Genomic DNA, 55,180 nt, shown 5'->3' on the forward strand with positions numbered 1-55,180 from the left:
CGCCGCTTGAGCCGCGCGCCCCAGACGATCGCCGCGATGACGGCGAGCGCGAAGATCGCCACGATGGCGAGATGCGCGATCGTGAAGGCGTCGGTGGTGCTGGGGATCAGGCTGGCACCGGAGGCGCCACCGGCGGTCGCTGTGTCGTTCATGCGCGCGATCCTAGCGACGACGCCGGGGCACGGCGAGCGGAAACGTCGGCGGGTCGCCGATCAGCGCAGCGCGCGCGCCGCCAGCCCGCCGCAATCGGCGTCGCCGGCGCGCGGCCCCTGGCGGCCGGTGATCGCGCGACCGATCGCCTTGAAGATATTGCCCGCCGACTTCACCTCCGGCGGCACCGTCAGCACGGGATCGCTGAGCGTGCCGGCCATGAACGCCGAACCGGGCAGGCGCAGGATGCTGTGGCCCTTGGGCGCGCCGGTCAGGCGCAGGTCGATCCGCTCCGCCGGGAAGGCGATCGTGCCCGATCCGCGCAGTTGGCTGGCGCTGGTGTCGACCACCAGCGGTGCCGCGATCCCGCGGCCGTCCTTCACCGCGAGCGCCAGCACGACGCAGCGCAGCCGGGCGACGTCGTCGCTGCCGGCGAGCAGCGCGCGGCCCGCATCGAACCCGAGTGCCGCGGCGTAGCGGGCGGGCAGCGCGCCGTCGCGGACGGTAAAGCCGATGCGGCCGTCGGCGCGCCCGATCGCCGCCCGGATCGTCTCGCCACGGCCGGTCAGCCGCGCCCGCGCCGCGATCCGGCCGGTGAACGCACCGTCGGTGCCGGGCAGAGCCTCCACCCGCGTTCCCGTCAGCCGCAGGTCGACGGTCAGCGTCGGCCGGCGCGCGCCGCCGCGCTGGTCCACCGTCACCGCCCCGCGCGCGACGCCGCCGGCCAGCCGGATCGTCAGCGGCACGACGCGCAGCCGCTGGCGGTCGAGGTCGAGCACGCCGTCGATCCCGGTCACCGAGGTGGCGCCGCCGTGACTGAACACGCGCGCCACCCGCACGGCGATGCGGCCATCGGTCGTATCGATCTTCGACAGGTCGATGCGGGTGTTTGGCACCAGCCGGGGTCCGATCGCACGTTCCAGCGCCGCGCCGCGCGCCAGCCCTTCGTCGGTGGACAGATCGTCGAAATCGAACCGGTTCGACGTCACCGCACCATCCAGACGGGTTCGTCCGTCGCGCTTGTCGACGGTGACGTGGCCGGCAAGGTCCGACCGGCCGATCGTGCCCTTCAGGTCGTTCACGATCCATTTCGGGGCGTCGTGGCGGACGTGCGCGGTGATCGCCACCGGCTGCGTGCCGAACAGCCCCGCCTCGATCACCGCGTCGATCAGCCGCAGGTCGGCGGCGCGCGCGGCGACGTCGAGCGTCATTGCGTCCGTGTCGAGCGGCCGGTCCATCGTGCCCTTCGCGCGCATGTGCAGTGCCGTGCCCTCGATCGTCGCGGTGAACGGCCATGGCCCCGGTATGGGTTGCGCGACCGATGCGCCCGTCAGCGCGATCCGCACGGGCACGCCGCGGATCGTGCCGTCGCCCGTGGCGCGCAGGCCCTGCGCGTCGGAGGCGAACGCCATCGTCGCGGTGCGCCGGCGTTTGTCGTCGCGATAGCGCACGACGCTGTCGCGCACGGTCAACCCCTTCAGGTCGTTCGACGACCCGCCGCTTTCGGCCTGTCCGGGCCGTGCCCAGTTGGTGCGGCCGTCGGCGTCGCGGACCAGCGCCAGCTGCAGCCCGTCCACCACCACGTCGCGCGGCCTGAACGTGCCGGTCAGCAGCGGCCACACCGGAAAGGTCACCCGCGCCTCGCGCAGCCGCAGGAAATCGCCGCGGCCCGCCCATCCCGCCTGCGGAATCGTCACGCCGCGGATCGCGATCGTCGGGGAAAAGCCGAAGCCGTCGACGCGCTCCATCGCGGCGATCGTCACCGGGCGGCCGAACCGGCGGCTCAGACGGTCGGCCATCACGCCCTTCAGCACGCCGAACGGAAAGGCGGCGATCACCAGCAACGCGACGACCGGCAGCGCGATGGCGACGGTCAGCAGGACGGAGCGTCTGCCGACGCGCGAAGGGAACAGCATGCCGTGCTGGACGCGCCGCCCTCCTTTCGGTTCCGAAACGGTCAGAAATCGATCGCGATGCCCTTCAGCTCCCAGTCGCCGTAGCGGGTGGGATCGAGGCCGAGCGGATCGGCCTGCTCGGACCGTTTGGCCTGCGGCGTCGGCACCGGCGGGCTCTTGGTCAGATAGGCGGGAGGCTTCACATGTGCGGGACGTTGGCCCATCGCGTCTCTCCGGTCTAAGGGGGACGCCGTATATCGTCCTCGCACGCAGGTTAGACAAGTTTGCCCCGATCCGATCCCGATTCGCCCGATGCCCTGGGCACCCCGTCGCGCCGCGCCGCGCTGCGCCTGCTCGATGCGGTGCTGCGTCGGGGCGAACCGCTGGAACAGGCGCTCGTCGCCGCCACCCGCCACGTCTACGGGCCCGACCGCGGGCTGGCGCATGCGATCGCGGCGGAGGTGCTGCGGCGGCTGCCCGATCTCGACGCGCTGATCGATTCGGTCACCGAACGGCCGCTGCCGGACGATGCCAAGGCGCGGATGGCGCTGCGCATCGCGCTGGTACAGGCGCTGGTGCTCGGCACGCCGCACCATGCCGCCATCGCCACCGTGCTGCCGCTAATCGACGGGGGGCCGCGCAAGCTGGTCCATGGCGTGTTCGGGGCGATCACCCGGTCGGGCGTGCTGCTGCCCGAACGCCCGGCGCTGCCGCCGCTGGTCGAGGCCCGCTGGGACGCCGCCTGGGGGGCGGAGATGGTCGAGGGCGCGCAGGCGGCGATCGCCGCGCCGCCGCCGCTCGACGTGACGCTCGCCGATCCCGCGGAGACCGACCAGTGGGTCACGGCGCTGGGCGGCGTCAGCCTGATGCCGGGCCACGTGCGCATCCACGACGCCGATCCGGTCACCGACCTGCCGGGCTTCGCCGAGGGGCGCTGGTGGGTGCAGGACATCGCCGCGTCCATCCCCGCCCGGTTGCTCGCAGGGGCGGGCGCGGGGGGCGGCACCGCGCTCGACCTGTGCGCCGCGCCGGGGGGCAAGACGTTGCAGCTCGCCGCGGCGGGGTTCGCCGTCGCCGCGGTCGACGTCTCCAACGCGCGCATCAAGCGGTTGCGCGAGAACCTGTTCCGCACCCGGCTGAAGGCGGAGGTGATCGCCGCCGACGTGCTCAAATGGGCGCCGGAGGCGCCGGTCGACGCGTTGTTGATCGACGCACCGTGCAGTGCCACCGGCATCTTCCGCCGCCATCCCGACGTGCTCCACCGCGTCCATCCCCCGATCGTCGAGGAGATGGCGGGGTTGCAGCGGCGCCTGTTCGCGCGCGCCGCCGACTGGGTGAAGCCGGGCGGCACTCTGGTCTTCGCGACGTGCAGTCTGGAAGCCGCGGAGGGCGAGGCGCAGCTCGCCGATTTCCTGTCGGCGCGCGGCGATTATGCGGTCGACGCCCCCGACGCCACGCTGCTGCCGCCGGGAATTCCCGTGTCGCCCGCGGGTTACGTCCGCACGTTGCCCGGCATGCTCGCCGACCGCGGCGGCTGCGACGGTTTCTTCATCGTCCGGCTGCGCCGCACCGCCTGACGCGACGCTGCGGCGCGGCGTTGCGGGGGCAGGCGTCGCGCCCCCGCAACGCCCGGTCGCAACCCCGCCAACCGCATTGTATTAGGGTCGCCAAAGGCTACAGAAGGCCGGTCATGCAGCCTGTCCGTATCGCACCGTCCATCCTGTCCGCCGATTTCGCCTGTCTGGGCGAAGAGGTGCGCGCCATCGACGCCGCCGGGGCCGACTGGATCCACATCGACGTCATGGACGGCCATTTCGTCCCCAACATCACGATCGGCCCGGCGGTGGTGAAGGCGCTGCGCCCGCACACCGCCAAGCCGTTCGACGTGCACCTGATGATCTCGCCGGTCGACCTGTACCTCGACGCCTTCGCCGAAGCGGGCGCGGATTGCATCACCGTGCATCCGGAGGCGGGGCCGCACATCCACCGCACCGTCCAGCACATCAAGGGGCTGGGCAAGCGCGCGGGCGTCGTCCTCAACCCCGGCACGCCGGCCAAGATGCTCGATTACCTGATCGACATGGTCGACCTGGTGCTGGTGATGAGCGTCAATCCCGGTTTCGGCGGGCAGCGCTTCATCGACAGCCAGCTGAAGAAGATCGCCGCGATCCGCAAGATGATCGACGCGACCGGCCGCGCCATCGACCTGGAAGTGGACGGCGGCGTCGATGCGGAACACGCCGCACGCTGCATCGCGGCGGGAGCGGACGCACTGGTCGCAGGCACAGCGGCGTTCCGCGGCGGGCGAGACGCCTATGCCGCCAACATCGCCGCGCTCCGCGGGACGCCGGTGGCGGCATGAACGACATGTCGCCCGAACCGCAGGACGGCATCGAGGAGGGCAAGCGGCTGATGCGCGTCGGCGGCGACCGCGGGCTGAGCCTCGCCGAGCGCCTGTCCGAACGCTTCCACACGCTCACCTGGCGCACGCCGATCCACACGCTGCGCCTCAAAGGGCGCTATCCGCTGAAGCTGATCGCGGTGCCCGACGATCCCGTCGTCGGCGACGTCCAGCGCGGACGGGTGCTGCTGAAGGGCGAACTGAGCTTCCGCGGCGAGACGCATCCGATCGACACGCTGGCGTTCAAGCGCGGCGAATGGGGAAAGCCGTTCGCCGAATACGTTCACAGCTTCGCCTGGCTGCGCGACCTGTCGACCGTCGCGACGCGCGCGCAGGGTGCGCCGGTCGCCGAACAGCTGATGGCGCGCTGGCTCGACGATTATGCCGAGCGCGTCGATGCGCTGGCGTGGCGCGCCGACTTGTGGGGCCGGCGCCTGCTGTTCTGGACCGCGCATGCGCCGCTGATCCTGTCGTCGACCGACCTCGTCTATCGATCGAGCGTGCTCAACACGCTCGCCCGCGGCGCGCGCCACCTCGATCGCGGCGCGGACAAGGCGGCGCCGGGGGCGCCGCGGATCGCGGCCTGGTGCGGCGTCGTCGCGGCGGGCCTGCTGATCCCCGGTGGCGAACCGCGCCGCAGCTTCGGCGAGGCGGGGCTGGCGCGCGCGCTGGCGGGTGGCCTCGGCGAGGACGGCGGCTCGGTATCGCGCAGCCCGGCGATGCTGCTCGACACGATCATGCTGCTCGCGATGCTGCGCGAAACCTATGCCGCGCGGCGCGAGGAGCCGCCGGCCGCGGTGCAGGCGGCGCTGACGCGTGCGGTGCCGGCGCTGCTGGGCACGATGCACGGCGACCGGATGCTGTCGAGCTGGCAGGGCGGCGGCCCCGCCACGGCCGACGAGGTCGCCGCGGTGATCGACGCGAGCGGTATCCGCACCCGGCCGCTGCGTCAGGCGCGCGAATGGGGCTATCAGCGGCTCGCCGCAGGGGGCGCGGTGCTGATCGTCGACGCCGCGCCGCCGCCGATCGCCAAGCTGGTCGAGGGCGGCTGCGCCTCGACGCTGGCGTTCGAATTCTCCGACGGCGACGCCCGGCTGGTGGTCAATTGCGGCGGCGCGCGTGCGGCGGTGGCGCAGCTGCCCGCCGCCTATGCCGAGGGGCTGCGCACCACCGCCGCCCATTCGACGCTGGTGGTGGGCGATTCGAACTCGACCGCGATCCATGCCGACGGCACGCTCGGCCGCGGCGTCGCCGAGGTCGAGCTGTCGCGCCAGGAATCGGACGTCGCCAGCCGGATCGAGGCGACGCACGACGGCTATGTCCGCCGCTGGGGCTTCGTCCACCGCCGCCAGCTGATGCTGACCGGCGACGGGCGCGAACTGCGCGGCGAGGATGCGCTGTTGCCGCAGGGGCGGCGGCGCCGGCCCGGCGTCGTGCCGTTCGCGCTGCGCTTCCACCTCGGCGCGGGGGTGCAGGCGTCGCCGACCGCGGACGGACTTGCCGCGCTGCTGCGGCTGCCGGGCGGCGCGCTGTGGCAGTTCCGCTGCCGCGGCGGATCGCTGACGATCGAGGATTCGCTGTGGATCGATGGCGAGGGGCGGCCGGTGCCGACCCAGCAACTGGTCGTCGGTGGCGAGGCGCCGGCGGGCGGTGCCAACGTCAGCTGGGCGCTGAAACGGGCGATCTGATCCTCCCCGGCCCGGGGCGGGGGACCATACCGGCATGATGGAGGGGGGCTCCGACGGGTGACGCGCCTGTCGGAGCGCCCCTCCGTCGGCACGGCCGCGCCGCCACCGTCGCGTGCGGGGGCGGAATCAACACCTGTTCGCGCGGCGCATCCGCCGCTAGGGGGACGCGCGACGGCCCCCCCGAAGGAACCCCCATGTCGACGATCCCCATCCGCCGCGCCCTGCTGTCCGTGTCCGACAAGACGGGGGTGGTCGACCTCGCCCGGGCGCTTGCCGGCCGGGGCGTCGAGCTGGTGTCGACCGGCGGCACCGCCGCGGCGCTGCGCGACGCCGGGCTGGCGGTGCGCGACGTGTCCGACCTCACCGGTTTCCCGGAGATGATGGATGGGCGCGTCAAGACGCTGCACCCGATGGTCCACGGCGGCCTGCTCGCGGTGCGCGACGATCCCGCGCATATGGCGGCGATGACGGAGCATACGATCGGCGCCATCGACCTCGTCGTCGTCAACCTCTATCCGTTCGAGGCGACGGTCGCGCGCGGCGCCGACCGCGACACCGTGATCGAGAATATCGACATCGGCGGCCCCAGCATGGTCCGCTCCGCCGCCAAGAACCACGCCTATGTCGCGGTTCTGACCGATCCCGCCGATTACGCGATCGTCGCGGCCGGCGAGACGACGCTCGACCAGCGCCGCCTGTTCGCCGCCAAGGCGTTCGCCGCCACCGCCCGCTACGACGGCGCGATCGCGCGCTGGTTCGGCACCGTCGACCAGGGCGAGGCCTTTCCCGCGACGCTGCCGGTCACGATGACCCGCGCCGCCAGCCTGCGCTATGGCGAGAACCCGCATCAGTCCGCCGCCTTCTACACCGCGAACGACGGCGTGAACGGGATCGGCCAGGCGCGGCAGGTGCAGGGCAAGGCCCTGAGCTACAACAACCTCAACGACGCCGACGCCGCGCTGGAGCTGATCGCCGAATTCCGCGACGCCGGCCCCACCTGCGTCATCGTCAAGCATGCCAATCCCTGCGGCGTCGCCACCGCCGACACGCTGGAGCAGGCCTATGCCGCGGCGTTCGCCTGCGACACCGTGTCGGCGTTCGGCGGGATCATCGCGGTCAACCGCCCGCTCGACGCCCCGACGGCGCGTGCGATCACCGGCATCTTCACCGAAGTCGTCGTCGCGCCGGATGCGGATGCCGAGGCGCTGGCGCTGTTCGCCGCCAAGAAGAACCTGCGGCTGCTGCTGACCGGCGAACTGCCCGATGCGGCGCGTGCCGGCCTGTTCGCCAAATCGATCGCGGGCGGCTGGCTGGTGCAGGACCGCGATGCGGGCACGCCGGGTGAGCTGACGGTGGTGAGCAAGCGCGCGCCGACCGAGCGCGAGCTCGCCGACTGCCGCTTCGCCTGGACGATCGCCAAGCACGTCAAGTCGAACGCGATCGTCTATGCGAAGGACGGCGCCACCGCCGGCGTCGGCGCGGGCCAGATGAACCGCCTCGAATCGGCGCGCATCGCGGCGTGGAAGGCGAAGGACGCGGCGGACAAGGCGGGCTGGGCGGAACCGCGGACGATCGGATCGGCGGTGGCGTCGGACGCCTTCTTCCCCTTCGCCGACGGCCTGCTCGCCGCGGTCGAGGCGGGGGCGACCGCGGTGATCCAGCCCGGCGGATCGATCCGCGACGACGAGGTGATCGCCGCCGCCGACGCCGCCGGACTCGCGATGGTGTTCACCGGCATGCGCCACTTCCGCCATTGATCGTGCGCGGTCGCGGGCGCGGCGCTCGTGACCGTCCGCGCCGCGCCGGCGGTCAGCGCACCGGCGATCCGACGTTGGGCAGCGTCGCCTCGTCCGCCTTCGGCATTTTGCCGAACAGCGCGCGGTCGGCGGGGCCGAACGCCCATTTCCACAGCACGAACAGATAGGTCGCGGCGATCGCCGGTTCGCCGCCGGCGAGTTCGAGCCATTCGAACCGGTGCGGCAGCATCGTAAAAGCACCGCCGACCAGCGTCGCGGCGAGGATCGCCCACAGCAGCGGCCAGCGCCACGGCGAAACCGGCGCGGCGAGGATGCGGCCGAGCAGATGCGCCTTGATGACCGACGTCATGCCGACGCTCGCCATCAGTGCGACCGCGGGGCCCGCCGCCTGCCACGTCGTCGGCCAGCCCGCGCTCCGCATCGCTGCGATCAGCGCGAAGCTGAGGCCGATCTGCACCCCCAGCATCGCGATCGAGATCATCAGGTTGCGGTGGCGCGCGGTGTAGACCAGCGCCGATTCGCACACCGCCCCGGTCGAGGCGAGCACCTCGGCGGTGAGCAGGAAACCGAGCGCCGCGCTGCCCGCGACGAACTGGGGCCCGACGACGCCCATCACCGCTTCCGCGGGGATCGATCCCATCAGCGCCAGGCCCGCCTGCGCCGCCATGATCCAGAAGGCGACCTGGCGCACCTGGTTGGCGATCGCCGCGCGGTCGTCGATCGCGAGGCTGCGGGTGATGACCGGGCCCAGGATCGGATCGAAGCTGGTCTTCAGCTTCTGCGGCAGGCTCGCGACCTGCTGCGCCATGTAATAGATGCCGACCACCTTGGGTTCGAACATCACGCCCAGGATGAAGCGGTCGACGTTGCGGCTGCCCCATTCCAGCGCGTCGGCGCCGGCGAGCGGCGCGTTGGCGCGGGCGAGCGCGAACAGCGGGCCGATACGCGGCGACCAGCCGTGTGGCATGCCGTAGCTGCGCAGGAACGGCACCATGCTGGCGACCAGCGCCGCGACCATCGACGCGACATAGGACAGGACGAGCCCGTCCTTGACCGTCACGAACGAGAAGATCCAGGCGGCGATCGAGATCGTCCATGGCTCGACCACCGCGCGCGCGGTCACCGCCGCCTTGACGTCGTGGCGGTAGGCGAGCGCGGCGAGGCTGACGTCGGACCAGGCGATCGCGACGATGATGCACGGCAGGAACCGGTCTAGCCCGGTCACCCGCGTGTTGGCGTACATCACCTGGGGAAACGCGATCAGCAGCGCGCTGGCGGCGATCGACAGGACGAAGGCGAGCGCGAGCGCGTCCCAGACGACGCTGGCGTGTGGCTGGTCCGACGACGACAGCGCCTGCGCGAGGCCGCGCTTCAGGCCCAGCGTCGCGACCAGCGCGGCGAGTTCGACGACGACGACCGCCAGTGCGAACCGGCCGACGAGGTCGGGCCCGTACAGCCGGCCGGCGATGAACAGGAACGGGATGCGCGCGGCGAGGCGCAGCACGAAACCGGCGATGTTGGTGCGGCCACCCTTGGCGAGCGCGTCGATGTCCCGGGTTTCGGTCACGCAGACCCGATCATCAGCGTATCGCCCTCACCCTTCGCCGCCTTCGGCGTCTTTTCCCTCTCCCATTGGGAGAGGGAGGGAGGCGCGCAGCGCTGGAAGGGTGAGGGTGAGCGGATGACGCTGGCGATCAATGCGCCGCCCCCCAGCTCGCGCCCGTGCCGATCTCGATCCCCAGCGGCACCGACAGCTCGACCGCCGGTGCGGCGGCCTCCGCCATCACCCGCTCGATCACCGGCTTTGCCGCGTCCACGTCGCGTTCGGGCAATTCGAACACCAGTTCGTCGTGCACCTGCAACAGCATCTGCACGTCGGGCAGGCCGGCGGCGGCGAGCGCGGGTTCCATCCGCACCATCGCCCGCTTGATGATGTCGGCGCAGGTGCCCTGGATCGGCGCGTTGATCGCGGCGCGCTCGGCCCCCTGGCGTTCGTGCTGCACCTTCGACCGGATCCGCGGGAAATGCGTCTTGCGGCCGAACAACGTCGTGGTGAAGCCGCGCTCGCGCACCGATTGCGTCGTTTCGGCGATATAGGTCTTGATGCCGGGGAAGCGATCGAAATAGCGGTCGATCATCGCCTGCGCCTCGTCCGCGCCGACGTCCAGCCGCCCCGCAAGGCCCCAGCGGCTGATGCCGTAGAGGATCGCGAAGTTGATCGTCTTCGCGCGACCGCGGGTGTCGCGATTGACCTCGCCGAACAGCTCCATCGCGGTCAGGCTGTGGATGTCGTCGCCATTGGCGAACGCCTCGCGCAGCTGCGGCACGTCGGCCATGTGCGCCGCCAGCCGCAGCTCGATCTGCGAATAGTCGGCGGCGAGGATGACGTTGCCCGGCTCCGCGACGAAGGCGTCGCGGATCTGGCGGCCGACCTCGGTGCGGATCGGGATGTTCTGAAGGTTGGGCTCGGTCGACGACAGCCGCCCGGTCTGCGCGCCGGTCAGCGAATAGCTGGTGTGCACGCGGCCGGTGCGCGGGTTGATCTGCGCCTGCAACGCATCGGTATAGGTGCTCTTGAGCTTCGACAATTGCCGCCAGTCGAGCACCCGCGCGGCGATCTCGGCGCCCGGCGAATCCTTGTCCGCCGCGATCCGCTCCAGCTCGGTGACGTCGGTGGAATAGACCCCCGACTTGCCCTTGCGCCCGCCCTTGATGCCCATCCGCTCGAACAGGACGTCGCCCAGCTGCTTGGGACTGCCGATCGTGAACGGCGCACCGGCAAGGCCGTGGATCAGGGTTTCGAGTTCCGCGATCTGGCCGCTGAATTCGGCGGATAGGCCCGACAGGCGCGCGGCATCGACCTTGATCCCGCGCATCTCCATCCGGGCGATCACCGGCACCAGCGGGCGGTCGACCATCTCGTAGACGCGCGTCGATCCCTCCGCGGGCAGGCGCGCGCGAAACCGCTTCCACAGCCGGTAGGTGACGTCGGCGTCCTCCGCGGCATAGCGGGTGGCGGCGGCCAGATCGACTTCGTGGAAGCCGCGCTGCGACTTGCCGGTGCCGACCACGTCCTTGAACGCGATGCAGCTGTGCGACAGGTGCGTCGCCGCCAGTTCGTCCATGCCATGCCCGTGCAGCCCGGCATCGAGGTCGAAGCTCATCACGATCGTGTCGTCGTGCGGCGCGATCGCGATGCCGTGCAGCCCCAGCACGATCATGTCGAACTTCAGGTTGTGCCCGATCTTGAGCACCGCCGGGTCCTCGCACAGCGTCTTCAGCCGGGCGAGCGCGGCGTCGGTATCGATCTGCGGCGGCCGCTCGCCGAACAGGTCGCTGCCGCCATGGCCGAGCGGCACGTAGCAGGCGCGGTTGGCGCCAAGCGCGAGGCTGACGCCGACGAGGTCGCAGCGGGTCGCGTCGGTGCCGGTCGTCTCGGTATCGATCGCGATCCAGCCCTGATGCCGCGCGCGCGCGATCCAGCCGTCCAGCGTCTCGAGGTCGACGACGGTGTCATAGGCGTCGTGCTCGCACGGCGGATCCGCCTCGAACGGCACGTCGGCGGGCGGGGGCACGGGATCGTCGGCGACGCTGCCGCCATGCGCGCCGAGCTTCGCCAGCAGCGAACGGAAGCCGTGATGCTCCAGGAACGCGCGCAGCGGCGCGTCGGGTATGCCCTTCAGCTCCAGCTCGTCGAGCGGTTCGGGCAGCGCGACGTCGCAGCGCAGCGCGACGAGTTCCCGGCTCAGCCGCGCCATGCCGGCATGTTCGATCAGATTGTCGCGCAGCTTGCCCTTCTTCATCCCCTCCGCCGCGGCAAGGACCGATTCGAGGTCGCCGTGCTCCAGGATCAGCTTGGCCGCGGTCTTCGGGCCGACGCCGGGGACGCCGGGCACGTTGTCGACACTGTCGCCCATCAGCGCGAGCACGTCGCCCAGCTGCGTCGGCGCGATGCCGAAGAACTTCTCGGCGACGTGCTCGGCACCGAGGCGGCGGTTGTTCATCGTGTCGTAGAGGTCGAGCCCCGGCTCGATCAGCTGCATCAGGTCCTTGTCGGAACTGACGATCGTCACCGACCAGCCCTGCGCCAGCGCCGCCTTGGCATAACAGGCGATGATGTCGTCCGCCTCCAGCCCCTCGGTCTCGATGCACGGCAGCGAGAAGGCGCGCGTCGCGTCGCGGATCATCGGGAATTGCGGCACGAGGTCTTCGGGCGGCGGCGGCCGGTGCGCCTTGTACTGGTCGTACAGGTCGTTGCGGAACGTCTTCGACGATTTGTCGAGGATCACCGCCATGTGCGTCGGCCCCTCGGCGGCGTGCAGCTCGTCCGCCAGCTTCCACAGCATGGTGGTATAGCCATAGACGGCCCCCACCGGCTCGCCATGCTTGTTGGTGAGCGGCGGCAGCCGGTGATAGGCGCGGAAGATGTAGCCCGAGCCGTCGACGAGGTAGAGATGAGGCATCCGTCAGGCGTTTAGCGGATCGGCCGGTCCGCACCAACCTCTGCGTGGCGGGTCGAACGGTTTCCCGCATCGTCCTTATGGTCGCCGTCGGGGCATGCCCCCGACGTCGGGGTTCAGGCGGCGCCCGACCCCGCATAATCCGCCACCGCCGCGGCGACCGACTGGATCAGCTGCTGGCGTTCGCGGATCGGGCGGCGGCTGTCGCCGATCATCACCGCGATCGCATAGCGGCGGCCGTCGGGGGCGGTCAGCAGGCCGACGTCGTTGAAGCCGGCGTTGCGTGCGCCCAGATCCTGACCGGTGCCGGTCTTGTGCGCGATCTTCCACCCGGCGGGCAGTGCCGCGCGTAAGCGGGCGCGGCCGGTGACCGACGCGCCCATCGTGTCGAGCAGAATGCGGGTCGAGGTTTCGGTGAACAGCTCGCCGCGCGCCAGCCGCGCGAGCGCATCGGCGATCGCGAGCGGGGCGGCGCCATCGGGCGGATCGGCGACATAGGCGTCGAGCGCGGCGGCGCGCACCGCCGGGTCGAGCCGCGACCGGGCGAGCTCGAACCCGCCGCCCGCGGCCATCGACTGGTTCCAGACGAGCCCCGCGGTCTTCGACTGCAACAGTCGCTCGCCGGGGCCGAAGCGGATGTCGCCCAGCTGCTTGCGTTCGATCATCGCGCGCACCGCCAGCGGCCCGCCGACATAGGTCAGCAACCGGTCGTTGGCGGTATTGTCGCTGTGGGTGAGCGCCCGGGTGAGCAATTCGCCGACGGTGGTGTGATAGCCATCGCCCTTCACCAGCATCGCGATCGGCTGGTGGAACAGCGTCAGGTCCTCGGACCGCACGACGACCGGATCGTCGAGCCGCGCCTTGCCCTGGTCGCGCAGGTCCATCAGCGTCATCGCGACCCACAATTTGCTGACCGATTGCTGCGGCATGCGTGTGCGCGCGCCGGGCGACGTCACCGTCCAGCCTTCGTCGACGGCGCGGATGGCGATACCGAACTTGCCGTCGAACCCTTGCGCGAGCGCGTCGATGCTTGCGGCGAGCCGGGCCGGGGCGACCTTGCGCGCGGGCGGCGCGGTCGCGGGGATCGGGATCGACACCGCGACCGGCGGCGACACCGCGGGGGCGCTCGCCCCGGTGCCGGGGCGCGAGGTCTGGCCGCAGCCCGCCAGCAGCGCGAGGCCGGCGGCGAGCAGGATCGGACGGGCCGGCCGGACGGACGCTGTCATGAGTGTGGAATGGCCCCGCTTCGCATTGCCGGCGATCCTTATCGACGGATCGCCGTGCGGAAACCGGCTGTGCGGCGTCCTGCGGTGAAGCGCGGCAGAGGCAAGGCGAGTTGCGCCACGCAACATCGCCGCCCGTCAGGGCACCAGCACCGTATCCACCGCCTGCGGCAGCGTTTCGGGATAATCGAGCGTATAGTGCAGCCCGCGGCTCTCGTGCCGGTGCAGCGCGGACCGCACGATCAGCTCCGCGGTCTGGAGCAGGTTGCGAAGCTCGATCAGGTCGGGCGTCACGCGGAAATGGCCGTAATAGTCCGCGACCTCCCCGGTCAGCATCTGGATGCGATGCTGCGCCCGCTCCAGCCGCTTGGTGGTGCGGACGATGCCGACATAATTCCACATGAAGCGGCGGATTTCGGTCCAGTTCTGCTTGATGACCACCTCTTCGTCCGAATCGGTGACGCGGCTCTCGTCCCACGGGCGGATCACCGGCACCGGCGGCAACGCATCGTGATGCGCGGCGATATGGTTCGCGCACGCCTCGCCGAACACGAAGCATTCGAGCAGCGAATTGGACGCGAGCCGGTTGGCGCCGTGCAGCCCGCTTTCGGTGCATTCGCCCGCCGCATAGAGGCCCGGCAGGTCGGTGCGCCCGTCGCGATCGATGACGATCCCGCCGCAGGTGTAATGCTGCGCGGGCACGACCGGGATCGGCTGTTTGGTCATGTCGATACCGAGCCCGAGCAGCTTTTCGTGGATGTTGGGGAAATGCCCCTTCACGAAATCGGCCGGCTGGTGGCTGATGTCGAGATGGACGTAGTCGAGCCCGTAGCGCTTGATCTCGGCATCGATCGCGCGTGCCACCACGTCGCGCGGCGCCAGCTCCATCCGCTCGGCGTCGTATTCGGACATGAAGCGCTTGCCCGTCGCAGGGTTTATCAGCCGGCCGCCCTCGCCGCGCACCGCCTCGGTGATGAGGAAGTTCTTGACCTCGAGATGATAGAGGCAGGTCGGGTGGAACTGCATCATCTCCATGTTGGAGACGCGGGCGCCGGCGCGCCACGCCATCGCGATGCCGTCCCCGGTCGCGCCGCGCGGCGCGGTGGAGAACAGATAGGTGCGCCCGGCGCCGCCGGTGGCGAGCACGGTCGCCTTCGCCGTGTACAGGTTGACGCGGCCCGTGCCGCGATCGACGGCGTAGACGCCCCAGACGTTGCCGGCGCCCGAATAGCGCTGTTCGTGCCGGCTGGTCGCCAGGTCGATCGCGACCTGATCGGGCACGAGCGTGATGTTGGGATGCGCCTCGGCGGCGCGTTGCAGCGCCTCCTGCACCGCCCAGCCGGTCGCATCGGCGACATGCACGATCCGCCGGTGCGAATGGCCGCCCTCGCGCGTCAGGTGCAGCGCATTGCCCTCGGTTGCGAACGGGACGCCGAGCTGCGTCAGCCGCGCGATCGCCGCTGGCGCGCCCTCGACGACGAACTCGACGATGTCGCGGTCGTTCAGGCCGGCGCCGGCGACCATCGTGTCCTCGACATGGTGTTCGAACGTGTCGCCGGGTTCGAGCACGGCGGCGATGCCGCCCTGCGCCCAGGCCGTCGACCCTTCGTTCAGCGCGCCCTTGGCGAGCACGGTGACGCGGAAGCGATCCGCCAGGTTGAGCGCGGCGGTAAGCCCCGCGGCACCCGACCCGACGATCAGGACGTCGGCGGTCATCGAAGCCCCTCCCCTTCAGGGGAGGGGTTGAGGTGGGGGATTCGCCAATTGGTTCGCGGCGGCAGCGACCTTGCGAACGCCAATAGCGTCATCAGCACGCCTTTCATGTTCTGCATGACGTCCGCATTGGTAAAACGGATGACCTGGAAGCCTTGCCGACGGGAAACGGCATCCTCGCGTGCATCCGCTTCCGGATCATGCGTGTCGCCGTCGATCTCGACGATCAGCCCGATGGCAGGACAGAAGAAGTCGGCGATCCGCGACCCGAGGTTCGCCTGTCGGCGAAACTTGAAGCCGCCGAGCTGGCTGTTCGACAGGTTGCGCCACACGCGTGCTTCCGGCTCGGTAGGTGCGCGGCGCATCGCCTTCGCAAGCGTGTCGAGATCGGCGGGCGTTCCCCACCCCAACCCCTCCCCTGAAGGGGAGGGGCTTCTTCGCGGGTCAGCCATTCGACGCCCGCGTCAGGCTGAGGAACACGTCTTCGAGGTCCGGTTCCTTCGTCGTCACGTCGACGATGCCGAAGCCGCTGCCCTGCACCGCGGCGAGCACCTCGCCCGCATTGACGCGATCCCTGGCGTAGGTGATCTCGAGCGTCCGTGCGCCCTTCAGCACGATCCGGCCGAAGCACGCATTGTCGGGAAGCGTCGCGACATCGCGGTCGACGGTTACCGCGACGACCTTTTCCTGCGCCTTGCCGACCAGCTCGCGGGTCGGCTCGTTCGCGATCAGCCGGCCATGGTTGATGATCGCGATCCGGTCGCAGAGCTGTTCGGCCTCCTCGAGGTAATGCGTGGTCAGCACCACGGTCACGCCGGCGTCGTTGAGCTGGCGGACATAGGCCCACAATTGCTGGCGCAATTCAATGTCGACGCCCGCGGTCGGCTCGTCGAGCACCAGCACCGGCGGCGAATGGACCATCGCCTTCGCCACCATCAGCCGCCGCTTCATGCCGCCCGACAGCGTGCGCGCATAGGCCTTCGCCTTGTCCTCCAGATGCACCGCGCGCAACAGCTCCATGCTGCGCCGCTGCCCCTTGGGAACGCCGTACAGTCCGGCCTGGATCTCCAGCGTCTCGACGGGCGTGAAGAAGGGATCGAACAGGATTTCCTGATTGACGATGCCGATCGACGCCTTGGCGTTGCGCGGGTGCGCGTCGATGTCGAAGCCCCATATCTCCGCCTGGCCGTCGGTCTTGTTGACGAGGCCGGCGAGGATGTTGATGAGCGTCGACTTGCCCGCCCCGTTGGGGCCGAGCAGGCCGAAGATCTGGCCGCGGGGCACGTCGAACGTCACGCCGTCGAGCGCGCGCTTGCCGCCCTGATAGGTCTTGCAGAGGTTCTGGATGCGGATCGCGGCCTCGGTCATGGGCGCGGGAATACGCCCGTGGCGGATTGGCGCAACTAAATCCTCCCGGTGCCGGGGAGGATTGAAGCGGATCGCCGCCCTTGCTAATCGCACGCCATGATCCCGCCGCCCGAAACCGTCCGCGTCTCGCATCGCCGTGTCGCCTGCGACGGCGCCACCGACATTCCGGGCGGTGCCGCGCTCGGCCATCCGCGCGTGTTCCTCCAGATCGACGACGAGGGCTATGTCGACTGCGGCTATTGCGACCGGCGCTTCGTCCTGATCGGCGGGCCGGCGGATGGCGCGGACCAGTCGCGATTGCCCGATCATCCGGATGGCGCCAGCGTCTAACGCGCCTATATTGGCCGCATGACCCCACAGTCTCCTGGCGCTGCCGATCCCCGCTCGTTCCTCTATCGCGACGCGCTGTCGCCCGATGCCGCGCTGCGGCTGACGGCCGAGGCGCTCGGCCGTGCCGATGACGGCGAACTCTACCTGCAATATCGCAAGGCGGAGGCGTTCGGCTTCGACGACGGCCGGTTGAAGACCGCGAGCTACGACACCAACGCCGGCTTCGGCCTGCGCGCGGTGTCGGGCGAGATGACCGCGTTCGCGCATGCCAACGAACTGTCCGAGGCCGCGATCCGCCGCGCCGGCGAGACGATGGCGCTGATCGATCCGACGGCCAGCGCCCGGTCGGCGCCGCCGCAGGGCAACAACCGTCACCTCTACACCGATGCCGATCCGCTCGACCTGGTGCCGTTCGCCGACAAGGTGAACCTGTGCCAGACGATCGACGCCGCGGCGCGCGCGCGCGACCCGCGCGTGGTGCAGGTGTCGGTCGGGCTCAGCGGCACGTGGAGCGTGGTCGAGATCGTCCGCCCCGACGGCTTCGTCGCCACCGACGTGCGGCCGCTGGTGCGGCTCAACATCCAGATCGTCGTCGAACAGAACGGCCGCCGCGAGACGGGGACGTTCGGGATCGGCGGGCGCTATCTCTACGACCGGCTGTTCGACGCGGCGGTGTGGAACCGCGGGATCGACGAGGCGCTGGCGCATGCGCTGGTCAATCTCGCTTCGGTCGCGGCGCCGGCGGGCGAGATGACGGTGCTGCTCGGGCCGGGCTGGCCGGGGATCGTGCTGCACGAGGCGATCGGCCACGGGCTGGAAGGCGACTTCAACCGCAAGGGCACCAGCGCCTTTTCCGGCCGGATCGGCGAACGCGTCGCCGCGCCGGGCGTGACGGTGGTCGACGACGGGTCGATCCCCGACCGGCGCGGCTCGCTGTCGATCGACGACGAGGGCACGCCGACCGGCGAGACGGTGCTGATCGAGGACGGCATCCTCAAGGGCTATATGCAGGACCGGCTCAACGCGCGGCTGATGGGCGTCGCCGCCACCGGCAACGGCCGCCGCGAAAGCTTCGCGCATGCGCCGATGCCGCGGATGACCAACACCTTCATGAAGGGCGGGCGCGACGATCCCGCCGAACTGCTCAGCCGCGTGAAGAAGGGCATCTTCGCCAAGAGCTTCGGCGGCGGTCAGGTCGACATCGTGTCGGGCAAGTTCGTGTTTTCCTGCACCGAGGCCTATCGGATCGAGGATGGCCGGATCGGCGCGCCGATCAAGGGCGCGACGCTGATCGGCGACGGGCCGACGGTGCTGACGAAGGTGACCGGCATCGGCAACGACTTCGCGCTCGACGAGGGCATCGGCGTCTGCGGCAAGGGCGGGCAGAGCGTGCCGGCGGGCGTGGGGCAACCGACGCTGCTGGTCGACGGGCTGACGGTGGGCGGAACGGCGACCTGACGCGCCGGGATCAGACGCCCGTCAGCAGCATGTCGAATGCACCGACGATCTGGATGCGGAAAGCCGAGAGATCGGCGACGGTGTCCCCCAGTTCGTTGCAGCTGACGGCCGCCGCGAATTGCGTGACCATGACATGGGGCACGTCGCCGATGTCGAAGACCGGATTGAGGCCGGGCCGTCGTTCGGGCGACCGGTCCAGCGGGATCAACGGTACGGTCAGGCGCACGGCCAGGTGTTCGAACGTATCCGACTGGCAATCGATCAGCAGAAGGCCGGTCGCGGTGCGATAGACGTCGCCCTGCGCCATCAGAACAGGCGCAGCGGCGCGAGCGGCAAGCCATTCTCCTCGACCCAGCGGTTGACCGATTCCGCCCAGGCGCGATTGTCGTCTTTCCAGCGCCGGTTGCGTTCCGCCGTCGCTGCGTCGCGCAATGCGGCCTCGCAGGCCTGCGACAGGTTGATCCCGACCTCCCGCGCCGCGGCGACGACGCCCGTATCGAGCGACAGGTTGACGGGCTTGCGCTTGCCCGAGGCGATCGGATCGTGCTTCATGCGGGAAAGTTATGCGCATGCGGAATGCGCGTCAACGGAGCGCGTGCCATGAGCCTCGTCGAACTCGGTCGCTACGATCGCAACCTCGCCAACATCATCGTCGGGCGGCTCGATGCGGAAGGGATCGATGCGATCGCGTTCGACGGCGGGGCGAGCATCGCCGATGGCAGCTATCTGCTGATCCCGGTGCGCGTGATGGTGCATCCCGACGATCTCCCACCGGCGCAGGCGATCGTCGATGCTGCCCAAATTTGAGGCATCCTGGCGCCACTGCCCAAATTGTTAACGCCGACCCCCGGACCTGCGAACCGAATTCCCGCCCGATCGCGTCGTTTCGCGACTGGCATGATCGTTGCGATGCCGTTTCCCGGACAATCGAGGGGGCAGGGATGAAGCTGGTCATTGCGATCATCAAGCCGTTCAAGCTCGACGAGGTGAGGGAAGCCCTCACGACGTTGGGCGTGGCCGGAATGACGGTTACCGAGGTCAAGGGGTTCGGGCGGCAGAAGGGCCAGACCGAAATCTACCGCGGCGCCGAATACAGCACCAACATGGTGCCCAAGATCAAGATCGAGGTGGTTTGCGCCGCGGACCTTGCCGATCGCGTGGTCGAGGCGGTGCAGGCGTCGGCGAACACCGGCGCGATCGGCGACGGCAAGATCTTCGTGCTCGACGTCGGGCAGGCGGTCCGCATCCGCACCGGCGAAACCGACGATTCGGCGCTCTGAGGGGGGTATGATGAAGCTGACACACACATTTGCCGGCGCCGGCGCGGTCTGCGCCGCCGTCCTTGCCGCCACGCCGGCCTTCGCCCAGGCGGCGCCGGTCGCGGCACCCGTCGTCGCGACGGTCAACAAGGGCGACACCGCCTGGATGATGACCTCCACCGTCCTCGTCATGATGATGATCCTGCCCGGCCTCGCGCTGTTCTACGGCGGCCTCACCCGCGCCAAGAACATGCTGTCGGTGATGACGCAGATCGGCGCCGTCGCCTGCCTCGCGATGCTGCTGTGGGTAATGTACGGGTACAGCCTGGCGTTCGGACCCGACGTGACCGGCGGCCTGTCGAACGTCATCGGCAGCCTCGACAAGGCGTTCCTGAAGGGCGTCACCGCCGCGTCGCAATCGGCGACCTTCACCGCGGGCGTCGAAATTCCCGAATATGTCTTCGTCTGTTTCCAGATGACCTTCGCGGCGATCACCGTCGCGCTGGTGCTGGGATCGGTGGTCGAACGCATGAAGTTTTCCGCGGTGATGGTGTTCGCCGCGGTGTGGCTGACGATCGTCTATTTCCCGATCGCGCACATGGTCTGGGCCTCGTCGGGCTTCTTCTTCAAGGCGGGTGCGCTCGATTTCGCCGGCGGCACCGTGGTGCACATCAACGCCGGCGTCTCGGCGCTCGTCGCCTCGATCATGCTCGGCAAGCGCATGGGCTATCCGACGACGCCGATGCCGCCGCACTCGCTGACGCTGACCGGGGTCGGCACGGGGCTGCTGTGGGTCGGCTGGTTCGGGTTCAACGCCGGTTCGGCGCTGGAGGCGAACGGCTCCGCGGGCCTCGCGATGATAAACACCTTCGTCGCCACCGCATCGGGCGGGCTGTTCTGGATGCTGGTCGAGCGCGTGCGCGGGCACAAGGGTTCGGCGCTGGGCTTCTGCTCGGGCATCGTCGCCGGCCTCGTCGCGGTCACGCCCGCGGCGGGCAATTCGGGGCCGTTCGGCGCGATCGTCCTCGGCGCGGTCGCCTCGATCGTCTGCTTCTTCGCGGTATCGGTGCTGAAGCCGCGGCTCGGCTATGACGACGCGCTCGACGCGTTCGGCGTGCATGGCATCGGCGGCATGATCGGCGCGGTCGGCACCGGCATCGTCTACGCCCCCTCGCTCGGCGGCCCGGGCGCCGCCGATTATGCGATGGGCGCCAAGCTGCTGGTCCAGCTCGAGGCGGTGGTGACCACCATCGTCTGGGCGAGCATCGGCACCGTCATCGCCATGCTCATCGCCAAGGCGGTCACCGGCCTGCGCGTCGCGCCCGAAGTCGAGCAGGAAGGCCTCGACCTCGGCGAACACGGCGAGCGCGCCTACAATTGATCGCATCGTTCTGATCGGGCGCGGGGGCGGCAGACCCCCGCCCCCCACGACGTTCCTCCTGCGGACGACCTTGACCCGGTACGGTAACGTGCCGGGTCTTTTTTGCATGATATCCGCGCCGGGTTCAGCCGCGGCGGCGGGGCATCGCACGCTCGTCGCGGCGCAGCGTCAGCACCTCGACCCCGTCCTGCGTCACCGCGACGGTATGCTCGAACTGCGCCGACAGCCTGCCGTCGTCGGTCACTACCGTCCAGCCGTCGTCCGCGGTCGACACCCGGCGCGTGCCCTGGTTGACCATCGGCTCGATCGTGAAGACCATCCCCTCGCGCAGCATCAGGCCGGTGCCGGGCTTGCCATAGGCGAGCACCTCGGGCGCCTCGTGCATCTCGCGGCCGATGCCGTGGCCGCAATAGTCGCGGACGATCGCATAGCCGTTGCGCTTCGCATGCCGGTCGATCGCGGCGCCGATGTCGCCGAGCCGCGCGCCGGGGCGGACCTGGCCGATGCCCTTCCACATCGCCTCCTGCGCCACCCGGACCAGCCGCCGCGCCGCGGGGGCGGCATCGCCGACGATGTAGGTCTTGCTCGAATCGGCGATGAAGCCGTTCTTTTCCAGCGTGATGTCGAAATTGACGATATCGCCGTCGCGCAGGATCGCGTCGCCGTCGGGCACGCCGTGGCAGACGACATGGTTGATCGAGCAGTTGAGCACATAGGCGAAGCCATATTGCCCCTTGCTCGCCGGCCGCGCGCCGAGATCCCGGGTGATATAGGCCTCGACCCGGTCGTTGATCGCAAGCGTCGACAGCCCGGCGAGATCGAGCGCGTCCAGCATGTCGAACACCGATGCGAGCAGCGCACCGGAAATCCGCATCAGCGCCAGTTCCTCCGGCGTCTTTATCATGTCAGGCGGCGGCGACGGCGAGCGGACCGGCCGCCACGGTGCCGCGCTGCATCGCGACGATGGCATTGTAGGACAGGGTCGGGTTGGCCTCCGCCAGCATGCCGATCTTCATCCAGAACTCCGCCTGCGCGTTGATCGAGCGGCACAGCACCGTACTCGCCCGGCGCGCTTCCTCGTGCAATGCGTCGTCGATCTTGACGATACCCATGTCGTTCGCTGCCTCCGTCCGGACGATATGAAGCGTGTATGCTTCGTATCGTCTCGCCGGTCAACGCGAGCCGTTCAGCGCAGGACGAGCAGCGGTTCGGCGGCGACGTAGCGCCGCTGTTCGGGGAAGGGGGCGCTGCGCGTGTCGACGTCGATGATCTGGCGCCGGATGGCGCCCTCGTCCGCCGTCGCGCGCGGCCAGACCGGCAGGCCGGCGCCGTTGGGATCGCCGGTCGCCACGAAATTCGCCCAATAGCCGCTCATCGTCGCCGATACCTGCCGATCGGCGGCGGTCCAGGCATAGATCGGATTGGTGTCGAGATTGCCCAGCGCATATTCGATCTCGGCGCTGTGGACCGCGCCCCACGCCGCGCGGCTGCCGGGATCGGCGAGGAAGCGGGGCCGGACGCGCTCGTAATTGTACAGATAGGTCGGCGCGCCGCTGCGGCGCTGAAGGTCGAACCACTTCCATGTCGGCAGCGCCAGGAAGTCGTCGCTCGCCACCGCCGTCGCCATCGCGAGGACGTCGGCATCCGAGCGTGCCGGATAGAGCGCGAATACCGCATCCGCGCCGGTCCCGAGCCGGCGGGCCAGTCCGGCGCGATAGGCGGCGAGCGTCGGCGCGGCCTCGCCGAGCAGGGCCGCGGCGGGGGCCTCCTGCGAATTCGATCCGACCAGCAGCGGCACGTGCGCCGCGCGCCCGGCGGCGAAGGTGACCGCCGGCGCTTCGGTCAGCAGATAGCCGTCGACCACGGGCCGTGCCGGCAGGTCGGCCGCGGCGGCCTGCGCCGCGAGCAGCCGGTCGGCCGGCAAGGCGCGCAGCGCGGCAAGGTCGTTCGCGCCGATCGCGGCTGCGAAGGCGGTGCCCTTCGCCTCGAACGCGGCGAGCGGCTGCGGGCTGTGCTTCTGCATCGCCGCGCCGCTTTCGCCGATCGCGCCGGCGATCGATCCCCGCGACAATGGCGAGGCCATCAGCACGCTGACCGACATCGACCCCGCCGATTCGCCGCCGATCGTGATCCGCGCCGGATCGCCACCGAAAGCGGCGACGTTGCGCTTCACCCAGTCGAGCGCCGCGACCTGATCGAGCAGGCCGTAATTGCCCGACGCGTGGTGCGGGCTTTCCGCGGTCAGCGCCGGGTGCGCGAGGAACCCGAACGCGCCCAGGCGATAGTTGAGCGTGACCACGACGATGCCGCGCCGCGCGAGCGCCGCGCCGTCGTAGCGCCGCTCCGACCCGTCGCCCGCGACGCACCCGCCGCCATGGATATAGACCAGCACCGGCAGCCGCGCCGCCGTCCGCCGCGCGGGCATCGCCGCCGTCCGCCCCGCGGGCATCGCCGGCGACCAGACGTTGAGGTACAGGCAATCCTCGCTGATCCCCGGCGAACGGAACATCATGTCGGAGAACAGCGGCTGCTGCATGCAGCGCGCGCCGAACGCGGTGGCCGGACGGATGCCGTGCCAGCGGGCGACCGGCTGCGGCGCACGCCAGCGCAACGCGCCGACCGGCGCCGCCGCGAAGGGAATGCCGCGGAACACGGACAGGGGCGCCCCGCCGGCTTCGGTCGAGCCCGCTACCCGGCCGCCGTCGACGGACACGACCGGCGAGGCATCGGCGGCGCGGGCCGGTGCCGCGAGTGGCGCGGCGGCCAGCATCCACGCGGCAATGGCCCGGCGTGCGACGCTGCCGACGCGTCGATGGTAACCCGCTGATGTCATTGCGATCGGCCTCTCGGTTCGCCCACCGGTGCTGGCGGGCGGCCGGTGTATGGCCGCGCTCGCGCCGCCGTCAACGCCCGCGCCGACGCCATGACGCCGGCGGCGTCGGCTCAGCCCATGCGCTCGCGCAGGCCGAGCATCGCCAGCGCCGCCAGCGCCGCGCCGCCGCCCTTGTCGAGCTGCGCCGGGTCGGCGCGGGCGATCGCCTGCGCCTCGGTTTCGGTGGTCAGGATGCCGTTGCCGATCGCGAGCCCGTCCATGGTCAGCGCCATGATGCCGCGTGCGCTCTCGTTCGCGACGATCTCGAAATGATAGGTCTCGCCGCGGATCACGACGCCCAGCGCGACGAAGGCGTCGTAGCGGCTGCTGTCCGACGCCAGTGCGATCGCGCCCGGGACTTCCAGCGCCCCCGGCACGGTGACGGTTTCGTGGCTGTGGCCGGCCGCCTCGATCGCCGCCCTGGCGCCGGCGACGAGCATGTCGTTGAGGTGGTCGTAGAAGCGCGCTTCGACGATGAGCACATGCGCCATGTCAGCCGTCCGTCCCGATGGCCCGTTCGCCGACGATCGACAGGCCGTAGCCGTCGAGCCCGACGAGGGTATGGTGGGTGTTGGTGAGCAGCACCATTTCCTCGACGCCGAGCTCGGTCAGGATCATCGCGCCGACGCCATAGTCGCGCAATTCCTCCATGTCCGCCTGCGGCAGCGTCCCGGCGCGGGCCTGCAACGCGACGGTGAACTGGTCGGCGCGCGGCCGGTTGATGACGACGATGACGCCGGCGCCGTCCTCCGCGATGATCTCCATCGAGCGGCGCAGCAGCCCGGCGCGGTCGCCGCCCTCGCCGAAGATGTCGGCGAACGGCGACAGCGCGTGCATGCGGACGAGCGTCGGCTTGGCGGGATCGACCTTGCCCTTCACCAACGCGATCTGCTCGGTGCCGGTCGCCTTGTTCCAGAAGGTCAGCGCGGTCCATTCGCCGCCCCAGTCGCTGACGAAGCGCGCCTCGGCCCGCTTCTCGACGAGGTGGTCGTAGCGGCGGCGATAGGCGATCAGGTCGCGGATCGTGCCGATCTTGAGGTTGTGGAACTGCGCGAAGGTGACGAGGTCGTCCAGCCGGGCCATCGTGCCGTCGTCGTTCATGATCTCGCAGATCACGCCGCTGGGGTTGAGTCCGGCCAGCCGCGATACGTCGACCGCCGCCTCGGTATGGCCGGTGCGCACCAGCACGCCGCCGTCGCGCGCGACCAGCGGAAAGACGTGGCCAGGCGTCACGATCTCGTCGGGCGACTTGGACGAATCGATCGCCACCGCCACCGTCCGCGCGCGATCGGCGGCGGAGATGCCGGTGGTGACGCCGTCGCGCGCCTCGATCGAGGTGGTGAAGGCGGTTTCGTAGCGCGTACCGTTGTTGCGGCTCATCAGCTTGAGGCCGAGCTCGTCGACTCGCTTGCGGGTCAGCGCCAGGCAGATCAGGCCGCGGCCGTGGCGGGCCATGAAATTGATCTTCTCGGGCGTCGCCATCTGGGCGGGGATGACGAGGTCGCCCTCGTTCTCGCGGTCCTCGTCGTCGATCAGGATGAACATCCGGCCGTTGCGGGCCTCGTCGATGATCTCTTCGGGGCTGGACAGGAACGCGTGGCGGATGCGTCCCAGCTCGGCGTTAGCGGCCACGATAATGCTCCATCCGTTGCAGGTAGCGGGCGAGCACGTCGATCTCGATGTTCACCGCCTGGCCGGGGGCCAGCGTGCCGAGCGTGGTGACCGCCTGGGTGTGGGGGATGAGGTTCACCGAAAAGTGCGTCACCTCCCCGTGATCCTCGACCGTGTTGACCGTCAGCGAGACGCCGTCGATCGTGATCGAGCCCTTGGGCGCGATGAACGGCGCAAGCGCGGCAGGCACCGCGAAACCGATGCGGTGCGACTCGCCGTCGGGCTGGATGCCCGTGACCTCGGCGATGCCGTCGACATGGCCGGTGACGATATGGCCGCCCAATTCGTCGCCCAGCTTCATCGCGCGTTCGAGGTTGAGGCGGCGTCCCTGCGTCCACTGGTCGCGTGCGGTCCGGGCGATCGTCTCGCCCGACACCTGTACGTCGAACCGGCCCGCCGCCTTGTCGATCACGGTCAGGCAGACGCCCGAACAGGCGATCGACGCGCCGAGGTCGATCGTCGCCACGTCATAGGCGGTGGCGATCCGCACGCGGGTGTCGCCGCGGTGCTCGACCGATTCGATGGTGCCGATATCGCTGACTATGCCGGTGAACATGCGTCGCGCTCGTAGACCTCGAGACGGTCGGTGCCAAGCTGCCGCGCGTCGACCGCGCGCCAGCGCCCGTGCGCGGTGGCGAGGTCGGCGAGGCCGATGTCGCCGATCGACGCGATGCCGGCGCCGATCAGGATCGGCGCGCGGTACAGCAGCAGCCGGTCGACCAGGTCGGCGCGCAGGAACGCCGCCGCGGTGCGCGCACCGCCCTCGACCAGCACATGGTCGCCCGGCAGGTCGGCGATCGCCGCCGGCGATGCGATCCGCAGCATCCCGTCGCCCGCCGGCGCCGCCCGCGCCGACAGCAGCACGCGCCGCGGCGCGCGGGCTTCCAGTCCGGGCAGGCGCACGTCGAGTGCGGGCGCGTCGGCGTCCCATGTGCCACGCCCGACCACGATCGCCTCGTGCCGGCTGCGTTCGAGGTGCGCGTGCGCGCGCGCCTGCGGGCCGGTGATCCAGCGGCTGCTGCCGTCGGGCAGCGCGATACGGCCGTCGAGAGAGGTGGCGAGCTTCAGCGTCACGAACGGTCGCCCGAGCCGCTGTCGGGTGAGGAACCCCGCCAGGCTGCGCGCGGCGGCGTCGGCGCAGACGCCGTCGGTCACCACGATTCCCGCGGCACGCAGGCGGGCGGTACCGGTTCCGTCGGTGCGCGGATCGGGATCGCCGCGCGCGACGACGACGCGCGCGACCCCCGCGGCGACGAGCAGATCGGCGCACGCCGGCCCGCGCGGCGACACGTGCGCGCAGGGTTCCAGCGTGGTGAAGACGGTCGCGCCCCGCACCGCGTCGCCCGCCGCGGCGAGCGCCATCGCCTCGGCATGCGGCCGGCCGCCGGGCTGCGTCCAGCCGCGACCGACGATCCGGCCGTCACGGACGACGATACAGCCGACGTTGGGGTTGGGTGCGGTCCGCCCGCGACCCCGCTCGCCCAGCGCGAGCGCGACGCCCATCCAGCGCTGGTCGTCGCTCACAGCCCCCATTTGGTCATCGCGTCGTCGACCGACTTGAACTGGCTGCGCAGCTTTTCCTCGCGCGCCTTCTGCGCGGCGATACGCTTGTCTTGGTCGACCTTGTCGATCGCCTGCTGCGCCTTGATCTGCGCATCGGTGCGGTCGGCGCGGTAGTTGTTGAAATAGATGATGTTGGGCGAATAGGGCTCGGGCGGGATGTCGTTGCGCATGAAGGCGTAGACGAAGAAGCCCGTCACCGCGATCGCCGCGACCAGAAAGCCGAGGTCGCGCGGTTCACGCTGCGACAGGAACAGGCGCAGGTCCTTGTAGGCGCGGACCGGCGAGAAGCGGCGGAAGAACTGCATGGCCGCCAAGATAGGTCGCGCGGGGCGGCGAGGCCAGTGCCTGCGTCGGCGGTGCTCCGTGCCCGAGGCGTGCGACGGGTTCGCGCGAAGAGGCGGAGACGCGAAGGCGGGCCGTGCCGGCGATCGCGGTGCGCTTTATTCTCTGAGCGAGGGGGGCGCCATGCGGCGAACCATGGCCCGCGTCCCCCGCGCCTCTGCGCGAACATGCCCCGACCCGGACGGACACGGCCGGCGGGGAAGAAACCCGCCGGCCGGTGCGTCAGCCGGCGTCTTCCATGCGGAAGGTGAGCGTCATCGTCCGCCATGCCTCGACCGGCACGTCGCCTCGGGTGGCTGGCCGGAAGCGCCACGCACGCAGGGCACGCTCCTGCGTCACCTGCCAGAAGGCATCGCTCGTTGCGGTGATCCGCTCGATCTCGCGGACGCGGCCGTCGATGCCGACCAGCACGCGTACGGTGACGCGCCCGTCGCGATTGGCGCGGCGTTCGGCGGGCGGATAGGTCGGCTGGAAGGCGTTGGCATAGCGCGGGTCGACCTGCGGGCCGATCAGCGGCGGCAGCCGCGGGGCGGGCGGATCGACCGCGACCGGGCCGGGGTCGTTGCCGACCACCGGGCCGGGGGCGGGGGGCGAGTCGATCGCGGTCGTGGTGAAGCCGGTGGGTGCCGGCATCGGCATCGGCGGGATCGGCGCGACGATCCGTTCGTCCGGCCGGCTCGCCGTCACCTCATGCGGTTCGGGTCGCGGCTTTGGGGGTTCGGGGGGCGGCGGCTCATCGATCGGCACGGTGACGATCGTCGGGCCATGGCCGGCCGGGCCGGGCAGGGTCGTCGGCCCCGCGAACATCAGCGCGGCGACCAAAGCGGCGTTGATCGCGACCGCGGCGGTCAGGCCGCCGGGGTTGAAGCGGGCAGGCTGGGCGTGACGATCGGCATACATGGCTCCGTCTCCTCTCGAACTGCGATGGACTCGAACGCGTCTCCTCTGGACCTCGTGATGTTACGATGTATCGTTACGCTGTCAAGGCGCCGAGGTCAGCCGGCCGCCGCGAGCCGCGCGATCGTGCGGTCGCGACCGATCAGCGGCAGCAGCGCCGCCATGTCCGGACCGTGATCGCGTCCGGTCAGTGCCTGACGCAGCGGCAGGAACAGCGTCTTGCCCTTGCGCCCCGTCGCCGCCTTCAGCGCGTCGGTCAGCGCGTGCCAGGGATCGTCGCCCCACTCCATGATGCGCGCGACCCCGGCGGCCTGCGCCAGATAGGCGGCGGTGTCCGAATCGGCGGCGGGGGCGTCGACCGGCCCCTCGATCACCCGCCACCAGTCCGCCGCCTCCGCGACGCGGGACAGGTTGGGGCGGACCGCGTTCCATTCGGCGACGCCCATGCCGGCGGGCAGGCGATCGGCGACCGCGCCATACCAGCTCTGGTGGACGATCCGGGCGTTGACCTGCGCCAGTTCGGCCTCGTCGAAGCGCGCAGGCGCGCGGCCGAAGCGGGCGAAGTCGAACGCGGCGATCAACGGTTCCGGACTGACCACGGCCTCGACCGGGTCGCTGGTGCCGATCCGGGCGAGCAGCGCGATCACCGCCTGCGGTTCGATCCCCTCGTCGCGGAAATGCGCGACGCCCAGCGACCCCAGCCGCTTCGACAGCTTGCCCTCCGCGCCCGTCAGCAGCGCCTCGTGCGCGAACCGCGGCGGGGCGACGCCCATTGCGTCGAACATCTGCAATTGCAGCGCGGTGTTGGAGACATGGTCCTCGCCGCGCACGACGTGGCTGATGCCGAGGTCGGCGTCGTCGATCGCCGAGGGCAGCATGTACAGCCACGATCCGTCGGCGCGGCGGACGACGGGGTCGCTCATCGTGCGCGGATCGAACGCCTGCGGGCCGCGGATCAGGTCGTCCCACGCGATCGGCGCGTCGTGATCGAGCCTGAAGCGCCAGTGCGGGCGCACCCCGTCGCCCTCGATCCGGGCGCGGTCCGCCGCCGACAGCTGCAACGCGGCGCGATCGTAGACCGGCGGCAACCCGCGACCGAGCAGGATCTTGCGCTTGAGGTCGAGTTCCTGCGCGGTTTCGTAGGCGGGATAGATGCGTCCCGCCGCGACCAGCGCGTCGAAGCGCGCCTGATATAGCGCGAACCGCTGCGACTGGCGCACCGCGGCATCGGGGTCGAGGCCGAGCCAGGCGAGGTCGGCGTGGATCGCATCGACGAACCGTTCCTCGGAGCGTTCGGCGTCGGTGTCGTCGATGCGCAGCAGGAAGCGGCCGCCGTTCGCGCGCGCATACATCCAGTTGTGGAGCGCGGCACGAATGTTGCCGACGTGCAGGCTGCCGGTGGGCGAGGGCGCGAAACGGGTGATGACGGTCATGGCCGACGGCCTAGTCAGTCGCCCGCGCGGCGACAACCGGTCTGTGCCCGCGGGGCCGGGCGGCGCCGTCGCGATCGCCGCTTTCCGTTCCGTGACGGTTTCTTTAAGGCGCGCGCAACCACGGGGCGGGAGCACATCCATGAAACTGATGACCGGCAATTCGAACCTTCCGCTTGCGCGGGACGTCGCCGCCTATCTGGAAATCCCGCTCACCGACGCGCTGGTCCGCCGCTTCGCCGACGAGGAAATCTTCGTCGAGATCCAGGAAAACGTCCGCGGCGAGGATGTGTTCGTTCTCCAGTCGACGGGCTTTCCCGCCAACGACAATCTGATGGAGATGCTCATCATGATCGATGCGCTGAAGCGCGCGTCGGCGCGGCGGATCACCGCGGTGATCCCCTACATGGGCTATGCCCGGCAGGACCGGAAGCCCGGCCCGCGCACCCCGATCTCGGCCAAGCTGGTCGCCAACCTCATCACCGTGGCGGGCGCCGACCGGGTGCTGTCGGTCGACCTGCACGCCGGCCAGATCCAGGGCTTCTTCGACATCCCGACCGACAATCTGTACGCCGCGCCGGTGATGTCGGCGGACATCAACGCCCGCTTCAAGGGCAAGAACATGATGGTCGTCTCGCCCGACGTCGGCGGCGTCGTCCGCGCGCGCCAGCTTGCCAAGCGGCTCGACAACGCCCCGCTCGCGATCGTCGACAAGCGCCGCGAGCGCGCCGGCGAATCGGAGGTGATGAACATCATCGGCGACGTCGAGGGGCGGTTCTGCATCCTCATCGACGACATCGTCGACTCGGCGGGGACATTGTGCAACGCCGCGGCCGCCCTGCGCGAGGCGGGTGCGGAGGACGTCGTCGCCTATGTCACGCACGGCGTGCTGTCGGGCGGCGCGGTGGCGCGGGTCGAGGGGTCGGCGCTGCGCGAACTGGTCATCACCGATTCGATCGGCAACCACGAATCGATCGGTCCGAAGGACGGCAAGCCCAGCCGCATCCGCCACCTGCCCATCGCGCCGCTGCTGGGCGAGGCGATCAAGCGCATCGCCGACGAAACCAGCGTATCGTCGCTCTTCGACTGATCGGCGCAGGCGCGGTCACGCCCGCGCCGATGCGCGGCACGCGCAGCATCCGGCACGGTCAGCGAGCGCGCGTTGTGCGGCCCGTCTGACGGCAGCTTTGCCGTCGTCCTGTCAAGCCGGCGTGGATCGCCGCTACTGATCTTTTATTACAAAGGGCTGGTGCGCTGCCTATCCCCGAGCGTGAAGGTACGCGACGCCGGTCAGCGCTGCGACAGGGCGATGATGTGTTCGAACACCGCGGGGTGGAGCGGCTTTGCGAAGGCGCAGCCGTATTTGAACTTGTCGCGCCATGCGACCACCGCCTCCAGCCCGGCGAGGCCGGGCAGCGTCAGCCACACCACCGTGCCGGGCCACAGCGTGAAGCTGGTTTCCGCACGGAAGCCCGACAGCGACAGGTCGGTGACCTCGATCTCGAACCGGGTCTGGCCGCGGTCGCGCAGGTGCGCGCGCATCTTGACCGCCTTGCGCAGCGCCTGGCGCGATTCGTCGCTGCTGTCGCCGGCGCCATAGGCGACCGCGTCATAGGGCGGCGTGAAGAGCGGCTGTTCCATGGCATGCGGGATGCCACGACAATGGTTACTTTTCTGCCAACGCCCGTTTGCTGTCCGGGGCGGCTTCGGGGGCGCGCACCCCCTGGCGGCCGCGCCGCTTGAGCTCGGCCTTCAGCGCTTCGGGCCGGGGCGCGACGAGGAAGCCGAAGCTGACGTTGCCCTCGCGCGTCTCGACGACGTGGTGCAGCCGGTGCGACTGGACGATGCGCTTCATATAGGCGGAGCGGGGCAGGTAGCGCGTCGGGATGCGCTGGTGGACGATGACGTCGTGGAAGCCGAAGTAGATCGCGCCATAGGCGGCGATCCCGGCGCCGATCCACACCAGCCCGGGCCACCAGCCGAGCTGCAACCCGCCGAAGATCAGCAGGAACGACGGCACCGCGAAGATCGCCGCATAGAGGTCGTTCCATTCCCAGGCGCCATGGCGCTTGCGGTGGTGGCTGGCGTGCAGGAACCACCCCGGGCCATGCATGACCCAACGGTGCGCGGCATAGGCGAACGCCTCCATGCCGATCACGGTGGCGAGAAAGAGCAGGGAGCCGATCGGCCAGGACATGCGTGTTCCATCTAATGCGATGCGTTTGCAATAACGCCGGTGCCCCGATCAGATCGGGGTGGATTCGTCGCGCCGCCTGTGCAAAGGGCGGCACAATCTCCTCTTAATAGCACAATGCGAGGCAGGCCATGAACATCCACGAATATCAAGCCAAGGAACTGCTCGCCAAGTTCGGCGTCCCCGTCCCCGTCGGCTTTGCCGCATTGAGCGTCGAAGAGGCCGTCGCCGCCGCGGCCAAGCTTCCCGGGCCGCTGTACGTCGTCAAGGCGCAGATCCATGCCGGCGGCCGCGGCAAGGGCAAGTTCAAGGAACTCGGCCCCGATGCGAAGGGCGGCGTCCGCCTCGCCAGGACCGCCGACGACGTCCGCGCCGCGGCGACCGACATGCTCGGCAACACGCTGGTGACGATCCAGACGGGCGATGCCGGCAAGCAGGTCAACCGCCTGTACGTCACCGACGGCGTCGACATCGCCAAGGAATTCTACCTCGCGCTGCTCGTCAACCGCGCGACGGGTCGCGTGTCGATGGTGGCCAGCACCGAAGGCGGCATGGACATCGAGACGGTCGCGCACGACGAGCCCGAAAAGATCCACTCGATCGACATCGACGCCGCGACCGGTTTCCAGCCGCATCACGGCCGCGCCGTCGCCGCCGCGCTGGACCTGACCGGCGACCTCGCCAAGCAGGCCGCCAACGTCGCATCGAAGCTGTACGACGCGTTTCTCGGCACCGACGCCGAGCAGATCGAGATCAACCCGCTCGCGGTCACCGACGACGGCAAGCTGATGGTGCTCGACGCCAAGGTGGCGTTCGACGGCAACGCGCTGTTCCGTCACAAGGACCTGCTCGAGCTGCGCGACACGACCGAAGAGGATGCGATGGAGCTGGAGGCGTCGAAGTACGACCTCGCCTACATCAAGCTCGACGGCGACATCGGCTGCATGGTCAACGGCGCCGGCCTGGCCATGGCGACGATGGACATCATCAAGCTGAACGGCATGTTCCCCGCCAACTTCCTCGACGTCGGCGGCGGCGCCAACAAGGAAAAGGTGACGGCGGCGTTCAAGATCATCCTCGCCGATCCGGCGGTGAAGGGCATCCTCGTCAACATCTTTGGCGGCATCATGAAGTGCGACATCATCGCCGAGGGCATCGTCGCCGCGGCGAAGGAAGTGAACCTGTCGGTGCCGCTGGTCGTCCGTCTGGAAGGCACCAACGTGCAGGCGGGCAAGGACATCCTGGCGAATTCGGGCCTCGCCATCGTCCCCGCCAACGACCTGGGCGACGCGGCCAAGAAGATCGTCGCCGAGGTGCAGAAGGCGGCCTGATCCGCCGCGTCCGGACGGCGTCCGGCGACGCGAACACGTGAAAAAACCGTCGGGCTCGGGCATCATGTCCGGGCCCGATTCGTTCGGACGGGGCGGATGCCGTTACGGCAAGCGGCGATTTCCGTACCGGACTTGCGAAAACGACGGAAAATAGCCATGTGACCCGCCGATACGGTGCCGGAAAACGGCATCGGAGGCGCAATCGGAAGGAAGCTGATGAAGGTGCTGGTGCCGGTCAAGCGCGTGCTTGATTACAACGTGAAGCCCCGCGTGAAGGCGGACGGGACGGGCGTCGACCTGGCCAACGTCAAGATGTCGATGAACCCGTTCGACGAGATCGCGGTCGAGGAGGCGATCCGTCTCAAGGACAAGGGCGTCACCGAGATCGTCGTCGTCTCGATCGGCGAGCAGAAGGCGCAGGAAACGCTGCGCACCGCGCTCGCGATGGGTGCCGACCGCGCGATCCTCGTCACGTCCGAGGAAAAGGTCGAGCCGCTCGGCGTCGCCAAGATCCTCGCGAAGATCGTGGAGGAGGAACAGCCCGCGCTGGTCATCCTCGGCAAGCAGGCGATCGACGACGACAACAACCAGACCGGCCAGATGCTCGCCGGCCTGCTCGGCTGGGGCCAAGGCACCTTCGCCTCGAAGGTCGAGCTGGGCGACGGCACCGTCACCGTCACGCGCGAAGTCGATGGCGGGCTCGAGACGGACAGCTTCCCGCTGCCCGCGATCGTCACCACCGACCTGCGCCTCAACGAACCACGCTACGCCTCGCTGCCCAATATCATGAAGGCGAAGTCGAAGCCGATGGCGCAGAAGACCGCCGCCGATTACGGCGTCGACGTCACCCCGCGCCTCAAGACGCTGAAGGTCGTCGAGCCTGGCAAGCGCCAGGCGGGGATCAAGGTCGCCGATGTCGACGAACTCGTCACCAAGCTGCATGCGATGGGGATTGCCCGATGACCGGTAACCTGAAGACGCTCGTCTGGGTCGAACACGACGGCACCGCCGTCAAGGACGCCACGCTCGCCGCGGTGACCGCCGCGTCCAGGCTCGGCGAAGTGCATCTGCTCGTCGCGGGGCAGGGCGTCGACGGCGTCGCGCAGGCGGCGGCGAAGATCGCCGGCGTCGGCAAGGTGCACGTCGCCGACGACGCTGCCTATGCGCATGCGCTGGCCGAGAACGTCGCGCCGCTGGTCGTGGAACTGATGGGGCATCACGACGCCTTCGTCGCGCCGTCGACCACCACCGGCAAGAACGTCGCGCCCCGCGTCGCCGCCCTGCTCGACGTCATGCAGATCAGCGACATCCTGTCGGTCGAGAGCGACGACACGTTCACGCGGCCGATCTACGCCGGCAACGCCATCGCGACGGTGCAGTCGTCGGACGCCAAGAAGGTCATCACCGTGCGCGGCACCGCGTTCGACAAGGCGGCGACCGAGGGCGGGTCGGGCGTGGTCGAGGCGGTGGCATCGCAGGGCGACACCGGCAAGTCGCGCTTCGTCGGCGCCGAGATCGCCGAAAATGCGCGTCCCGAATTGACGAGCGCCAAGATCATCGTGTCGGGCGGCCGCGCGCTGGGTTCGGGCGAGCAGTTCCACGCGCTGATCGATCCGCTCGCCGACAAGCTCGGCGCCGGCGTCGGTGCCAGCCGCGCGGCGGTGGACGCGGGCTATGCGCCCAACGACTATCAGGTCGGCCAGACCGGCAAGATCGTCGCGCCGGAAGTCTATATCGCGGTCGGCATCTCGGGCGCGATCCAGCATCTCGCCGGGATGAAGGACAGCAAGGTCATCGTCGCGATCAACAAGGACGAGGACGCGCCGATCTTCCAGGTCGCCGACATCGGCCTGGTCGGCGATTTGTTCAAGATCGTTCCCGAACTGACCGGGAAGCTCTGACCGACGACGCCCGACGCGCAAAAAGGCGGCCCGACACAGCAATGTCGGGCCGCCAGTCTACGCCTAGGGAGCTTGCCTGGCGTGTCCGGAAAATCGGTGAACTAGAGGGCGTTGCCCGCGGCCGGCGCCAGTGCGTTGTCACCGATGGCGTTGTCGGGCGCCGGATCGGTCGCATTCGCCTCGAAACCGTCGCTGTTGGCGAGGGCGGCGTCGCCCTCCTCGTTGAGCGTCAGCGTCTCGGTAGCGGCGGCATTGGTGGCGCCGGTGTCGGCCTTGGGGCCGCAGCCGGAAACGCTCAGCGCGGCGAGCGCCAGCGCCGGTGCCAGGATCACGATCTTCATTCCATCCTCCGTGTTGAAACCCGTGGCGCGCCGTCGCGCAGGCCCGCGCCGATCAGCGCGAAGAAGGCGCGGCTGGCGGGCGCGGTGGCGGCATCCCATTCGGGATGCCATTGCACGCCGAGCACATCGCCGCCGCAGGGCCGCGCCGACACCGCCTCGATCAGGCCGTCGTCGGCGGCGATCGCCTCGACCGACAGGCCGCCGCCGAGGCGGTCGATACCCTGCTGGTGCACCGAATTGACCCGCATCCGCCGCGCGCCGGTGGCATCGGCGAGCCGGCCGCAGGCACTCAGTTCGACATCGTGCCCGTGGTGGAACAGCGCGTCGTAATCGCCCTCCCACGCGCCGCGGTGGTGGCGTTCGGCATGCGCGGCGGCGCAGAGCGACCCGCCGAACAGCACGTTGATCTCCTGCAACCCGCGGCAGATGCCGAACACCGGCTTGCCCGCCTCGATCATCCGTCCGGCGAGCGCCAGCGCGACCTCGTCGCGCGGCTCGTCGACGACCTGTCCGCTGGGCAGCGGCGCGCCGCCGTAGCGCCATGGCGCGACGTGCGAGCGCGATCCGGTCAGCAGCAGCCCGTCGAGGATCGCGGCGAGCGTCGCGACGTCCGCGGTATCGGGCATCGCCGGCACCAGCAGGACGGTAGCGCCCGCGAGCCGGGTGAGCGGTTCGACGAAGCGGCTGGCGACGACCTGCACCGGTCGGTCGGCGACCTCGTTGCAGCACAGCACGCCGATCACCGGGCGGCGGGCGGGATCGGCGGCCCGGCCCATCACACGATCGCCGCGACGAGCGTGTCGCGCAGCGCATGGCCGGCGGAGGGGGCGAGCAGCGTCGCCTCGGGCTGCACCACGACGCCGCCGGCGGGCACGTCGTCGAGCAGCCAGACGTTGCCGCCGATCGTCGCACCCGCGCCGATCGTGACGCGGCCGAGGATCGTCGCCCCGGCGTAGATCACGACGTCGTCGCCGACGATCGGATGGCGCGCGAAACGGTCGCGCGGACCGCGGTGCGCGGCGCCCAGCGGACTGCGCGCGCCGAGCGTGACGTGCTGGTACAGCCGCACGCCGCTGCCGACGATCGCCGTCTCGCCGATGACGACGCCGGTGCCGTGATCGATGAAGAAGCGTTCGCCGATCGCGGCGCCGGGATGGATGTCGATCCCGGTGCGTTCGTTGGCGAGTTCGGAGATCATCCGGGCGACGATCGGCGCGCCGAGCGCATGCAGTTCGTGCGCGATACGGTGGTGCAGACTGGCGATCGCGCCGGGATAGCAAACGAGGATCTCGTCGGTGCTGCCCGCCGCGGGATCGCCCAGGAACGCCGCCTCGACATCGCTGTCGACCAGCCGGCGGATGTCCCCCAGCGTACCCGCGAACAGCCGGACGATCGTCGCGGGCTGGTCCGCGTCGAACCGGGCGCGCGCCTCGGCCTGCCAATAGCCGATTTCCTGCCCGATCTCGCGTTCGAGTTCGGTGAAGGCGGCGGCGAGCCGGGCGGCGACGAAGCGGTCCTCGTCCGCCGCGGTGATCCGCCGGAGCCCGAGCCGGCGGGGGTAGAGCGCCTCGGACAGCAATTGCACGATCCGTTCGACCGCGCCGCGCGAGGGGAAGGCTTCGGCGGCGCGCGCCGCCGACGGCTGGCGGTCGCGCCACGCGATCCGGGCGGCGCGCAACCTATCGACGGCCTCGCCCAGATCGGTGCCGGCGGCCGCGATCGGCGGGGGCGACGCCATGACGATCAGCCTCGCGTGCTATGCGACAGGGGGGCGGGTTCGGTGGTCGTCATCACGGATCCTCCAGGCCGCCGAGAATATCCCATCGATCGAGTGGGAATAGAAAGAAAAGCTTTGGTGGCCTCAAGCAATGCGGGCGCAGGCTGGTGGATCGGCCACGAAGCTGCTTCACTGCCGCGATGCTGATCCTCGCCCTCCTCCTCGCCGCGCAGGCCGCGCCCGATGCCGCCGTCGCCGCCCGCGTCGACCGGTTGCTCGCGCGTACGCCGGTGATCGACGGGCACAACGACCTCGCCTGGGAATTGCGCGACAAGCAGGGTGGCGCGGTGGAGGCGACGGACCTGTCGCGCGACACCGCGGCGCTGCCGCATCCGTTGCAGACCGACATCCCGCGGCTGCGGCGCGGTCGGGTCGGCGGGCAATTCTGGTCGGTGTGGATCCCCGCCGACACGATCGGCCCGCGCGCGGTCGAGATGACGCTGGAAGAGATCGACATCGTCCGCCGCTTCGTCGCGGCGCACCCGGCCGATCTGGCGCTGGCGACCACCGCCGCCGACGTGAAGCGGATCGAGAGGGCGGGGCGGATCGCGTCGATGATCGGGGTCGAGGGCGGTCATCAGATCGACGGCCGGCTGTCGGTGCTGCGCCAGTACAAGGCGCTCGGCGTCGGCTACATGACGCTGACGCATGGGAAGAGCCTGGAATGGGCGGACAGCGCCACCGATGCGCCGCGGGCGGGCGGCCTGAACCCGTTCGGACGGCAGGTGGTGGCCGAAATGAACCGCATCGGCATGATCGTCGACGTCAGCCACGTCGCGGATACGACGATGCGCGACGTGCTGGCGGTGTCGACCGCGCCGGTGATCGCGTCGCATTCGGGCGCGCGCGCGGTGACGGTTGCGCCGCGCAACATTCCCGACGACCTGCTCCGCGCGATCGGCGCGAAGGGCGGGGTGGTGATGGTGAACTTCTATCCGGCCTTCCTGTCGAACGCCTGGCGCGCGTGGGATGCTGCCCGGACCGCCTATGCGCGGTCGGCCGGAGTGGCGGCGGACGTCTATGGCGCGCGCGCGCCGGCGCCGCTGGTGGCGTGGGACGCCGCGCATCCCGAGCCGGCGGTCGGGGTGAAGGAGGTCGCCGACCACGTCGAGCATGTCGCGCGGGTCGCCGGGCATGGCGCGGTCGGGCTGGGCGGCGATTACGACGGCATCAACGGCACCGCGCCGCAGGGGCTGAGCGGGGTCGACGGCTATCCGCTGCTCTTCGCCGAACTGGTAGGGCGGGGGTGGAGCGACGCCGATCTGGCGCGGCTGGCGGGGGGCAACATCCTGCGGGTGATGGAGGCGGTCGAGGCGGTGGCGGCGCGATCGGCCAGGCTGCCGCCGGTGGACGCGATGGCGCGGTGACCTATGGCTCGACCGGGGCGGCGTTCGGCGCCTCGGGCAGCGGCAGCGGCGCGATCCGGGCGAGCAGCACCGCGAGCGCCAGCGCGATCCCGCCGAGCGCCAGGCAGAACAGCGTCACCCCGCGCCAGCCCGCATGCGTCCAGGCGATGCCGCCCGCAGACCCCAGGACGCTCGACCCCAGGTAATAGAAGAACAGGTACAAGGCGGCCCCCTGGCCGCGATTGCCGACCGCGCGCCGCCCGACCCAGGCGCTGGCGATCGAATGCGCGCCGAAGAAACCGATCGTGACGAGCGCGATGCCGCCGACGACCAGCGCGAGCGGCCGTGCCGCACTCGCCGCCACCCCGGCGATCAGCAGCACGATCGGCAGCCAGAACACGCGGCGCCGGCCGACCCGCCCCGCGAACGACCCGAACAGCGCCGAACTCGCCGACCCGAGGATGTAGAGCAGGAACACCAGCCCGACCGCGGCCTGGCTGAGCCCGTAGGGCGGCGCGAGCAGCCGGAAGCCGGCGTAATTGTAGACGGTGACGAACACCCCCATCAGCACGAACGCCTCGGCATAGAGCAGCGGCAGCGCCCGGTCGCGGAACAGCGCGGCGGCACCGGCGATCGGACTGCCGCCGCCGCCCGCGACGAAGCCGCGCGACGGCGGTGCGAGCCGGCGGAACGCCTCCGCCATCGCCACGCCGGCGAGGCCGACGCAGCCCAGCGCCCAGCGCCAGCCGGCGACGTCGGCGACGAGGCTGGCGACCAGCCGCCCGCCCATGCCTCCGATCGCGCTGCCGGCGATATACAGGCCCATCGCCGCGCCGACGGAGGCGACATCGACCTCTTCGGCGACATAGGCCATCGCCACCGCCGGCACGCCGGCGAGCGCGATGCCGGTGAGCAGGCGCAGCCCGAGCAGCGCGTGCCACCCCGGCACCAGCGCGGCAGCAAGCGTCAGCATGCCGGCGAGGAACATCGCCCACACCATCAGCGGCCGGCGCCCGACCCGGTCGGACAGGATGCCGGCGAACAGGATGCCCACAGCGAGCGGCCCGGTCGCGAGCGACACCGCGAGCGACGCGCCCTCGGCGCTCAGCGCGTAATCGTGCGCGAACAGCGGCAAGAGCGGCTGCACCGAATAGAGCAGCGAGAAGGTCGAGAAGCCCGCGAACAGCATTGCCAGCGTCAGCCGGCGATAGGCGGGCGTGCCCCGCCGCAGCGGGCCGTCAGAAGCCGGCAAGGAAGCTCGCGACGTTGGCGCCGAGCGCGTCGACCGCATAGCCGCCCTCCATCACGATCACCGTCGGCCAGCCGCAGCCGGCGATGTCGCGCGCCAGCAGGCGGTAGCCGGCGGTGGTGAGCGCGAAGCGCGAGATCGGGTCGCCCTCCCATGTGTCGGCGCCGAAGCTCACCACCAGCAGCCCCGGATCGAACCGCGCGATCGCTTCGAGCGCGCTCCCCTGCGCCGCCCGGAACGCGGCGAGGCTGGTGCCGTGGGGCAGCGGCAGGTTGCACGTCGCGCCTTCGCCCGCGTCCGCACCGGTCTCGTCGGCATGACCCCAGTAGAAGGGGAAATCGGTGGCGGGATCGGCGTGGATCGAGGCGTAGAAGACGTCGCCGCGATCCCAGAAGATATCCTGCGTGCCGTTGCCGTGGTGATAGTCGATGTCGAGGATCGCGACGCGGGCGATGCCGGCATCGCGCGCCGCCTGCGCGGCGACCGCGGCATGGTTGAGGTGGCAATAGCCGCCGCAATAGTCGCGCCCGGCATGATGGCCGGGAGGCCGGCTGAGCGCGAAGGCGGCGCGGTCGCCGCCCAGCACCGCGGCGGTGGCGGCCAGCGCGGCCTGGCTGCTCCAATAGGCCGCGGACCAGGTGTCGTCGGTGATCGGCGTCACGCTGTCCATCGCGTGCGCGCCGAGCAGCGCGTCGACCCGCGACGGCGTCAGCGACCGCCGCCGCACGATCGGAAAGGCGTAGGGGATGGCCTCGCCCGCCCGCCCCGCCGCGCGCCACAGCGCCGGTACCGCCTGCAACGCGTCGCAATAGGCGGCGTCGTGGACCGCGAGGATCGGCGCCAGCCCCGCGTCCGCAGGCGTTTCGACCGGTCCCAGCGCCGCGAGGATCGTCGCCAGCCGCGCCGGCACCTCGGCATAGGGCGTCAGGGCGCCGTTGTGAAATTCATGGGCCGGGTGGTGCGCGGCCTGCGCCGGATGCGCGAAGATCCTCATGCCGGTCGCCCCCGTCCCGCCGCCAGCAGCACGATCACCCCTGCCAGCGCCGAGGCGATCGATCCGGCGAGCACGCCGATCTTGACCTCGCCGAGCAGCGCCGGGTCGGCGAAGGCGAGGCCGCCGATGAACAGGCTCATCGTGAAGCCGATTCCGGCGAGCAGCGCCATGCCGTAGAGCTGGCCCCAGCCGATGCCCGCGGGCCGTCGCGCGATGCCCAGCCGGTCCGCGCCCCAGATCGCCGCGACGATCCCCAGCTGCTTGCCGAGGAACAGCCCGAGCGCGATGCCGAGCACCAGCGGCCGGCCGAGCGTCTCCGCGCCGACCCCGGCGAGCGACACGCCGGCATTGGCGAAACCGAACAGCGGCACGATCGCAAAGGCGACCCAGGGGTGCAGCGCGTGTTCCAGCCGGTGCAGCGGCGAGGTCGCGTCGTCGGGTGCGGCGGGGGAGGGGCGGATCGGGATCAGCGCCGCCGCCGCCACCCCGGCGATGGTGGCGTGGATGCCCGACATCAGCACGAGCAGCCACAACAGCGCGAAGGCGGCGAGATAGGGCCACAGCATCATGACCCCGCGCCGGTTGAGCCCATACATCCCCGCCAGCACCGCCGCGGCGCCCGCCAGTGCGGCGACGTGGATCGTTTCGGTATAGGCGACGGCGATGATCGCGACCGCCCCCATGTCGTCGACGATCGCGACCGTGGTCAGCAGCAGCTTCAACGCCGAGGGCACCCGGCTGCCGAGCAGCGCCATCACCCCGATCGCGAAGGCGATGTCGGTCGCCGCGGGGATCGCCCAGCCGGGCCGGAGCGCGGGGACGCCGCCCGCCACGGCGAGGAAGGCCAGCGCCGGCACCGCCATGCCCGCGGCGGCGGCGATGAACGGCAGCCGCCGCCGCTCGACGCTGGCGAGCCGGCCGTCGACGAACTCGCGCTTGATCTCCAGCCCGACGAGCAGGAAAAACAGCGCCATCAGCCCGTCGTTGATCCACAGGTGGACGCTCATCGGCCCCAGTTCGGGGGACAGCATCGGCCCGGTGGTCCGGTGCAGCAGCGCCTCGTACCCGTGCGCGGTGGCGGGCAGGTTGGCGACGATCATCGCCAGCACGGCGGCGGCGATCAGGACGACGCCGCCCGCAGCCTCGCTGTGCAGGAAATCGCGCAGCGCGCTGTGGCTGCCGCGTCGGGGCGTGCGGGACGTCATCCGTTCCCGCGTAACGGCTCCGCCGCGGCGGGCAAGCCGATACCGCCACGCGCCGCGGCAAAGGCGATGGCCCAGATCGCCAGTCCGCCGAGCGCGAGGCCGCAGCCGACGATTCCGGTCGACGTCCAGCCGAACCCGGCCGCGATCGCGAGGCCGCCCAGCCACGGCCCGATCGCGTTGGCGGTGTTGAACGCCGAATGGTTGAGCGCGGCGGCCAGCGCCTGCGCCTCGCCCGCCACGTCCATCAGCCGCGTCTGCAACACCGTGCCGAGCGCGCCGCCGAGGCCGATCGCGAACACGTCGAGCGTCATCGTCCAGGGGTTGCCGGCGGCGAGCGGATAGAGCGCCAGCGCCGCCGCCGACCACACCAGCAGCGCGCCCGCGGTCGGCATCAGCGCGCGGTCGGCGAAGCGCGGCACGACGAGGTTGCCGATCGTCATGCCGGTGCCGAACACGGCGAGCACGACCGGCACCGTCCCTGCCGATACGCCGGTCACCTCGGTCAGCGTCGCGGCGAGATAGGTATAGACCGCGAACATGCCGCCAAAGCCGATCGCGCCGGTGCCGAGCGTCAGCCAGACCTGCGGCCTCGTCAGCGCGGTCAGCTCGCGCAGCGGGCTGGCGGCGGTGTCGGGGGCGTCCGCGGGCGCGAGCCATGCGACCAGCGCTGCGGTGGTGAGCGCCAGCACCGCGACGAGCGCGAAGACCCAGCGCCAGCTCGCGACCTGGCCGAGCAGCGTCGCGAACGGCACGCCGACGATCGTCGCGACGGTCAGCCCCAGCATCACCCGCCCGACCGCCTGCGTCCGCCGGTCGTCGGGCACCAGCGACGCGGCGACGAGCGAGGCGATCCCGAAATAGGCCCCGTGCGGCAGGCCGGCGAGGAAACGGAACGCCAGCATCCAGCCATAGCCCGGTGCGAGCGCGGACAGCGTGTTGCCGATCGCGAACAGCGCCATCAGTCCGACGAGCAGCACCCGTCGCGACAGCCGCGCGGACAGGATGGCGATCGTCGGCGCGCCGACGACGACACCCAGCGCATAGGCGCTGATGACATGCCCGACCGTCGGCGCGTCGATCCCCAGCCCGCGGGCGAGGTCGGGCTCCAGGCTCATCGCCGCGAATTCGGTGGTGCCGATCGCGAACCCGCCCATCGCGAGCGCAAGGTGGACGAGGCCCGGATGCGCCGCGGCGGTCTGTCGTAACGTCATGAGATCTGCCCTAACCGGCTTTGCTGCAATGCAGCAAGGGTAACGGTCGAGCACCGGAACGGGTTCATGGACGCGGCGTCTGGGTCGCGACGCGCGCGGTGGCATCGGGCGTCGGCGCGCCGTCAGCCGTAGGCACGCCAGAAGAACACCGCGGTCGTCACCACCGTCACCAGCAGCGTCCAGCCGCGGATCGCCGCCGGGGGCAGGCGTCGCCCGACCAGCGCCCCCAGATAGCCGCCGGCGATCGATCCGGCCATCATCGGCACGCAGAGCGCCCAGGCGATCATGCCGCTCGCGACGAACACGATCGTCGCCGCGGTGTTGGCGACCGCGAGCATCAGCGTGCGCGGCGCGGCGAGCTTCGCCGGGCTCGCGCCGGTCAGCAGCCCCCACATCGCGGTCAGCATCATGCCGACGCCGCCGCCGAAATAGCCGCCGTAGATGCCGAGCAGCGCCTGTCCCGCCGCAAGGCTGCGCGGTCCGGCGACGAAACGGGTGCTCAGCCAGTCCGATGCGTGCCGGCCGAGCGCGATCGCGATCGTCGCGGCGAGCAGCAGCCAGGGCACGATGACGTCGAACGCCGTCGCCGGCGTCCAGGCGAGCAGCAGGCTGCCCGCGAGCCCGCCGGTGAAGGTGATCGCCGCGAGCGGTCGCACCCCCACCCCGCCGATCGGCGCGAGGCCCCGGCGATAGGCCCAGGCGCTCGCCACCGCGCCGGGCTGGACCGCGACGTTGCTGGTGGCGTTGGCGACGGTGGAGGGCAGGCCGAGCGCGATCAGCGTCGGCATCGTCGCGAACGATCCGCCGCCCGCGAGCGCATTCATCGCGCCGCCCAGCACCCCCGCCCCCGCCGCCAGCGCGAGGCCGGCGGCATCAGCCAAGCGCGGCCATCTTCTCGTCGGCTTCGCGATCCATCTGCGCGCGGCTCTTTTTCTCGGCGGCGGTCTTGAGCTGGCCGCAGGCGGCGTCGATGTCGCGACCGCGCGGGGTGCGGACGGGGGCGGAGATGCCGCCCTCGAAGACGATGTCGCTGAACCGGCGCACGCGTTCGGGCGTCGAGGTGTCGTAGGGCGCGCCCGGCCACGGGTTGAACGGGATCAGGTTGACCTTGGCGGGCAGCTTGTACTTGCGCAGCAGGCGGACGAGCTCGTGCGCCTCGGCGTCGGAATCGTTCTTGTCCTTCAGCATGACGTATTCGAACGTGATGCGGCGGGCGTTGTTGGCACCGGGATAGTCGGCGCAGGCCTGCAACAGCTCCTCGATGCCGTATTTCTTGTTGAGCGGCACGATCTCGTCGCGCACCTCCTTGGTCACCGCGTGGAGCGACACCGCGAGGTTGACCCCGATCTCCTCGCCCGCGCGCGCCATCATCGGCACGACGCCGCTGGTGGACAGGGTGATGCGCCGCTTCGACAGCGCGAGGCCGTCGCCGTCCATGACGAGGCGCAGCGCGTCGCGCACCGCGTCGAAATTGTACAGCGGCTCGCCCATGCCCATCATCACGATATTGGTGAGCATGCGCCCTTCGGGCTGGCTCGGCCATTCGCCCAGCGCGTCGCGCGCGAGCATCACCTGCCCGACGATCTCGCCCGCGGTCAGGTTGCGGACGAGCCGCATCGTGCCGGTGTGGCAGAAACGGCAGTTGAGCGTGCAGCCGACCTGGCTCGACACGCACAATGTGCCGCGATCCGCGTCGGGAATGAACACCGCCTCGTAATCCTGCCCGTCGGGCGAGCGCAGCAGCCATTTGCGCGTGCCGTCGGTCGACACCTGCGCCTCGATCACCTCGGGCCGGCCGATGACGAAGCGCTGCTCCAGCCACGGATGCATCGTCTTCGAGATGTCGCTCATCGCCGAAAATTCGGTCGCGCCGCGATTGTAGAGCCAGTGCCAGATCTGCTTGGCGCGCAGCTTGGCCTGGCGCAGCTCCATCCCCGCGTCGAGCAGGGTCTGGCGCAATGCGTCCTTGCCGAGGCCGATCAGGTCGATGCGACCATCCTCGCGGAACGTCTGCGGGCGCGGAACGGGGACAGGATCGATGTGGCCCGGAATGGGCATGGGTGGGGCAACGCTGTCGAGCATCGCCGGGATATAGACGAAAACGGCCGTGGTTTCCATCCCGCCCCGGCGGGCGGTCAGCGCACGCAGCCGAGCGCCGCCGCGTCGATCGCGGTGGCGGCGCCGGCGAGCAGGTAGACGTCGGCGAAGGGGCGGCCGCCGGGGGCGACCGCCTCGACGCTCATGCTGCGCCCCGATCGGATCGCGGCGACGACGGCGCGGTCGCTCGGCGCGTCGGCGGCCCAGGCGTCGAGCGTGTTGGCGGTGAGGTCGAAGCGGCGCTCGCCGATCGTCAGCGTGACCGGCGCCGACCGGTCGCGCTCGCGCGACAGGCGGATGTGCAGCGATGCGCGCAGCCCGCGATCCGGCCAGGTCGCGACGCTCGCCCAGCCGCCCGCACGCCCGCCCGCGGTCGCGGGGCGGGCGATGGCATAGCAGCGCGCGGGCACGGCGTCGCGGAAGGCGCCCCAGCTCCTGTACACGCCGATCGCCTGGCGCGCCGGCGCCGCCGCTGCCAGCAGGGCGAGCAGCAGCACGGCGTAGCGCGCGTCGCTCACGCCGGGGCGTGCCCGCTGCCGAGATGCGCGACCGTTTCGCGGCCGTGCGCGATCTCGACCAGCGACCCCTGCGGCAGGCCCGCCGCGATCGGCGCGCCCCATTCGGGGTGGACCGGCGCCCCCGTCATCACGCCGCGCAGCACCCGGCTCGATATGCCGTGCATGATGACGAGGCGGTCGCCGGGATCGTCGCCGGTGTCCGCCAGCCAGCCGGTGACACGGGCGGCGATGGCGCGATAATCCTCGCCATCGGCGGCGGGGCGCAGCAGTCCTTCCGCGGTCACCACCGGTCCGACCTCGTCCACCACGTCGGCGTAATAGCGCCCGCCCCAGCTGCCCATGCCGATCTCGACCAGCCGCGGGTCGGTGCGTGCCGCGTGCCAGTCGAGGCCGAGATGCTCGGCGATCACCGCCAGCGTCTGGAGCGCGCGGCCGGTCGGCGACGCCCAGAGCGTCAGCGCGGGCCGGTGACCGAGCCGCTCGCGCAGCGCGCGCCCGATCTCGTCCGCCTGCGCGAAACCGGCGCGGGTCAGCGGCGTGTGGGGGTGATCCCCCTGCAACCGGCGCGCGGCGTTGAATACGGTTTCGCCGTGGCGGGCGACGAAGTCGCGGCCCTTGCGGTCGGAACGGGCCGGGGCGGCGGAAACGGACGGCGTCATGCCGCCGGTGTCGGGGCGCTGTGGCGGAAAAGCAACGGTTTTCCGCGTTTAGCTGAGGTTCATGCAACGGCCGCCCGGTTCGACCATTGGAGCCGTCCGCCCCGCGTTCCCGGGGGCGAAACATGGAGTTGTTCATGCGTATCATCATCCTCGCCGCGCTCGCCACCACCGCGTTCGCCACCCCCGTCCTCGCCCAGACCGCGGGCGCGCCGTTCACCGGGCTGCGCATCGAAGGCGTCGCCGGCTACGATGCGCTGAAGGACGGCCACGACCAGGGATCGAGCACCAGCGACGGCGTCGTCTATGGCGGTGCGGTCGGCTACGACGTGCAGCTCAACAACCTGATCGTCGGCGGCGAGGGCGAACTGACCGGGTCGACTTCCGACACCCGGACCGACAATCTGCTGACGCCGGGCGACCGGCTGCGCGTGTCGGCTGGGCGCGACCTGTATGCGGGCGCGCGCGTCGGCTTCGTGCTCAACCCGACGACCCTCGCCTATGCCAAGGGCGGCTATACCAATGCCCGGGTCGAGGCGCGCTACGACGTCGGCAACACGCGGACGACGGATCGCGTCGATCTCGACGGGCTGCGGCTCGGCGCCGGGCTGGAGCACCAGATCGGTTCGAACACCTATGTGAAGGGCGAATACCGCTATTCGCATTACGGCAAGGCGGACGGGTTCGACATCGACGCCGACCGGCATCAGCTGGTCGCGGGCGTCGGCATGCGGTTCTGAGGTCAACGCTTCGTTAACCCGAATCGTCGGAGGGGTCGGGGCGCTTGCTCCGACCCCTTTTTCATGGGTAGGACAGGCGGGACATGTCCCGGACTCGGGGGACGACCCGGTTTCGGGGGAAGACCCGGTTTCGGGGGACAGGGGTTTTAAAGATCATGAAGGCGACGATCGAACGCGCAACGCTCCTGAAGGGGCTGAGCCACGTCCAGTCCGTGGTGGAGCGGCGCAACACCATCCCGATCCTGTCGAACGTGCTGCTGGAAGCGACGGCGGAGGGCCAGCTGCGGCTGATGGCGACCGACCTCGACCTCCAGATCAACGAATCGATCGTGGCGGCGGTCGACCAGCCGGGTTCGACGACGGTATCCGCGCACACGCTGTTCGACATCGCCCGCAAGCTGCCCGAGGGCAGCCAGGTGCAGCTGCACGCCGCGGAAGGGCGAATGTCGATCGTCGCAGGGCGCGCGCGCTTCAGCCTCGGCACGCTGCCGCGCGACGATTTCCCGGTGATCGCCGAGGGCGAATTGCCGACGCAGTTCGAAATCCCGGCGGAAACGCTGAAGCAGATCATCGACAAGACGCGCTTCGCCATCTCGACCGAGGAAACGCGTTACTACCTGAACGGCATCTTCCTGCACGTGCAGGACGACGCCAGCGAACCGACGCTGAAGGCCGCCGCGACCGACGGCCACCGGCTGGCGCGCGTCACGCTGCCGCGGCCCGAGGGCGCGGCGGGGATGCCCGACGTGATCGTGCCGCGCAAATGCGTCGCCGAACTGCGCAAGTTGCTCGACGAGGTCGACGGGTCGGTCGGCGTGTCGCTGTCGGGGACCAAGATCCGCTTCGACCTGGGGCAGGCGGTGCTGACGTCGAAGCTGATCGACGGGACCTTCCCCGATTATTCGCGCGTCATCCCGACCGGGAACGACAAGATCCTGAAGCTCGATCCGCGCAGCTTCGAGGAAGGCGTCGACCGCGTCTCGACGATCGCCACCGAAAAGACGCGCGCGGTCAAGATGGCGCTCGACCGCGACAAGATCACGCTGTCGGTGACCAGCCCCGAAAACGGCACCGCCGCCGAGGAAGTGCCGGGCGACTATGCCGCGATGCCGTTCGAGATCGGCTTCAACAGCCGCTATCTGCTCGATATCCTCGGCCAGATCGACGGCGACGTGGTCGAGGTGCATTTGAACGATGCCGCCGCACCGACGCTGATCCGCGAAAACGACAAGGCGCCGGCGCTGTACGTCCTGATGCCGATGCGCGTCTGATCCGCCGCCGGGGGATCCTTCCCCCCGGGCCGGTCAGCGCTGGGCCAGCTGTTCCGACGCGATCAGCTGGAGCGAGGCGGCAAGGTCGGGGGACAGGCCCAGCTCGTCGGCGGCACGTTCGCCGCGCCCCAGCGTGCGGGGATCGACCCCGGTGATGCGGCCGAACACCACCAGCGCCTCAAGATAATAGCCCGCCGTGCTGGCGTGATACTGGTCGTAGGACCACAGGTTCGCCTGACCGAAGGCGACGCCGTCATAGGGATCGGGATCGGCGACGCGCGCGGCGAAGGCGCGGTTCCATGCCTGGCCGACCGGAATCACCCCGGACACCGACCGGTTGGTGATCCGCGCCCGGTCGGCGGCGCTGCGCAGATCGTCCGCCATCGCGCCGATCGGCCGGCCGTACCACGCGCCGCCGGGCTGATAGACCTGATCCGCGCGGCTCCACGTCGCCATCAGCTCGACGCGCACGGCATGGTTGCGGACGCGGAACAGCGATCCCAGCTGACCGACGCTGCGGATATATTGGGTGGGGTTGCCGGGGCGGTCGCGGTCGAGCGTGCTGTATTCCTGCAGTACGACGACATCCCATGCGCGGTCGAACAGGTGGCGGCGCTGGTCGTAGTGGAAGGCGAGGCTCTGGCCGCCCTGCGTCTCCAGGCTGACGGCATAGGCCAGCCCCGCCTCGTCGGCGAATTCCTTGAACAGGGCGGGTACCCCGCCATAGCCCGCGCCGGTCAGGTCGGTGACGCGATGCGCGTGCCAGTTGCGCACCGGCGAATGCGCGCCCTGGGTGAAGCTGTTGCCGATGAACAGGATCGTGCGCGGCAGCGCGACCGGCGCGGGCGCCCGCTGTGCCGCCGCCGTGGTGGACACGGTCATCGCCAGCATCACGGCGGCCGCCATCTTGATCGTCATCGTTACGTCCCTCGCGCCTCCGGCCGACGGCGCGCGATTCGGCGGCCGTCGGCAAGGGGGGTGTCGATGCCACGCTGGCGCCCGCCTGTGGAGCCGTTAAGGGAGCGGCGATGCTCCAATTCTATCGCGACGATCTGGCGCGGCTCGACGCCAACGACCGGTTGCGCAGCCTGCGCGCGCGGACCGGGGTGGATTTCGCCTCCAACGACTATCTGGGCCTCGGCGGTTCGGCGCGATTGCGCGATGCGGTGGCGGCGGCGATCGACCGCGGGGTGCCGATCGGGTCGGGCGGATCGCGGCTGCTGCGCGGCAATCATCCCGAGCACGAGGCGCTGGAGGCGGAGGCGGCGGCCTGGTTCGGCAGCGAGGCGGCATTGTTCTTCGCCAACGGCTATGCCGCCAACGTCGCCGCATTCGCCACGCTGCCGCAACCCGGCGACCTCGTCGTCCACGATGCGCTGGTCCATGCGAGCGCGCACGACGGGATGCGGTTGGGGCGGGCGCCGCGGGTGGCGGCGGCGCACAACGACCTCGCCGCGTTCGACGCCGCGATCCGAGGGTGGCGGACCGACGGCGGCACCGGCACGCCGTGGATCGCGGTCGAGAGCCTGTACGGCATGGACGGCGACCGCGCGCCGCTCGCCGCCCTGATCGATCTCGCCGACCGGCATCAGGCGATGCTGCTGATCGACGAGGCGCATGCGACCGGCGTGTTCGGCGCCGGCGGGCGCGGACTGGCCGCCGCGTGGCACGGGCGCGAGAACGTCGTCACGCTGCACACCTGCGGCAAGGCGCTGGGCGCGGAGGGCGGGCTGTTGTGCCTGCCGCGCGTGCTGCGCGACATGCTGGTCAACCGTGCGCGCGGCTTCGTCTTTTCCACCGCGCCCTCGCCCCTGGTCGCGGCGGCGGTGCGCGCGGGCCTGCGCATCCTCGCCGACGAGCCGGAGCGGCAGGCGCGGCTGTGGGCGCTGGTCGCGGAGGCGGAGCGGGCGTTCGGCTTCGCGACGGGATCGCAGCTGTTCCCGGTGATCCTCGGCGACGATGCCGCGGCGGTGTGGCACGCCGCGCGGTGCCAGGCGGCGGGCTATGACGTGCGCGCGATCCGCCCGCCGACGGTGCCCGTGGGCACCGCGCGACTGCGGATATCGATCACCTGCAACGTCGACGCGGCAGCGATCGCGGGACTGGCGGAGGTGTTGCGATGAGCCGGACGATCGTCGTCACCGGCACCGATACGGACGTCGGCAAGACGGTGTTCGCCGCGGCGCTCGCCGCCGCGCTCGACGCAACCTATTGGAAGCCGGTGCAGGCGGGGCTGGACGACGGCGGCGATGGCGCCGCGGTGCGGGCGCTGGGCGTGCGCCGGGTGCTGCCGGAGGCGTACCGGCTGGCGACGCCCTGTTCGCCGCACCGCGCCGCACGGATCGACGGGGTCGAGATCGATCCCGCCCGCCTGGCGCTGCCCGCGGTCGCGGGGCCGCTGGTGGTGGAGGGGGCGGGCGGCGTGCTGGTGCCGCTGTCCGACGACCTGCTCTATGCCGATCTGTTCGCGTTGTGGCGCGCGCCGGTGGTGCTGGTCGCGCGCACCGCGCTCGGCACGATCAACCACAGCCTGTTGTCGATCGCGGCGCTGCGCGCGCGCGGGGTGCCGATCCTCGGCATCGCGTTCAACGGCGAGGCGCAGGAGGACAGCGAGGCGACGATCGCGCGGATCGGCGGCGTGCGGCGGCTCGGCCGTCTGGGGCGGGTCGACCCGCTCGACGCGGGCACGCTGGCGACGGCGTTCGCCGCCGGATTTTCGCGGGGCGCCTTCGCATGACCTCGCCGATCTGGCACCCGTTCACGCAGCATGGCCTGCGCGAACCGATCCCGACGGTGGTGCGCGCCGAGGGAGCGGCGCTGTATACCGCGGACGGGCGGCGCGTGATCGACGCGATATCGAGCTGGTGGGTGACGACGCACGGCCATCGCGAACCGCGGATCATGGCCGCGATCGCCGATCAGGCGGCACGGATGGACCAGATCATCTTTGCCGGCTGGACCCATGCGCCCGCGGAGGCCGTTGCGGCCGGGCTGCTGCGGCTGATGCCCGACGCGCTCACCCGCGTGTTCTTTTCCGATTCGGGATCGACCGCGGTCGAGGTCGCCCTGAAGATGGCGCTCGGCTATTGGCTCAACCGCGGCGAGCCGCGGCACCGCATCCTCGTGCTCGACCATGGCTATCACGGCGATACGATCGGGACGATGTCGGTCGGCGCGCGCGGCGCGTTCAACCGCGCCTACGAACCGTTGCTGTTCGACGTGGCGACGATCCCCTTTCCCGCCGCCGGGGCCGAACAGGCGACGCTCGATGCGCTGGAGGCGGCCTGTCGGCAGGCGCCGGCGGCGCTGATCGTCGAGCCGCTGGTCTGCGGCGCGGGGGGCATGCTGACCTATCCCGCCCGCGTGCTCGCGGCGATGCGCGCGATCTGCGCCGACCATGACGTGCTGTTCGTCGCCGACGAGGTGATGACGGGATGGGGGCGGACCGGCACGCTGCTGGCGTGCGAGCAGGCCGGGGTGGTGCCCGACATCCTCTGCCTGTCGAAGGGGCTGACCGGCGGTGCGGTGCCGCTGGCGGTGACGATGGCCAGCGAAGCGATCTATCAGGCGCACCTGAGCCAGGACCGGGCGCGGATGTTCTTCCATTCGTCCAGCTACACCGCCAACCCGATCGCCTGCGCCGCCGCGGCGGCGAACATCGCGATCTGGGAAGACGAGCCGGTGCCGGATCGGGTCGCCGACCTGTCGGCCCGACAGGCCGTACGGGCGGCGGCGCTGGCCGGCGTGCGCAACGTGCGGACGCTCGGCACGATCGCGGCGATGGACCTGGGGCCGGACGGTGCGGACTATCTGTCGGCGCTGGGGCCGGCGTTGCTCGCGTTCTTCCGCGAGCGCGACCTGTTGCTGCGGCCGCTGGGCAATACGGTGTATGTCATGCCGCCCTATTGCATCACGGATACGGATCTGGACGCGGTCTACGCGGCGATCGGGGAGGCGGCGGTGCGGTTCGGCTGAGGCCGCCGTCCGATGGGCGCCGCGGGTGGTTCGCGCGAAGACGCGACGCCGCGAAGAAGAACGGGGTTCGCGCGGAGGCGCGGAGAAGAAGGCCGTGCGGTTTTGCTTCGGACGGGGTCTGTGCGGCGATGCGGGTGTTCGCGCGAAGACGCAAAGCCGCGAAGAGGGCGCGCGCGCGGAGGCGCGGAGGCGCGGAGAAGAATGAAGGCCGCGCAGCGGCTATCCCGCTCCTTTGGCCCATTGGCGATAGGGGCGCTTCGCGCCGGGCGTGACACCTCCGCGTCTCCGCGCCTCCGCGCGAACCCCCTTCTTCTTCGCGGCTTCGCGGCTTCGCGCGAAAACCCCCTTATTCCACGAACGGATCGACCGTGATCCGCCGCCCGCGCAGGAAGGCGTCGGCGACGTGGCGCAGCGGCGCGATGTCGACGTCGCTCGTCCCCGCCTGCACGATCTCCGCGAAGCGGCGGTAGAGGCCGGCATATTCGCCGTGCAGCGCATGCGCCTGCGCCGGTTCGCTGCCGTCGGGCAACACCAGCCGCGCGCCGCCGTCGTGCAGCGTCAGGGTACCGCGGTCGGTTTCGACGACGATGTCCCAGCTTTGCGGCCCCTGCTGGAGGAAGTCGAAATCCGCCGCGATGCGCAGCCCGGCGTCGTCGGTGAACGCCAGCCGCGCGGCGATCGGCGCATCGCGATTGGCGGGAAAGTCCAGCGCGGCATCGGTGATGAAGAACGGCCGCGGCAGGATGCGCGTGACGATCGAGAGCGCGTTGATGCCCGGATCGAACACGCCGAAGCCGCCCGCGTCGAGGATCCACGTCTGGCCGGGGTGCCAGACGCGGATGTCCTCGCGCCAGGTCACCGTCACCGCATCGATCCGCGCATCGGCCAGAAACGCGCGCGCCGGCTCGACGCCGGGCGCGTAGCGCGAATGCCAGCTCGCGAACAGGCTGACGCCGGCCGCATCCGCCGCCGCTTGCAGCTGCGCGACCTCCGCCAGCGTCGCGCCGGGCGGCTTTTCGAGGAAGACGTGCCACCCCTGCGCGATCGCCTGCGCGGCGATGGCGCGGCGCACCTGCGGCGGCGTGCACAGCGCGACCGCATCGATCGCGACGCCGCTCGCGATCAGCTCGGCGATGTCGGTGAAATGCGGCACGCCGTCGACGCCGCCGCCATGCCGGCTGACCGTCGCGGCGAGTACGATGTCGGCTTCGTCGGCGATCGCGGGTACGTGTTGGTCGTGCGCGATCTTGCCCATGCCGATCAGCGCGAGGCGGATCGGCGCGCTCACAGCGGCCGCACCGTGACGGGCGCCCCGTCGGCGGTGGCGAGCGGGTTGCGCAGCGGCAGCGCGAAGGGCTCCGCGGCGATCACGAACACGTCGCCGTCCTGTGTCTGCACGGCGTCGGCGCAGGACAGCGTCGCGGTGCCGAAGAAGTGGACGTGGATGTCGCCGGGCCGGCGGAACGCGGCGTATTTGAAGTGATGGTGTTCGAGGTTGGCGAGGCTGTGCGACATGTTCGCCTCGCCGGTCAGGAACGGCTTTTCCCACAGCGTCGCGCCGTCGCGCTCGATCCGGCTGGTGCCCCGGATGTCCGCCGGCGGTTCGCCGAGCAGCAGTTCCGCGCCGAGCGACGCCTGGCGCAGCTTGGAATGCGCCAGCCACAGGTAATTGTGGCGTTCGGTGACGTGGTCGCTGAATTCGTTGGCGAGCGCGACGCCGAGCCGGAACGGCGTGCCGTCGTCGCCGATCAGGTAGATGCCGGCGAGTTCGGGCTCCTCGCCGCCGTCCTGCGCGAAGGCGGGCGAGGTCAGCGGCGCGTCCGGCGCGACCAGCGACTGGCCATCGCCCTTGTAGAACCATTCGGGCTGCGCGCCGGTCGCGCCGGCGGCGGGACGGCCGCCCTCCATTCCTTCGAGAAACAGCCGCATCGAATCGGTCTGCTGGCCGGCCGCGGCGGCCTTGTGCATCGCGTCGCGCCCCGCGGCGGAGCCGAGGTGGGTGAGGCCGGTGCCGGCGAGCATGATCCGCGCGGAATCGGGATGGTCGATCGCCGGCAGCAAGGTGCCGTCGGCGAGCGCGGCGTCGAGATCGACGCGCGCGTCGGTGCGGCGCGCGCGCGCGGCGTCGAGCAGCGTCCCACCCGTCGCGATCGCCGCCTGCGCGAGCTCGCGCGTCGTGGCGACGCCGGACAGGACATGCGCCTCCGCCTCGGCAAGGAGGACGCGGCGCGTGCCGTCGGGCAGGCGTTGCTGGAGCAGGCGAGCGTAGGTCATGCGAGGGCCCTTGCGGCAGTGACGAAAGCGGCGGCGTCGCGGGCGACGTCGGCGGCGGGCTTGCCCGCGCGGTACAGGTTGGAGCCGAGCCCGAAGCCGTCCGCCCCCGCGGTGCGCCACGGACCCATCGTGTCGGGCGCGATGCCGCCGACCGCGAGCACCTTCAGGTCCCTGGGCAGCACGGCGCGCTGCGCCTTCAGGAACGCCGGCGTGGCGCCGTCGGCGGGGAACAGCTTCAGCGC

Annotated in this window: 56 protein-coding genes (1 of these 56 cut by a window edge); 19 read left to right on the forward strand and 37 right to left on the reverse strand. The window is 70.7% G+C overall.

Annotation, left to right across the window (positions count from 1 at the left end):
* Window positions 1–212: 212 nt before the first annotated feature.
* On the reverse strand, window positions 213–2,066 hold the full coding sequence (locus LPN01_RS13630; RefSeq protein WP_262828964.1) for an AsmA family protein: 1,854 nt from the start codon (window positions 2,064–2,066) through the stop codon (window positions 213–215).
* A 41-nt stretch (window positions 2,067–2,107) separates the two neighbouring features.
* A complete protein-coding gene (locus LPN01_RS13635) occupies window positions 2,108–2,269 on the reverse strand; it encodes a DUF1674 domain-containing protein (protein ID WP_262828965.1) in 162 nt (53 codons plus the stop codon).
* A gap of 60 nt (window positions 2,270–2,329) precedes the next feature.
* Here LPN01_RS13635 and LPN01_RS13640 point away from each other — a divergent pair, with 60 nt between their 5' ends.
* The 4 genes from LPN01_RS13640 to purH all read left to right on the forward strand — a co-directional run bounded on the left by LPN01_RS13640 (window position 2,330) and on the right by purH (window position 7,891).
* On the forward strand, window positions 2,330–3,622 hold the full coding sequence (locus LPN01_RS13640; RefSeq protein ID WP_262828966.1) for an RsmB/NOP family class I SAM-dependent RNA methyltransferase: 1,293 nt from the start codon (window positions 2,330–2,332) through the stop codon (window positions 3,620–3,622).
* Window positions 3,623–3,735: 113 nt separating this feature from the next.
* Window positions 3,736–4,407, forward strand: coding sequence for a ribulose-phosphate 3-epimerase (gene rpe, locus LPN01_RS13645; protein WP_262828967.1), 672 nt, complete (start codon window positions 3,736–3,738; stop codon window positions 4,405–4,407).
* Window positions 4,404–6,134, forward strand: a complete 1,731-nt coding sequence (locus tag LPN01_RS13650) for a heparinase II/III family protein (RefSeq protein WP_262828968.1) — start codon at window positions 4,404–4,406, stop codon at window positions 6,132–6,134. The genes rpe and LPN01_RS13650 overlap by 4 nt, the downstream gene beginning before the upstream one ends.
* A 194-nt stretch (window positions 6,135–6,328) precedes the next feature.
* Entirely contained in the window at window positions 6,329–7,891 is a 1,563-nt protein-coding gene (purH, locus tag LPN01_RS13655) for a bifunctional phosphoribosylaminoimidazolecarboxamide formyltransferase/IMP cyclohydrolase (RefSeq protein ID WP_262828969.1), read from the forward strand.
* A gap of 52 nt (window positions 7,892–7,943) precedes the next feature.
* On the opposite strand, the gene LPN01_RS13660 is transcribed toward purH, so the two are convergent.
* The 6 genes from LPN01_RS13660 to LPN01_RS13685 form a co-directional block, all read right to left on the reverse strand.
* On the reverse strand, window positions 7,944–9,458 hold the full coding sequence (locus LPN01_RS13660) for a lipopolysaccharide biosynthesis protein (protein ID WP_262828970.1): 1,515 nt from the start codon (window positions 9,456–9,458) through the stop codon (window positions 7,944–7,946).
* Window positions 9,459–9,585: 127 nt separating this feature from the next.
* Window positions 9,586–12,354 (reverse strand): DNA polymerase I, encoded by a 2,769-nt coding sequence (gene polA / locus LPN01_RS13665; RefSeq protein ID WP_262828971.1) that lies wholly within the window; start codon window positions 12,352–12,354, stop codon window positions 9,586–9,588.
* A gap of 113 nt (window positions 12,355–12,467) precedes the next feature.
* A complete protein-coding gene (locus LPN01_RS13670; protein WP_262828972.1) occupies window positions 12,468–13,577 on the reverse strand; it encodes a metallo-hydrolase family protein in 1,110 nt (369 codons plus the stop codon).
* A gap of 135 nt (window positions 13,578–13,712) precedes the next feature.
* The gene (gene nadB, locus LPN01_RS13675) at window positions 13,713–15,290 is read right to left on the reverse strand and encodes an L-aspartate oxidase (RefSeq protein WP_262828973.1); all 1,578 of its coding nucleotides are present in this window, start codon (window positions 15,288–15,290) and stop codon (window positions 13,713–13,715) included.
* Complete coding sequence (locus LPN01_RS13680) at window positions 15,287–15,697, reverse strand: endonuclease domain-containing protein (RefSeq protein WP_262828974.1); 411 nt, start codon at window positions 15,695–15,697, stop codon at window positions 15,287–15,289. The genes nadB and LPN01_RS13680 overlap by 4 nt, the downstream gene beginning before the upstream one ends.
* Window positions 15,698–15,731: 34 nt before the next feature.
* Entirely contained in the window at window positions 15,732–16,655 is a 924-nt protein-coding gene (locus LPN01_RS13685) for an ABC transporter ATP-binding protein (protein WP_262828975.1), read from the reverse strand.
* 96 nt (window positions 16,656–16,751) lie between these two features.
* Here LPN01_RS13685 and LPN01_RS13690 point away from each other — a divergent pair, with 96 nt between their 5' ends.
* Together LPN01_RS13690 and tldD are read left to right on the forward strand one after the other, a co-directional pair.
* A complete protein-coding gene (locus LPN01_RS13690; RefSeq protein ID WP_262828976.1) occupies window positions 16,752–16,985 on the forward strand; it encodes a zinc-finger domain-containing protein in 234 nt (77 codons plus the stop codon).
* Between the two features lie 18 nt (window positions 16,986–17,003).
* The gene (gene tldD, locus LPN01_RS13695; protein ID WP_262828977.1) at window positions 17,004–18,443 is read left to right on the forward strand and encodes a metalloprotease TldD; all 1,440 of its coding nucleotides are present in this window, start codon (window positions 17,004–17,006) and stop codon (window positions 18,441–18,443) included.
* A gap of 10 nt (window positions 18,444–18,453) precedes the next feature.
* Here the strand turns inward: tldD and LPN01_RS13700 are convergent, their stop codons facing one another.
* Together LPN01_RS13700 and LPN01_RS13705 are read right to left on the reverse strand one after the other, a co-directional pair.
* Window positions 18,454–18,750 (reverse strand): CcdB family protein, encoded by a 297-nt coding sequence (locus tag LPN01_RS13700; protein ID WP_262828978.1) that lies wholly within the window; start codon window positions 18,748–18,750, stop codon window positions 18,454–18,456.
* Entirely contained in the window at window positions 18,750–18,995 is a 246-nt protein-coding gene (locus LPN01_RS13705; RefSeq protein WP_262828979.1) for a type II toxin-antitoxin system CcdA family antitoxin, read from the reverse strand. Before LPN01_RS13705 ends, LPN01_RS13700 begins: the two co-directional genes overlap by 1 nt.
* 48 nt (window positions 18,996–19,043) lie before the next feature.
* Between LPN01_RS13705 and LPN01_RS13710 the strand changes: the two genes are divergently transcribed.
* The 3 genes from LPN01_RS13710 (at window position 19,044) to LPN01_RS13720 (ending at window position 21,083) form a co-directional block, all read left to right on the forward strand.
* Window positions 19,044–19,250 carry a DUF2007 domain-containing protein gene (locus LPN01_RS13710; protein WP_262828980.1) on the forward strand — a complete coding sequence of 69 codons (207 nt, stop codon included), beginning with the start codon at window positions 19,044–19,046 and terminating at the stop codon, window positions 19,248–19,250.
* A gap of 134 nt (window positions 19,251–19,384) precedes the next feature.
* Window positions 19,385–19,723 (forward strand): P-II family nitrogen regulator, encoded by a 339-nt coding sequence (locus tag LPN01_RS13715; RefSeq protein WP_262828981.1) that lies wholly within the window; start codon window positions 19,385–19,387, stop codon window positions 19,721–19,723.
* A gap of 10 nt (window positions 19,724–19,733) precedes the next feature.
* Window positions 19,734–21,083 carry an ammonium transporter gene (locus LPN01_RS13720; RefSeq protein ID WP_262829035.1) on the forward strand — a complete coding sequence of 450 codons (1,350 nt, stop codon included), beginning with the start codon at window positions 19,734–19,736 and terminating at the stop codon, window positions 21,081–21,083.
* 124 nt (window positions 21,084–21,207) lie between these two features.
* Here the strand turns inward: LPN01_RS13720 and map are convergent, their stop codons facing one another.
* The 10 genes from map to LPN01_RS13770 all read right to left on the reverse strand — a co-directional run bounded on the left by map (window position 21,208) and on the right by LPN01_RS13770 (window position 29,861).
* Window positions 21,208–21,987, reverse strand: a complete 780-nt coding sequence (gene map, locus LPN01_RS13725; RefSeq protein ID WP_262828982.1) for a type I methionyl aminopeptidase — start codon at window positions 21,985–21,987, stop codon at window positions 21,208–21,210.
* Between the two features lies 1 nt (window position 21,988).
* Window positions 21,989–22,195: a ParD-like family protein gene (locus LPN01_RS13730; RefSeq protein WP_262828983.1), complete on the reverse strand. Its 207-nt coding sequence runs from the start codon at window positions 22,193–22,195 to the stop codon at window positions 21,989–21,991.
* A gap of 74 nt (window positions 22,196–22,269) precedes the next feature.
* Window positions 22,270–23,916, reverse strand: coding sequence for a carboxylesterase/lipase family protein (locus LPN01_RS13735; RefSeq protein ID WP_262828984.1), 1,647 nt, complete (start codon window positions 23,914–23,916; stop codon window positions 22,270–22,272).
* A gap of 110 nt (window positions 23,917–24,026) precedes the next feature.
* The gene (gene ribH / locus LPN01_RS13740) at window positions 24,027–24,446 is read right to left on the reverse strand and encodes a 6,7-dimethyl-8-ribityllumazine synthase (protein WP_262828985.1); all 420 of its coding nucleotides are present in this window, start codon (window positions 24,444–24,446) and stop codon (window positions 24,027–24,029) included.
* A 1-nt stretch (window position 24,447) separates the two neighbouring features.
* Window positions 24,448–25,587, reverse strand: a complete 1,140-nt coding sequence (gene ribB, locus LPN01_RS13745; RefSeq protein ID WP_262828986.1) for a 3,4-dihydroxy-2-butanone-4-phosphate synthase — start codon at window positions 25,585–25,587, stop codon at window positions 24,448–24,450.
* Window positions 25,577–26,182 carry a riboflavin synthase gene (locus tag LPN01_RS13750; protein WP_262828987.1) on the reverse strand — a complete coding sequence of 202 codons (606 nt, stop codon included), beginning with the start codon at window positions 26,180–26,182 and terminating at the stop codon, window positions 25,577–25,579. The genes ribB and LPN01_RS13750 overlap by 11 nt, the downstream gene beginning before the upstream one ends.
* Window positions 26,167–27,129 carry a bifunctional diaminohydroxyphosphoribosylaminopyrimidine deaminase/5-amino-6-(5-phosphoribosylamino)uracil reductase RibD gene (gene ribD / locus LPN01_RS13755; protein WP_410482830.1) on the reverse strand — a complete coding sequence of 321 codons (963 nt, stop codon included), beginning with the start codon at window positions 27,127–27,129 and terminating at the stop codon, window positions 26,167–26,169. The genes LPN01_RS13750 and ribD overlap by 16 nt, the downstream gene beginning before the upstream one ends.
* 17 nt (window positions 27,130–27,146) lie before the next feature.
* Window positions 27,147–27,494, reverse strand: a complete 348-nt coding sequence (locus LPN01_RS13760) for a hypothetical protein (protein ID WP_262828989.1) — start codon at window positions 27,492–27,494, stop codon at window positions 27,147–27,149.
* A 259-nt stretch (window positions 27,495–27,753) separates the two neighbouring features.
* Window positions 27,754–28,431: an energy transducer TonB gene (locus LPN01_RS13765; protein WP_262828990.1), complete on the reverse strand. Its 678-nt coding sequence runs from the start codon at window positions 28,429–28,431 to the stop codon at window positions 27,754–27,756.
* A 95-nt stretch (window positions 28,432–28,526) separates the two neighbouring features.
* Window positions 28,527–29,861 carry a glutamate--tRNA ligase gene (locus LPN01_RS13770; protein ID WP_262828991.1) on the reverse strand — a complete coding sequence of 445 codons (1,335 nt, stop codon included), beginning with the start codon at window positions 29,859–29,861 and terminating at the stop codon, window positions 28,527–28,529.
* Window positions 29,862–30,000: 139 nt separating this feature from the next.
* Between LPN01_RS13770 and LPN01_RS13775 the strand changes: the two genes are divergently transcribed.
* Complete coding sequence (locus tag LPN01_RS13775) at window positions 30,001–30,948, forward strand: ribose-phosphate pyrophosphokinase (RefSeq protein WP_262828992.1); 948 nt, start codon at window positions 30,001–30,003, stop codon at window positions 30,946–30,948.
* A gap of 200 nt (window positions 30,949–31,148) precedes the next feature.
* Here LPN01_RS13775 and LPN01_RS13780 read toward each other — a convergent pair whose 3' ends face one another.
* Together LPN01_RS13780 and LPN01_RS13785 are read right to left on the reverse strand one after the other, a co-directional pair.
* Window positions 31,149–31,499 carry a PilZ domain-containing protein gene (locus LPN01_RS13780; RefSeq protein WP_262828993.1) on the reverse strand — a complete coding sequence of 117 codons (351 nt, stop codon included), beginning with the start codon at window positions 31,497–31,499 and terminating at the stop codon, window positions 31,149–31,151.
* Window positions 31,500–31,524: 25 nt separating this feature from the next.
* The gene (locus tag LPN01_RS13785) at window positions 31,525–32,055 is read right to left on the reverse strand and encodes a sterol desaturase family protein (RefSeq protein WP_262828994.1); all 531 of its coding nucleotides are present in this window, start codon (window positions 32,053–32,055) and stop codon (window positions 31,525–31,527) included.
* 128 nt (window positions 32,056–32,183) lie between these two features.
* On the opposite strand from LPN01_RS13785, the gene sucC reads away from it, so the two are divergent.
* The 3 genes from sucC to LPN01_RS13800 all read left to right on the forward strand — a co-directional run bounded on the left by sucC (window position 32,184) and on the right by LPN01_RS13800 (window position 35,284).
* Window positions 32,184–33,383 carry an ADP-forming succinate--CoA ligase subunit beta gene (gene sucC / locus LPN01_RS13790; protein ID WP_262828995.1) on the forward strand — a complete coding sequence of 400 codons (1,200 nt, stop codon included), beginning with the start codon at window positions 32,184–32,186 and terminating at the stop codon, window positions 33,381–33,383.
* A 216-nt stretch (window positions 33,384–33,599) separates the two neighbouring features.
* The gene (locus tag LPN01_RS13795) at window positions 33,600–34,346 is read left to right on the forward strand and encodes an electron transfer flavoprotein subunit beta/FixA family protein (RefSeq protein WP_262828996.1); all 747 of its coding nucleotides are present in this window, start codon (window positions 33,600–33,602) and stop codon (window positions 34,344–34,346) included.
* An 8-nt stretch (window positions 34,347–34,354) separates the two neighbouring features.
* Window positions 34,355–35,284 (forward strand): electron transfer flavoprotein subunit alpha/FixB family protein, encoded by a 930-nt coding sequence (locus LPN01_RS13800; RefSeq protein ID WP_262829036.1) that lies wholly within the window; start codon window positions 34,355–34,357, stop codon window positions 35,282–35,284.
* A 101-nt stretch (window positions 35,285–35,385) separates the two neighbouring features.
* On the opposite strand, the gene LPN01_RS13805 is transcribed toward LPN01_RS13800, so the two are convergent.
* From LPN01_RS13805 to epsC, 3 genes are read right to left on the reverse strand one after another with little or no spacing between them, the layout of a single operon-like run.
* The gene (locus LPN01_RS13805) at window positions 35,386–35,625 is read right to left on the reverse strand and encodes a hypothetical protein (protein ID WP_262828997.1); all 240 of its coding nucleotides are present in this window, start codon (window positions 35,623–35,625) and stop codon (window positions 35,386–35,388) included.
* Window positions 35,622–36,401: a gamma-glutamyl-gamma-aminobutyrate hydrolase family protein gene (locus LPN01_RS13810; protein ID WP_262828998.1), complete on the reverse strand. Its 780-nt coding sequence runs from the start codon at window positions 36,399–36,401 to the stop codon at window positions 35,622–35,624. Before LPN01_RS13810 ends, LPN01_RS13805 begins: the two co-directional genes overlap by 4 nt.
* Complete coding sequence (gene epsC / locus LPN01_RS13815) at window positions 36,401–37,363, reverse strand: serine O-acetyltransferase EpsC (protein ID WP_262828999.1); 963 nt, start codon at window positions 37,361–37,363, stop codon at window positions 36,401–36,403. Before epsC ends, LPN01_RS13810 begins: the two co-directional genes overlap by 1 nt.
* Window positions 37,364–37,509: 146 nt before the next feature.
* On the opposite strand from epsC, the gene LPN01_RS13820 reads away from it, so the two are divergent.
* On the forward strand, window positions 37,510–38,769 hold the full coding sequence (locus tag LPN01_RS13820) for a dipeptidase (protein ID WP_262829000.1): 1,260 nt from the start codon (window positions 37,510–37,512) through the stop codon (window positions 38,767–38,769).
* A gap of 1 nt (window position 38,770) precedes the next feature.
* Here the strand turns inward: LPN01_RS13820 and LPN01_RS13825 are convergent, their stop codons facing one another.
* The 8 genes from LPN01_RS13825 to LPN01_RS13860 form a co-directional block, all read right to left on the reverse strand.
* Window positions 38,771–40,000 (reverse strand): MFS transporter, encoded by a 1,230-nt coding sequence (locus LPN01_RS13825; protein WP_262829001.1) that lies wholly within the window; start codon window positions 39,998–40,000, stop codon window positions 38,771–38,773.
* A complete protein-coding gene (locus LPN01_RS13830; protein WP_262829002.1) occupies window positions 39,987–40,991 on the reverse strand; it encodes a histone deacetylase family protein in 1,005 nt (334 codons plus the stop codon). The genes LPN01_RS13825 and LPN01_RS13830 overlap by 14 nt, the downstream gene beginning before the upstream one ends.
* On the reverse strand, window positions 40,988–42,196 hold the full coding sequence (nhaA, locus tag LPN01_RS13835) for a Na+/H+ antiporter NhaA (RefSeq protein WP_262829003.1): 1,209 nt from the start codon (window positions 42,194–42,196) through the stop codon (window positions 40,988–40,990). Before nhaA ends, LPN01_RS13830 begins: the two co-directional genes overlap by 4 nt.
* Complete coding sequence (locus LPN01_RS13840; protein WP_262829004.1) at window positions 42,193–43,407, reverse strand: MFS transporter; 1,215 nt, start codon at window positions 43,405–43,407, stop codon at window positions 42,193–42,195. Before LPN01_RS13840 ends, nhaA begins: the two co-directional genes overlap by 4 nt.
* A 122-nt stretch (window positions 43,408–43,529) precedes the next feature.
* A complete protein-coding gene (locus LPN01_RS13845) occupies window positions 43,530–44,288 on the reverse strand; it encodes a sulfite exporter TauE/SafE family protein (protein WP_262829005.1) in 759 nt (252 codons plus the stop codon).
* Window positions 44,281–45,525, reverse strand: coding sequence for a 23S rRNA (adenine(2503)-C(2))-methyltransferase RlmN (rlmN, locus tag LPN01_RS13850; RefSeq protein WP_262829006.1), 1,245 nt, complete (start codon window positions 45,523–45,525; stop codon window positions 44,281–44,283). The genes LPN01_RS13845 and rlmN overlap by 8 nt, the downstream gene beginning before the upstream one ends.
* Before the next feature lie 17 nt (window positions 45,526–45,542).
* Complete coding sequence (locus LPN01_RS13855; protein WP_262829007.1) at window positions 45,543–46,022, reverse strand: hypothetical protein; 480 nt, start codon at window positions 46,020–46,022, stop codon at window positions 45,543–45,545.
* Window positions 46,019–46,681 (reverse strand): histidine phosphatase family protein, encoded by a 663-nt coding sequence (locus LPN01_RS13860; protein ID WP_262829008.1) that lies wholly within the window; start codon window positions 46,679–46,681, stop codon window positions 46,019–46,021. The genes LPN01_RS13855 and LPN01_RS13860 overlap by 4 nt, the downstream gene beginning before the upstream one ends.
* A 134-nt stretch (window positions 46,682–46,815) precedes the next feature.
* Between LPN01_RS13860 and LPN01_RS13865 the strand changes: the two genes are divergently transcribed.
* Both LPN01_RS13865 and dnaN read left to right on the forward strand, forming a co-directional pair.
* Window positions 46,816–47,418 carry an outer membrane protein gene (locus LPN01_RS13865; protein WP_262829009.1) on the forward strand — a complete coding sequence of 201 codons (603 nt, stop codon included), beginning with the start codon at window positions 46,816–46,818 and terminating at the stop codon, window positions 47,416–47,418.
* 155 nt (window positions 47,419–47,573) lie between these two features.
* Complete coding sequence (gene dnaN / locus LPN01_RS13870; RefSeq protein ID WP_262829010.1) at window positions 47,574–48,689, forward strand: DNA polymerase III subunit beta; 1,116 nt, start codon at window positions 47,574–47,576, stop codon at window positions 48,687–48,689.
* Window positions 48,690–48,722: 33 nt separating this feature from the next.
* Here dnaN and LPN01_RS13875 read toward each other — a convergent pair whose 3' ends face one another.
* A complete protein-coding gene (locus LPN01_RS13875; RefSeq protein ID WP_262829011.1) occupies window positions 48,723–49,607 on the reverse strand; it encodes a DUF4886 domain-containing protein in 885 nt (294 codons plus the stop codon).
* A 110-nt stretch (window positions 49,608–49,717) separates the two neighbouring features.
* Here LPN01_RS13875 and LPN01_RS13880 point away from each other — a divergent pair, with 110 nt between their 5' ends.
* The 3 genes from LPN01_RS13880 to LPN01_RS13890 are packed head-to-tail and all read left to right on the forward strand — an operon-like array spanning window position 49,718 to window position 52,664.
* Window positions 49,718–50,812, forward strand: a complete 1,095-nt coding sequence (locus tag LPN01_RS13880; RefSeq protein WP_262829012.1) for an 8-amino-7-oxononanoate synthase — start codon at window positions 49,718–49,720, stop codon at window positions 50,810–50,812.
* Window positions 50,809–51,426, forward strand: a complete 618-nt coding sequence (gene bioD / locus LPN01_RS13885; RefSeq protein ID WP_262829013.1) for a dethiobiotin synthase — start codon at window positions 50,809–50,811, stop codon at window positions 51,424–51,426. The genes LPN01_RS13880 and bioD overlap by 4 nt, the downstream gene beginning before the upstream one ends.
* Window positions 51,423–52,664 carry an adenosylmethionine--8-amino-7-oxononanoate transaminase gene (locus tag LPN01_RS13890; protein ID WP_262829014.1) on the forward strand — a complete coding sequence of 414 codons (1,242 nt, stop codon included), beginning with the start codon at window positions 51,423–51,425 and terminating at the stop codon, window positions 52,662–52,664. Before bioD ends, LPN01_RS13890 begins: the two co-directional genes overlap by 4 nt.
* Before the next feature lie 346 nt (window positions 52,665–53,010).
* Here LPN01_RS13890 and LPN01_RS13895 read toward each other — a convergent pair whose 3' ends face one another.
* The 3 genes in view from LPN01_RS13895 to LPN01_RS13905 are tightly spaced (each overlapping or abutting the next) and all read right to left on the reverse strand, a layout consistent with a single transcriptional unit that may run on beyond the window.
* Complete coding sequence (locus LPN01_RS13895; RefSeq protein WP_262829015.1) at window positions 53,011–53,952, reverse strand: Gfo/Idh/MocA family protein; 942 nt, start codon at window positions 53,950–53,952, stop codon at window positions 53,011–53,013.
* The gene (araD1, locus tag LPN01_RS13900) at window positions 53,949–54,938 is read right to left on the reverse strand and encodes an AraD1 family protein (protein ID WP_262829016.1); all 990 of its coding nucleotides are present in this window, start codon (window positions 54,936–54,938) and stop codon (window positions 53,949–53,951) included. The genes LPN01_RS13895 and araD1 overlap by 4 nt, the downstream gene beginning before the upstream one ends.
* Window positions 54,935–55,180, reverse strand: the end of a protein-coding gene (locus LPN01_RS13905; RefSeq protein ID WP_262829017.1) for a 2-dehydro-3-deoxy-6-phosphogalactonate aldolase. It continues 393 nt past the right edge of the window; 246 of the gene's 639 nt are visible here — the last part of the coding sequence; its start codon lies beyond the right edge, outside the window; its stop codon occupies window positions 54,935–54,937. The genes araD1 and LPN01_RS13905 overlap by 4 nt, the downstream gene beginning before the upstream one ends.

This window comes from Sphingomonas sp. A2-49 (assembly GCF_025548555.1).
Taxonomy (GTDB): domain Bacteria; phylum Pseudomonadota; class Alphaproteobacteria; order Sphingomonadales; family Sphingomonadaceae; genus Sphingomonas.

Bases quoted from the DNA above. Each gene is read 5' to 3' on its own strand.
- araD1 (WP_262829016.1), bottom strand. From the start codon at position 54,938: ATGACCTACGCTCGCCTGCTCCAGCAACGCCTGCCCGACGGCACGCGC.
- LPN01_RS13650 (WP_262828968.1), top strand. From the start codon at position 4,404: ATGAACGACATGTCGCCCGAACCGCAGGACGGCATCGAGGAGGGCAAG.
- LPN01_RS13685 (WP_262828975.1), bottom strand. From the start codon at position 16,655: ATGACCGAGGCCGCGATCCGCATCCAGAACCTCTGCAAGACCTATCAG.
- rpe (WP_262828967.1), top strand. From the start codon at position 3,736: ATGCAGCCTGTCCGTATCGCACCGTCCATCCTGTCCGCCGATTTCGCC.
- polA (WP_262828971.1), bottom strand. From the start codon at position 12,354: ATGCCTCATCTCTACCTCGTCGACGGCTCGGGCTACATCTTCCGCGCC.
- LPN01_RS13795 (WP_262828996.1), top strand. From the start codon at position 33,600: ATGAAGGTGCTGGTGCCGGTCAAGCGCGTGCTTGATTACAACGTGAAG.
- LPN01_RS13765 (WP_262828990.1), bottom strand. From the start codon at position 28,431: ATGTATGCCGATCGTCACGCCCAGCCTGCCCGCTTCAACCCCGGCGGC.
- LPN01_RS13770 (WP_262828991.1), bottom strand. From the start codon at position 29,861: ATGACCGTCATCACCCGTTTCGCGCCCTCGCCCACCGGCAGCCTGCAC.
- LPN01_RS13805 (WP_262828997.1), bottom strand. From the start codon at position 35,625: ATGAAGATCGTGATCCTGGCACCGGCGCTGGCGCTCGCCGCGCTGAGC.
- LPN01_RS13810 (WP_262828998.1), bottom strand. From the start codon at position 36,401: ATGGGCCGGGCCGCCGATCCCGCCCGCCGCCCGGTGATCGGCGTGCTG.
- nhaA (WP_262829003.1), bottom strand. From the start codon at position 42,196: ATGACGTCCCGCACGCCCCGACGCGGCAGCCACAGCGCGCTGCGCGAT.
- LPN01_RS13705 (WP_262828979.1), bottom strand. From the start codon at position 18,995: ATGAAGCACGATCCGATCGCCTCGGGCAAGCGCAAGCCCGTCAACCTG.
- nadB (WP_262828973.1), bottom strand. From the start codon at position 15,290: ATGACCGCCGACGTCCTGATCGTCGGGTCGGGTGCCGCGGGGCTTACC.
- dnaN (WP_262829010.1), top strand. From the start codon at position 47,574: ATGAAGGCGACGATCGAACGCGCAACGCTCCTGAAGGGGCTGAGCCAC.
- ribH (WP_262828985.1), bottom strand. From the start codon at position 24,446: ATGGCGCATGTGCTCATCGTCGAAGCGCGCTTCTACGACCACCTCAAC.
- sucC (WP_262828995.1), top strand. From the start codon at position 32,184: ATGAACATCCACGAATATCAAGCCAAGGAACTGCTCGCCAAGTTCGGC.
- LPN01_RS13860 (WP_262829008.1), bottom strand. From the start codon at position 46,681: ATGACGCCGTCCGTTTCCGCCGCCCCGGCCCGTTCCGACCGCAAGGGC.
- LPN01_RS13775 (WP_262828992.1), top strand. From the start codon at position 30,001: ATGAAACTGATGACCGGCAATTCGAACCTTCCGCTTGCGCGGGACGTC.
- LPN01_RS13630 (WP_262828964.1), bottom strand. From the start codon at position 2,066: ATGCTGTTCCCTTCGCGCGTCGGCAGACGCTCCGTCCTGCTGACCGTC.
- LPN01_RS13715 (WP_262828981.1), top strand. From the start codon at position 19,385: ATGAAGCTGGTCATTGCGATCATCAAGCCGTTCAAGCTCGACGAGGTG.
- LPN01_RS13830 (WP_262829002.1), bottom strand. From the start codon at position 40,991: ATGAGGATCTTCGCGCATCCGGCGCAGGCCGCGCACCACCCGGCCCAT.
- purH (WP_262828969.1), top strand. From the start codon at position 6,329: ATGTCGACGATCCCCATCCGCCGCGCCCTGCTGTCCGTGTCCGACAAG.
- LPN01_RS13735 (WP_262828984.1), bottom strand. From the start codon at position 23,916: ATGACATCAGCGGGTTACCATCGACGCGTCGGCAGCGTCGCACGCCGG.
- LPN01_RS13670 (WP_262828972.1), bottom strand. From the start codon at position 13,577: ATGACAGCGTCCGTCCGGCCGGCCCGTCCGATCCTGCTCGCCGCCGGC.
- LPN01_RS13690 (WP_262828976.1), top strand. From the start codon at position 16,752: ATGATCCCGCCGCCCGAAACCGTCCGCGTCTCGCATCGCCGTGTCGCC.
- ribD (WP_410482830.1), bottom strand. From the start codon at position 27,129: ATGGGCGTCGCGCTCGCGCTGGGCGAGCGGGGTCGCGGGCGGACCGCA.
- LPN01_RS13890 (WP_262829014.1), top strand. From the start codon at position 51,423: ATGACCTCGCCGATCTGGCACCCGTTCACGCAGCATGGCCTGCGCGAA.
- LPN01_RS13720 (WP_262829035.1), top strand. From the start codon at position 19,734: ATGAAGCTGACACACACATTTGCCGGCGCCGGCGCGGTCTGCGCCGCC.
- LPN01_RS13710 (WP_262828980.1), top strand. From the start codon at position 19,044: ATGAGCCTCGTCGAACTCGGTCGCTACGATCGCAACCTCGCCAACATC.
- epsC (WP_262828999.1), bottom strand. From the start codon at position 37,363: ATGGCGTCGCCCCCGCCGATCGCGGCCGCCGGCACCGATCTGGGCGAG.
- LPN01_RS13730 (WP_262828983.1), bottom strand. From the start codon at position 22,195: ATGGGTATCGTCAAGATCGACGACGCATTGCACGAGGAAGCGCGCCGG.
- rlmN (WP_262829006.1), bottom strand. From the start codon at position 45,525: ATGGAAACCACGGCCGTTTTCGTCTATATCCCGGCGATGCTCGACAGC.
- LPN01_RS13780 (WP_262828993.1), bottom strand. From the start codon at position 31,499: ATGGAACAGCCGCTCTTCACGCCGCCCTATGACGCGGTCGCCTATGGC.
- map (WP_262828982.1), bottom strand. From the start codon at position 21,987: ATGATAAAGACGCCGGAGGAACTGGCGCTGATGCGGATTTCCGGTGCG.
- LPN01_RS13880 (WP_262829012.1), top strand. From the start codon at position 49,718: ATGCTCCAATTCTATCGCGACGATCTGGCGCGGCTCGACGCCAACGAC.
- LPN01_RS13785 (WP_262828994.1), bottom strand. From the start codon at position 32,055: ATGTCCTGGCCGATCGGCTCCCTGCTCTTTCTCGCCACCGTGATCGGC.
- tldD (WP_262828977.1), top strand. From the start codon at position 17,004: ATGACCCCACAGTCTCCTGGCGCTGCCGATCCCCGCTCGTTCCTCTAT.
- LPN01_RS13635 (WP_262828965.1), bottom strand. From the start codon at position 2,269: ATGGGCCAACGTCCCGCACATGTGAAGCCTCCCGCCTATCTGACCAAG.
- LPN01_RS13760 (WP_262828989.1), bottom strand. From the start codon at position 27,494: ATGCAGTTCTTCCGCCGCTTCTCGCCGGTCCGCGCCTACAAGGACCTG.
- LPN01_RS13840 (WP_262829004.1), bottom strand. From the start codon at position 43,407: ATGACGTTACGACAGACCGCCGCGGCGCATCCGGGCCTCGTCCACCTT.
- LPN01_RS13750 (WP_262828987.1), bottom strand. From the start codon at position 26,182: ATGTTCACCGGCATAGTCAGCGATATCGGCACCATCGAATCGGTCGAG.
- bioD (WP_262829013.1), top strand. From the start codon at position 50,809: ATGAGCCGGACGATCGTCGTCACCGGCACCGATACGGACGTCGGCAAG.
- LPN01_RS13875 (WP_262829011.1), bottom strand. From the start codon at position 49,607: ATGACGATCAAGATGGCGGCCGCCGTGATGCTGGCGATGACCGTGTCC.
- LPN01_RS13865 (WP_262829009.1), top strand. From the start codon at position 46,816: ATGCGTATCATCATCCTCGCCGCGCTCGCCACCACCGCGTTCGCCACC.
- LPN01_RS13700 (WP_262828978.1), bottom strand. From the start codon at position 18,750: ATGGCGCAGGGCGACGTCTATCGCACCGCGACCGGCCTTCTGCTGATC.